This is a genomic window from Brevundimonas sp., assembly GCF_013912005.1.
GTDB lineage: Bacteria > Pseudomonadota > Alphaproteobacteria > Caulobacterales > Caulobacteraceae > Brevundimonas.
Genome location: NZ_JACESB010000001.1, coordinates 1 through 54,274 on the forward strand (window position 1 = coordinate 1; position 54,274 = coordinate 54,274).

61 protein-coding genes and 1 pseudogene (1 of these 62 cut by a window edge) are annotated in these 54,274 nt (G+C 70.1%); 24 read left to right on the plus strand and 38 right to left on the minus strand.

The genetic code is table 11. The features are described 5' to 3' along the window. The first annotated feature begins 78 nt into the window (after positions 1 to 78). From H2038_RS00005 to H2038_RS00030, 6 genes are all read left to right on the plus strand, one after another. Entirely contained in the window at positions 79 to 225 is a 147-nt protein-coding gene (locus H2038_RS00005) for a hypothetical protein (protein WP_169802110.1), read from the plus strand. Between the two features lie 227 nt (positions 226 to 452). Next, on the plus strand, positions 453 to 974 hold the full coding sequence (locus H2038_RS00010; protein WP_055808206.1) for a MobC family plasmid mobilization relaxosome protein: 522 nt from the start codon (positions 453 to 455) through the stop codon (positions 972 to 974). Continuing rightward, entirely contained in the window at positions 971 to 1,963 is a 993-nt protein-coding gene (locus H2038_RS00015; RefSeq protein ID WP_112862604.1) for a hypothetical protein, read from the plus strand. Before H2038_RS00010 ends, H2038_RS00015 begins: the two co-directional genes overlap by 4 nt. 71 nt (positions 1,964 to 2,034) lie before the next feature. Beyond that, positions 2,035 to 2,628 carry a DUF6088 family protein gene (locus H2038_RS00020; protein WP_161638948.1) on the plus strand — a complete coding sequence of 198 codons (594 nt, stop codon included), beginning with the start codon at positions 2,035 to 2,037 and terminating at the stop codon, positions 2,626 to 2,628. After that, the gene (locus H2038_RS00025; protein WP_112862337.1) at positions 2,621 to 3,637 is read left to right on the plus strand and encodes a nucleotidyl transferase AbiEii/AbiGii toxin family protein; all 1,017 of its coding nucleotides are present in this window, start codon (positions 2,621 to 2,623) and stop codon (positions 3,635 to 3,637) included. The genes H2038_RS00020 and H2038_RS00025 overlap by 8 nt, the downstream gene beginning before the upstream one ends. Then, positions 3,634 to 4,482 (plus strand): hypothetical protein, encoded by an 849-nt coding sequence (locus H2038_RS00030; RefSeq protein WP_201462396.1) that lies wholly within the window; start codon positions 3,634 to 3,636, stop codon positions 4,480 to 4,482. Before H2038_RS00025 ends, H2038_RS00030 begins: the two co-directional genes overlap by 4 nt. Before the next feature lie 9 nt (positions 4,483 to 4,491). On the opposite strand, the gene H2038_RS00035 is transcribed toward H2038_RS00030, so the two are convergent. From H2038_RS00035 to H2038_RS00110, 16 genes are all read right to left on the minus strand, one after another. Then, positions 4,492 to 5,076 carry an LPD7 domain-containing protein gene (locus H2038_RS00035; protein WP_201462397.1) on the minus strand — a complete coding sequence of 195 codons (585 nt, stop codon included), beginning with the start codon at positions 5,074 to 5,076 and terminating at the stop codon, positions 4,492 to 4,494. Further along, positions 5,073 to 6,893, minus strand: coding sequence for a type IV secretory system conjugative DNA transfer family protein (locus H2038_RS00040; protein ID WP_112862334.1), 1,821 nt, complete (start codon positions 6,891 to 6,893; stop codon positions 5,073 to 5,075). The genes H2038_RS00035 and H2038_RS00040 overlap by 4 nt, the downstream gene beginning before the upstream one ends. After that, complete coding sequence (gene virB11 / locus H2038_RS00045; protein ID WP_287900409.1) at positions 6,859 to 7,866, minus strand: P-type DNA transfer ATPase VirB11; 1,008 nt, start codon at positions 7,864 to 7,866, stop codon at positions 6,859 to 6,861. Before virB11 ends, H2038_RS00040 begins: the two co-directional genes overlap by 35 nt. After that, entirely contained in the window at positions 7,866 to 8,981 is a 1,116-nt protein-coding gene (virB10, locus tag H2038_RS00050) for a type IV secretion system protein VirB10 (protein WP_292108433.1), read from the minus strand. The genes virB11 and virB10 overlap by 1 nt, the downstream gene beginning before the upstream one ends. Next, a complete protein-coding gene (locus H2038_RS00055) occupies positions 8,978 to 9,805 on the minus strand; it encodes a TrbG/VirB9 family P-type conjugative transfer protein (protein WP_292108434.1) in 828 nt (275 codons plus the stop codon). The genes virB10 and H2038_RS00055 overlap by 4 nt, the downstream gene beginning before the upstream one ends. Further along, the gene (locus H2038_RS00060; RefSeq protein WP_112862331.1) at positions 9,802 to 10,485 is read right to left on the minus strand and encodes a virB8 family protein; all 684 of its coding nucleotides are present in this window, start codon (positions 10,483 to 10,485) and stop codon (positions 9,802 to 9,804) included. The genes H2038_RS00055 and H2038_RS00060 overlap by 4 nt, the downstream gene beginning before the upstream one ends. Positions 10,486 to 10,674: 189 nt before the next feature. Further along, a complete protein-coding gene (locus tag H2038_RS00065; protein WP_112862330.1) occupies positions 10,675 to 11,595 on the minus strand; it encodes a type IV secretion system protein in 921 nt (306 codons plus the stop codon). Positions 11,596 to 11,604: 9 nt separating this feature from the next. Further along, a complete protein-coding gene (locus tag H2038_RS00070; protein WP_201462402.1) occupies positions 11,605 to 11,820 on the minus strand; it encodes an EexN family lipoprotein in 216 nt (71 codons plus the stop codon). Continuing rightward, positions 11,817 to 12,545, minus strand: a complete 729-nt coding sequence (locus H2038_RS00075; protein WP_292108435.1) for a type IV secretion system protein — start codon at positions 12,543 to 12,545, stop codon at positions 11,817 to 11,819. Before H2038_RS00075 ends, H2038_RS00070 begins: the two co-directional genes overlap by 4 nt. Further along, positions 12,542 to 14,917 carry a VirB4 family type IV secretion/conjugal transfer ATPase gene (locus H2038_RS00080; RefSeq protein ID WP_292108436.1) on the minus strand — a complete coding sequence of 792 codons (2,376 nt, stop codon included), beginning with the start codon at positions 14,915 to 14,917 and terminating at the stop codon, positions 12,542 to 12,544. The genes H2038_RS00075 and H2038_RS00080 overlap by 4 nt, the downstream gene beginning before the upstream one ends. Next, positions 14,910 to 15,245: a type IV secretion system protein VirB3 gene (locus H2038_RS00085; protein ID WP_055808227.1), complete on the minus strand. Its 336-nt coding sequence runs from the start codon at positions 15,243 to 15,245 to the stop codon at positions 14,910 to 14,912. The genes H2038_RS00080 and H2038_RS00085 overlap by 8 nt, the downstream gene beginning before the upstream one ends. After that, positions 15,238 to 15,420 carry a hypothetical protein gene (locus tag H2038_RS00090; protein ID WP_055808230.1) on the minus strand — a complete coding sequence of 61 codons (183 nt, stop codon included), beginning with the start codon at positions 15,418 to 15,420 and terminating at the stop codon, positions 15,238 to 15,240. Before H2038_RS00090 ends, H2038_RS00085 begins: the two co-directional genes overlap by 8 nt. Continuing rightward, a complete protein-coding gene (locus tag H2038_RS00095) occupies positions 15,420 to 15,719 on the minus strand; it encodes a TrbC/VirB2 family protein (RefSeq protein ID WP_055808232.1) in 300 nt (99 codons plus the stop codon). The genes H2038_RS00090 and H2038_RS00095 overlap by 1 nt, the downstream gene beginning before the upstream one ends. Next, positions 15,716 to 16,330 carry a lytic transglycosylase domain-containing protein gene (locus tag H2038_RS00100; protein WP_292108437.1) on the minus strand — a complete coding sequence of 205 codons (615 nt, stop codon included), beginning with the start codon at positions 16,328 to 16,330 and terminating at the stop codon, positions 15,716 to 15,718. The genes H2038_RS00095 and H2038_RS00100 overlap by 4 nt, the downstream gene beginning before the upstream one ends. 76 nt (positions 16,331 to 16,406) lie before the next feature. Next, a complete protein-coding gene (locus H2038_RS00105; protein WP_055808235.1) occupies positions 16,407 to 16,667 on the minus strand; it encodes a helix-turn-helix transcriptional regulator in 261 nt (86 codons plus the stop codon). Between the two features lie 59 nt (positions 16,668 to 16,726). Further along, positions 16,727 to 17,227 (minus strand): helix-turn-helix transcriptional regulator, encoded by a 501-nt coding sequence (locus H2038_RS00110; RefSeq protein ID WP_201462405.1) that lies wholly within the window; start codon positions 17,225 to 17,227, stop codon positions 16,727 to 16,729. A 256-nt stretch (positions 17,228 to 17,483) separates the two neighbouring features. Here H2038_RS00110 and H2038_RS00115 point away from each other — a divergent pair, with 256 nt between their 5' ends. The 4 genes from H2038_RS00115 (at position 17,484) to H2038_RS00130 (ending at position 20,900) form a co-directional block, all read left to right on the plus strand. Continuing rightward, entirely contained in the window at positions 17,484 to 18,095 is a 612-nt protein-coding gene (locus tag H2038_RS00115) for a GntR family transcriptional regulator (RefSeq protein WP_055808237.1), read from the plus strand. 71 nt (positions 18,096 to 18,166) lie between these two features. Beyond that, positions 18,167 to 18,484, plus strand: coding sequence for a hypothetical protein (locus tag H2038_RS00120; RefSeq protein ID WP_112862326.1), 318 nt, complete (start codon positions 18,167 to 18,169; stop codon positions 18,482 to 18,484). After that, on the plus strand, positions 18,472 to 19,164 hold the full coding sequence (locus H2038_RS00125) for a lasso peptide biosynthesis B2 protein (protein ID WP_055808242.1): 693 nt from the start codon (positions 18,472 to 18,474) through the stop codon (positions 19,162 to 19,164). Before H2038_RS00120 ends, H2038_RS00125 begins: the two co-directional genes overlap by 13 nt. Beyond that, the gene (locus H2038_RS00130; protein ID WP_292108438.1) at positions 19,161 to 20,900 is read left to right on the plus strand and encodes an asparagine synthase-related protein; all 1,740 of its coding nucleotides are present in this window, start codon (positions 19,161 to 19,163) and stop codon (positions 20,898 to 20,900) included. Before H2038_RS00125 ends, H2038_RS00130 begins: the two co-directional genes overlap by 4 nt. 18 nt (positions 20,901 to 20,918) lie before the next feature. Here H2038_RS00130 and H2038_RS14835 read toward each other — a convergent pair. The 4 genes and pseudogenes from H2038_RS14835 to H2038_RS00150 all read right to left on the minus strand — a co-directional run. Continuing rightward, a pseudogene (locus H2038_RS14835) lies at positions 20,919 to 23,213 on the minus strand (hypothetical protein); the annotation flags it as partial. Further along, on the minus strand, positions 23,213 to 26,128 hold the full coding sequence (locus H2038_RS00140; protein WP_292108439.1) for a TonB-dependent receptor: 2,916 nt from the start codon (positions 26,126 to 26,128) through the stop codon (positions 23,213 to 23,215). The gene H2038_RS00140 and the pseudogene H2038_RS14835, both read right to left, overlap by 1 nt. Before the next feature lie 106 nt (positions 26,129 to 26,234). Further along, complete coding sequence (locus H2038_RS00145) at positions 26,235 to 27,242, minus strand: FecR domain-containing protein (RefSeq protein ID WP_292108440.1); 1,008 nt, start codon at positions 27,240 to 27,242, stop codon at positions 26,235 to 26,237. A gap of 10 nt (positions 27,243 to 27,252) precedes the next feature. Then, entirely contained in the window at positions 27,253 to 27,738 is a 486-nt protein-coding gene (locus H2038_RS00150) for an RNA polymerase sigma factor (protein WP_292108441.1), read from the minus strand. A 480-nt stretch (positions 27,739 to 28,218) separates the two neighbouring features. Here H2038_RS00150 and H2038_RS00155 point away from each other — a divergent pair, with 480 nt between their 5' ends. Both H2038_RS00155 and H2038_RS00160 read left to right on the plus strand, forming a co-directional pair. Continuing rightward, entirely contained in the window at positions 28,219 to 28,461 is a 243-nt protein-coding gene (locus H2038_RS00155) for a helix-turn-helix transcriptional regulator (RefSeq protein ID WP_082503529.1), read from the plus strand. Positions 28,462 to 28,655: 194 nt separating this feature from the next. Further along, on the plus strand, positions 28,656 to 28,955 hold the full coding sequence (locus H2038_RS00160) for a toxin-antitoxin system, antitoxin component (RefSeq protein WP_112862320.1): 300 nt from the start codon (positions 28,656 to 28,658) through the stop codon (positions 28,953 to 28,955). 67 nt (positions 28,956 to 29,022) lie between these two features. Here the strand turns inward: H2038_RS00160 and H2038_RS00165 are convergent, their stop codons facing one another. The 7 genes from H2038_RS00165 to H2038_RS00195 form a co-directional block, all read right to left on the minus strand. Then, on the minus strand, positions 29,023 to 29,250 hold the full coding sequence (locus H2038_RS00165) for an ammonium transporter family protein (protein ID WP_112862319.1): 228 nt from the start codon (positions 29,248 to 29,250) through the stop codon (positions 29,023 to 29,025). Between the two features lie 10 nt (positions 29,251 to 29,260). Further along, entirely contained in the window at positions 29,261 to 29,644 is a 384-nt protein-coding gene (locus H2038_RS00170) for a copper resistance CopC family protein (RefSeq protein WP_055808256.1), read from the minus strand. 16 nt (positions 29,645 to 29,660) lie between these two features. Next, on the minus strand, positions 29,661 to 30,857 hold the full coding sequence (locus H2038_RS00175) for a copper resistance protein B (RefSeq protein ID WP_292108442.1): 1,197 nt from the start codon (positions 30,855 to 30,857) through the stop codon (positions 29,661 to 29,663). Further along, positions 30,854 to 32,659 (minus strand): copper resistance system multicopper oxidase, encoded by a 1,806-nt coding sequence (locus tag H2038_RS00180; protein ID WP_292108744.1) that lies wholly within the window; start codon positions 32,657 to 32,659, stop codon positions 30,854 to 30,856. Before H2038_RS00180 ends, H2038_RS00175 begins: the two co-directional genes overlap by 4 nt. 132 nt (positions 32,660 to 32,791) lie before the next feature. Then, the gene (locus H2038_RS00185) at positions 32,792 to 33,355 is read right to left on the minus strand and encodes a sigma-70 family RNA polymerase sigma factor (RefSeq protein ID WP_017505550.1); all 564 of its coding nucleotides are present in this window, start codon (positions 33,353 to 33,355) and stop codon (positions 32,792 to 32,794) included. A gap of 9 nt (positions 33,356 to 33,364) precedes the next feature. After that, positions 33,365 to 33,805, minus strand: a complete 441-nt coding sequence (locus tag H2038_RS00190) for a periplasmic heavy metal sensor (RefSeq protein WP_017505549.1) — start codon at positions 33,803 to 33,805, stop codon at positions 33,365 to 33,367. Continuing rightward, a complete protein-coding gene (locus H2038_RS00195; RefSeq protein WP_017505548.1) occupies positions 33,802 to 34,083 on the minus strand; it encodes a hypothetical protein in 282 nt (93 codons plus the stop codon). Before H2038_RS00195 ends, H2038_RS00190 begins: the two co-directional genes overlap by 4 nt. A gap of 129 nt (positions 34,084 to 34,212) precedes the next feature. Between H2038_RS00195 and H2038_RS00200 the strand changes: the two genes are divergently transcribed. The 3 genes from H2038_RS00200 to H2038_RS00210 are packed head-to-tail and all read left to right on the plus strand — an operon-like array spanning position 34,213 to position 36,369. Further along, positions 34,213 to 35,364, plus strand: coding sequence for an acyltransferase (locus tag H2038_RS00200; RefSeq protein WP_292108443.1), 1,152 nt, complete (start codon positions 34,213 to 34,215; stop codon positions 35,362 to 35,364). Next, entirely contained in the window at positions 35,361 to 35,837 is a 477-nt protein-coding gene (locus H2038_RS00205; protein WP_066629153.1) for a DUF411 domain-containing protein, read from the plus strand. The genes H2038_RS00200 and H2038_RS00205 overlap by 4 nt, the downstream gene beginning before the upstream one ends. Positions 35,838 to 35,877: 40 nt before the next feature. Beyond that, a complete protein-coding gene (locus tag H2038_RS00210) occupies positions 35,878 to 36,369 on the plus strand; it encodes a nuclear transport factor 2 family protein (protein ID WP_017505545.1) in 492 nt (163 codons plus the stop codon). A gap of 175 nt (positions 36,370 to 36,544) precedes the next feature. Here the strand turns inward: H2038_RS00210 and copD are convergent, their stop codons facing one another. From copD to H2038_RS00235, 5 genes are all read right to left on the minus strand, one after another. Continuing rightward, on the minus strand, positions 36,545 to 37,459 hold the full coding sequence (gene copD, locus H2038_RS00215; protein WP_066629157.1) for a copper homeostasis membrane protein CopD: 915 nt from the start codon (positions 37,457 to 37,459) through the stop codon (positions 36,545 to 36,547). A 4-nt stretch (positions 37,460 to 37,463) separates the two neighbouring features. Beyond that, the gene (copC, locus tag H2038_RS00220) at positions 37,464 to 37,826 is read right to left on the minus strand and encodes a copper homeostasis periplasmic binding protein CopC (protein ID WP_017505543.1); all 363 of its coding nucleotides are present in this window, start codon (positions 37,824 to 37,826) and stop codon (positions 37,464 to 37,466) included. A 200-nt stretch (positions 37,827 to 38,026) separates the two neighbouring features. Then, positions 38,027 to 38,473 (minus strand): DUF305 domain-containing protein, encoded by a 447-nt coding sequence (locus tag H2038_RS00225; RefSeq protein WP_292108444.1) that lies wholly within the window; start codon positions 38,471 to 38,473, stop codon positions 38,027 to 38,029. Positions 38,474 to 38,569: 96 nt separating this feature from the next. Beyond that, on the minus strand, positions 38,570 to 39,013 hold the full coding sequence (locus H2038_RS00230) for a DUF305 domain-containing protein (RefSeq protein ID WP_082382688.1): 444 nt from the start codon (positions 39,011 to 39,013) through the stop codon (positions 38,570 to 38,572). Between the two features lie 146 nt (positions 39,014 to 39,159). After that, the gene (locus tag H2038_RS00235; protein ID WP_054765702.1) at positions 39,160 to 39,573 is read right to left on the minus strand and encodes a MerR family DNA-binding protein; all 414 of its coding nucleotides are present in this window, start codon (positions 39,571 to 39,573) and stop codon (positions 39,160 to 39,162) included. A 68-nt stretch (positions 39,574 to 39,641) separates the two neighbouring features. Between H2038_RS00235 and H2038_RS00240 the strand changes: the two genes are divergently transcribed. After that, positions 39,642 to 40,406, plus strand: coding sequence for a glutaredoxin family protein (locus H2038_RS00240; protein WP_055808283.1), 765 nt, complete (start codon positions 39,642 to 39,644; stop codon positions 40,404 to 40,406). A 559-nt stretch (positions 40,407 to 40,965) separates the two neighbouring features. Here the strand turns inward: H2038_RS00240 and H2038_RS00245 are convergent. After that, complete coding sequence (locus H2038_RS00245; RefSeq protein WP_292108445.1) at positions 40,966 to 41,556, minus strand: NAD(P)H-dependent oxidoreductase; 591 nt, start codon at positions 41,554 to 41,556, stop codon at positions 40,966 to 40,968. 12 nt (positions 41,557 to 41,568) lie between these two features. Then, positions 41,569 to 42,399 (minus strand): universal stress protein, encoded by an 831-nt coding sequence (locus H2038_RS00250; RefSeq protein ID WP_292108446.1) that lies wholly within the window; start codon positions 42,397 to 42,399, stop codon positions 41,569 to 41,571. Positions 42,400 to 42,506: 107 nt separating this feature from the next. On the opposite strand from H2038_RS00250, the gene H2038_RS00255 reads away from it, so the two are divergent. From H2038_RS00255 to H2038_RS00270, 4 genes are all read left to right on the plus strand, one after another. Beyond that, positions 42,507 to 42,884, plus strand: coding sequence for a cytochrome c (locus tag H2038_RS00255; protein WP_292108447.1), 378 nt, complete (start codon positions 42,507 to 42,509; stop codon positions 42,882 to 42,884). A 74-nt stretch (positions 42,885 to 42,958) separates the two neighbouring features. Beyond that, positions 42,959 to 43,819, plus strand: a complete 861-nt coding sequence (locus H2038_RS00260; RefSeq protein ID WP_292108448.1) for a universal stress protein — start codon at positions 42,959 to 42,961, stop codon at positions 43,817 to 43,819. A gap of 28 nt (positions 43,820 to 43,847) precedes the next feature. Then, the gene (locus H2038_RS00265; RefSeq protein ID WP_292108449.1) at positions 43,848 to 44,486 is read left to right on the plus strand and encodes a LysE family translocator; all 639 of its coding nucleotides are present in this window, start codon (positions 43,848 to 43,850) and stop codon (positions 44,484 to 44,486) included. Further along, a complete protein-coding gene (locus H2038_RS00270; RefSeq protein ID WP_292108450.1) occupies positions 44,483 to 46,063 on the plus strand; it encodes an MBL fold metallo-hydrolase in 1,581 nt (526 codons plus the stop codon). The genes H2038_RS00265 and H2038_RS00270 overlap by 4 nt, the downstream gene beginning before the upstream one ends. 21 nt (positions 46,064 to 46,084) lie before the next feature. On the opposite strand, the gene H2038_RS00275 is transcribed toward H2038_RS00270, so the two are convergent. The 3 genes from H2038_RS00275 to H2038_RS00285 all read right to left on the minus strand — a co-directional run bounded on the left by H2038_RS00275 (position 46,085) and on the right by H2038_RS00285 (position 48,350). Continuing rightward, a complete protein-coding gene (locus H2038_RS00275; protein WP_292108451.1) occupies positions 46,085 to 46,726 on the minus strand; it encodes a helix-turn-helix domain-containing protein in 642 nt (213 codons plus the stop codon). 110 nt (positions 46,727 to 46,836) lie between these two features. Further along, a complete protein-coding gene (locus tag H2038_RS00280) occupies positions 46,837 to 47,040 on the minus strand; it encodes a DUF2892 domain-containing protein (RefSeq protein WP_292108452.1) in 204 nt (67 codons plus the stop codon). Continuing rightward, positions 47,037 to 48,350 (minus strand): FAD-dependent oxidoreductase, encoded by a 1,314-nt coding sequence (locus tag H2038_RS00285; protein ID WP_292108453.1) that lies wholly within the window; start codon positions 48,348 to 48,350, stop codon positions 47,037 to 47,039. The genes H2038_RS00280 and H2038_RS00285 overlap by 4 nt, the downstream gene beginning before the upstream one ends. A 167-nt stretch (positions 48,351 to 48,517) precedes the next feature. On the opposite strand from H2038_RS00285, the gene H2038_RS00290 reads away from it, so the two are divergent. The 4 genes from H2038_RS00290 to H2038_RS00305 are packed head-to-tail and all read left to right on the plus strand — an operon-like array spanning position 48,518 to position 53,488. Continuing rightward, a complete protein-coding gene (locus H2038_RS00290; protein WP_292108454.1) occupies positions 48,518 to 49,543 on the plus strand; it encodes an efflux RND transporter periplasmic adaptor subunit in 1,026 nt (341 codons plus the stop codon). Then, positions 49,540 to 52,764 (plus strand): efflux RND transporter permease subunit, encoded by a 3,225-nt coding sequence (locus tag H2038_RS00295; protein WP_292108455.1) that lies wholly within the window; start codon positions 49,540 to 49,542, stop codon positions 52,762 to 52,764. Before H2038_RS00290 ends, H2038_RS00295 begins: the two co-directional genes overlap by 4 nt. After that, positions 52,761 to 53,108: a metalloregulator ArsR/SmtB family transcription factor gene (locus H2038_RS00300; RefSeq protein ID WP_292108456.1), complete on the plus strand. Its 348-nt coding sequence runs from the start codon at positions 52,761 to 52,763 to the stop codon at positions 53,106 to 53,108. The genes H2038_RS00295 and H2038_RS00300 overlap by 4 nt, the downstream gene beginning before the upstream one ends. After that, on the plus strand, positions 53,105 to 53,488 hold the full coding sequence (locus H2038_RS00305; RefSeq protein WP_292108457.1) for a DUF302 domain-containing protein: 384 nt from the start codon (positions 53,105 to 53,107) through the stop codon (positions 53,486 to 53,488). Before H2038_RS00300 ends, H2038_RS00305 begins: the two co-directional genes overlap by 4 nt. Before the next feature lie 11 nt (positions 53,489 to 53,499). Here the strand turns inward: H2038_RS00305 and H2038_RS00310 are convergent, their stop codons facing one another. Then, on the minus strand, positions 53,500 to 54,274 hold the 3' portion of the coding sequence (locus H2038_RS00310; RefSeq protein ID WP_292108458.1) for a universal stress protein. 89 nt of this gene lie beyond the right edge of the window; 775 of the gene's 864 nt are visible here — the last part of the coding sequence; the start codon falls outside the window, past its right edge — the gene reads right to left on this strand; it ends in the stop codon at positions 53,500 to 53,502.

A 54,274-nucleotide genomic window follows, 5' to 3' on the forward strand; every position in this document is an offset into this window, starting at 1 on the left:
GGTTCGAGGGGGCGGGTCCTCCGCTTCCGGCTCCACCGACGATCCTTTTCTCAGAAAACCGATCCATGGAGATCAACAATGAAACGTGCTTTTTCGCTCGCGGCCCTCGTGCTGCTGACCTCGGCCTCGGCTGCCTTCGCGGCCGCGCCCGACTCGGTGGTCAAGGCCGCCGCCTCCTGCTGCGAGCTTCTCGCGGCCTGCTGTAACGGCGGACCCTGCTGCTGATCCGCTGACGGAGGACGCCCGCGCGAAAGCGCGGGCGTCTGCCTCCGAGGCCGCTTCCCTCCTCATGATCCGTCCGGCTGGGGCGTCCGACAGGACGGCGGGCGAGCGGCCGTGCAGCGGTCGCCGAGGGGAGGACGTGCAGCACCGGAGGCCTACGGGGCGAGGGGGGTGACGGTCAAGGGCAGGATAGGCTTTGCGCCGGCAACGTCTGACAGACCCACCTCCCGATGGACCGCCTCACCCTTCGCGTCTCGCCCGATCTGATCCGCCGGTTCGACGCCGCGGCGGCGGGGCAGGGCGGGCGCTCGCGCTTGCTTCGCCGGCTCATGGAGGGGGCTGCGCAGGCGTCCTTTCCGGCGCCGCCGGAGGCGGTCAGCGCGCCCAGGTCGGGCAAGCTGACCCTGCGCCTCGGCGAGACCGACCTGCGTCTCCTGGAGGCCGAGGCCGCCGCCGTCGGGCTGTCGCGAACCCAATGGAGTGTCGCGCTCATCCGGCGGCGGTTGCGGGATCGTCCGCAGTTCAGCCGTCCCGAGGCCTTGGCGCTGATCGAGGTGCGGCGCGAGCTGCGGCGCATCGGCGTGAACATCAACCAGATCGCCCGCGCCCTGAACACGGCGGTGATGGAGGGGCAGGTGCTCGATCTGGAGATGGCCCAGCTCGGCGCCTTTCAGGCTGAGATCGCGGCCTGGGTGGAAGCGCTCGGCGAGGCCTTTGACGGCAACCTGTCCTATTGGGCCGGGCGGCCGTGAGCGACTTCCGCTCGCCGCGCGGGTTCGAGGAAGCCTTGCGGCCGCCGGTCGATCCGCGCCGCGCGCGGATCACGCCCGCGGTGCTTCGGCCGTCTCGGAACAGAGGGCAGGAGTCGGCCGCCCGCTTCATCCGGGTCCTGCGCCGGGCGCCGGAGGTGATGGTCAAGGTGACCGGCCGTACCCGGGACGGCGGCCACCTGAAGGCGCACCTCGACTACATCAGCCGCAATGGCGCCCTGACTCTGGAAGGGCCGGACGGGGAGCGGCTGGACGGGCGCGCTGAGGTGCATGCGCTCGCCCGCGACTGGGCCGAGGAGTTCGCGATGGAACCGGGACGCAGGCGTGACGCCTCGGTCTCCCTGTCGATCGTGCTCAGCATGCCGGCGGGGACGGATGCGGTGCGTCTGCACGACGCCGCCCGGGCCTTCGCGGCCGAGACCTTCAGCGAGCGCTTCCCCTATGTCTTCGCCCTGCACGACGAGGGACGGCACCCGCACGTGCATCTGACGGTGCGCCGGCTGGGACGCGAGGGCGAGCGGCTGAATCCGCGCAAGGCCGACCTGCAGATCTGGCGCGAGGGCTTCGCCCGGGCGCTGCGCGACCGGTCCATCGAGGCGGAGGCCACCCCGCGGCGGACGCGCGGCGTGACCCGAAAGGCGGAGCGGACGCCGATCCGCAAGATGCGGGAGCGGTTCGTGGCGGGGAAGGGCGATCTGCCCGAGACGCTCGCCGCCGCCTACCGCGACGCGCTCCGGGGCGACGGCGGGGAGGGGCCGTGGCTGGAGGCAATTCAGGCGCGTGAACTGGCGATGCGGCGCGCTCTGGTCGCGGAAGCGGTTCGACTGGGTCGGTCCGATCGGCTGGCGGATCGCACCCTGGCCCTGGTGGTGGAGCGGTTCGTGCGGGACCGGCCCGGGCCGAAGACGCGCGACCAGGCCTTGAGGGACGCAGGCGTCGATCGCTCGACCGGGCGAGAGCGAAGCCGATGAAGCGGCGCGACTCCACGGGCCCGGTTGCGAAGTGTCAGAAACAGAACTATATTTCTGACACGGAGACGATCATGCAAGTCCTTGCTGAACAGATCATGGAGCGCGTCCGGGCCCTGCCGGAGGGCGCGCCGGTCGCCGCCAAGGGGCTGCTCCATCTGGGCAGCCGCGCGGCGGTGGATCAGGCCCTGTCGCGCCTCGTGCGACGGGGGCGGCTCGTGCGCGCCGGGCGCGGCGTCTACATGCGTCCGCTGGAAAGCCGCTTCGGATCGCGGACGCCTTCGGTGGAAACGGTCGTGCGCGCGGTGAGCGAGCAGCGCGGCGAGGTCGTCGCCTCCAACGGGGCGGCGGCGGCCAACGCTCTGGGCCTGACCACCCAGGTGCCGATCCGCATGGTCTATCTGACCAACGGCAAGAGCCGGCTCCTCAACGTTGGCAAGCAGACGGTGGAGTTCAAACATGCGCCGGCATGGCAGCTGCTCCTGGCCGATCGTCCGGCCGGCGAAGCAGTTCGCGCCCTGGCCTGGCTGGGGCCGGAGAAGGCCGCGACGGCGCTGGAGGCCCTGAAACGAAAGCTGGGACCCGCCGCCTTCGGCGAACTGGTGTCCGTCGGACCGCGTCTGCCCACCTGGCTGGCGCGGTCGGTCAGCCAGGCGGCCCATGTCTGAAATCTTCCTGCAGCTTTCGGCCGAGGACCGCGCTGAAGCCCTCGCGGCGGCGGCGTCGGACTCCGGCCGGCCCGCCCATCTGCTCGAGAAGGACGTCTGGGTCGTCTGGGCCCTGAACGCGCTGTTCGAGTCGCCCTTGGGCGAAGGCCTGGTCTTCAAGGGCGGGACATCCCTGTCCAAGGCCTACGACGTCATCCAGCGGTTCTCGGAAGACATCGATCTGACCTGGGACATCCGTCGCCTGCTTCCCGATCTGGCCGATGCGCCTGAAGACCCCGTGCCGCAGACTCGCGCCGAGGAGCGGCGCTGGTCCCGGGACGTTCAGCGGCTGTTGCCGCTCTGGGTAGAGGGCGAGGTGCGGCCGCTTCTGGAGGCCCGGATCGCCGCAGACGGCGTCGGCGCCACGGTGCGGATCGAAGGCGCCAAGGCCTTCGTCGACTATGCGCCGACCAGCACTGGCACCGGCTATGTCTCGCCCAGCGTGATGCTCGAGTTCGGCGCGCGGGCGACCGGCGAGCCGAGCGCGCCGCGACCCGTGGTCTGCGATGCGGCGGCCCATCTGCAAGGCGTCGTCTTCCCGACCGCCACGCCGCGGGTGATGGCGGCCGAGCGGACGTTCTGGGAGAAGGCCACCGCCGCCCACGTCTATTGCGCGCAGGGACGACTCCGGGGCGATCGCTTCTCTCGCCACTGGCACGATCTGTCCCGACTGGACGCGGCCGGCTTCGCCGAGACCGCGATCGCGGATCGGGCGGTCGCCGAGGCGGTCGCGCGCCACAAGGCGATGTTCTTCCGCGAGACCGCCGACGGCGCGGAGATCGACTATGGACAGGCGGTCACGGGCGGGCTGCGTCTGAAGCCTGAAGGCGCCTCGCTGGAGGCCCTCGGGGATGACTACCGCCGGATGGTCGAGGACGGCCTGCTGGAGGCGGACGCCGAGCCATTCGAGAAGCTCATGGAGACGTGTGCGGCGCTCGCGGACCGCGCCAACGCCGCGGCGACGGGTTGACCCCGCGCTACGCCCCGATCGAGCAGGAAGCGATCCTGCTCAAGGCGGTCTGGGACATGATCGACGACATGGTCAATCTGGAGATCTTCGAGTACCCGATGACCTCCCGCCCGACCAATTTGGTGTTCAAGTCGGGAACCCACAAACGGGTCTTCGCCATCCTGCTGGCGGATTTCCTGGCCCAGCCCCGGCCGTCTGCGCTGCCCTTCGCCTTCGCCCCGTCGACCGCAGGCGCGCGCGAAACTGATCGAACCTATCTGTTCTATCTGGACGCCATCGGCCGTCAGCCGACGCTGGGCGCCGACGCCTCCGGTCTGGCGGCTTCCGCCTCGGCCTTCGCGGACTGGCTGAACGCGGAGTGCGTCTGTCCCAAGGTCTGGCTTCCCGGACTCGACCTGTCGGTGGACCTGCGCGTCTCCCGCATCTGGCTGCTCAAGGTCGTCGGCGACGCCAACAAGCACAACTTCTCCCGGCTCGATGCCCGGGTGAAGCAGATCAGGGCGATGCTCGCGCGGCACGGCCATGAGGTCGATGAGGGGATGGTCTATCGGTCGGTGCCGGACTTCCAGCAGTGGTTCTACACCGACGTCTTCTCCTATCACGCCAGCACCATCGGCGAGTTCCTGGACCAGATCCGCCGGGCCCTGTTCGCCTACCTCTCGCCGGAGTTCGCCCGGGCCTGGCGACGTGGCGACCGGTTCGAGGGCGATTACAGCTTCGATATTCCGGCGGACATCCGCGATCCGCTGGCGCTGGGCATGTATTGGGACCTGATGAACCGGATGAGGGACGGCGTCGGATTCCCGGCCTTCACCGTGTCGCCGTATCTGAAGAACACTTTCTAGGCGCGACCGCTAGCGCCGCCGCTCGCGGTCGCGCGTCGTGTCCCGTTCCGTCGGACGCGCGCGGCCGGCGCGCGCCCAGGCGGCCTCCAGCAGCTTGGTCTGGATGGCGGGATCGGGGATGAGACGGGCCACCACCACGGCCGCGCGGGCGAGCCGCTCGGCGAGCGGATCCTGGAGGGCCTTCTGGGAGGAAGCCCGGTCGATTCCGGCCGCCTGGCGATCGCGGTCCCTGGGCCGATGGCCGTGGACCTCCAGACCCAGGCTCTGGGCCTGGATCCAGACCTCGCGCCGGAAGGCGGGGTCGCCAGAGACCTGTATCCGCTCCCAGCCGCGGTGCCGCGCGATCTTGAGCATGTCGATGACGGCGTCGGGATAGGCCTGGGTCGAGGTGAGCGATCCACCCCGGTCGCGGAACATCGGCGCGGGCGCACGATGATCCCGGAAGAACCGCTCCGCCCGGCCCCTGAGATCGCGCTCGACCAGATAGCGGTCGAGCACCGCGTCCGGCACGTCGCCCTTGGCGGTGGAGCGGGCGGGTGCGCCGGGCGCGGGCCGCAGGCGGTTGACCGCCGGAGCGGGCTCTGACGGGGTCATGGCTCGCGCTCCGGCGGGGTGGCGTCGACGACGCGGTCGAGCCAGGCCGCCACATCGGTTTCATCCGCGTCGGGCGGGGGCGGAGGAAGGCCTTCGGCGGCGAAGGCGCGGGCGATGACGTCGAAATCCATGGGATCCTCCTCGAGAGCGGGCGGGACGACCGGCGCTTCGACCGTCGGCCCGGGCGTGGGAGCGGGACGCAGACGGCGCTGGAAAATCCGGTCGCGCCAGTAGGCGATCTTGCGGCCGCGAACAGGCGGAAGACCGGCCTTCAGGACGATCAGGGCGGTCTGCGGAAGCTGCATGAGCTCCTGGGGCAGCATCAGCGCCCGGCGCTGGTCGGACACGGTCGTACTGCGTCGGCCGCGCGCGAGGCCGGCCGGCCGGCTGCGGCTTCGCCCGTCCGTCGTATAATAGCCCAGCCGTTCGCTGAGCTCCCGGGCGATCCTCAGTTCCTTGGGCGCGAAGACGATCTCGATGCCGCAATTGGTCATCACGTCCTCTGCCAGATCGGGTCCGTAGAGCGCCCGGAGCTGGGAGGGACTCTGAAGCACGGCCAGCAGACGCAGTCCGTAGCCCGCCACCCAGGCGAATGCGTGGGCCAGCACCGGCGCCGGGCCGAGGCGAGCGAATTCGTCGAGCAGGACGAGGGTCGGACGGTCGGCGGGGGCGGGAAGGCTGCGGCTGTTGAGATCGACCAGCTGCTGAAAAAGCAGCGCATAGAGCGGCTGGATCCTCAGCATGTTGTCCGGCGTGGCGCCCAGATAGAGGGAGAGATCGCCGCGGCGCAGGTCGCGCAGGTCGAAATCCGAGACCGAGGTGGCGGCGTCGATCCGGGGGTTGAGCCACAGCCCCATGCGAGTGGTGATCGACTGACGCACGGAGGCGAAGGTGTTCTCGCTGGAGCTGGTGAAGTCCGTCAGGGCGGCGACGACGGGCCCCGGAAGAGGGCGTCCCTCCCGCGCGCGCGCCGCGACGATGCGGGGCAGCCGAGCACGGGCGTTGCCGGCGGTCAGCTGGCGGAAGATCTCGCCGAGGGTGAAGGGGCGATCGGGCGTGGCGGCGACATAGCCGCCCACGCCGATGAAGCCAGTGCGCGACGCCTCGGCCCAGAAGGGATCGGCCCTGTCATGGACTGGAAACAGCATCGCCGCCATGCGCTGAAGCTCGTCCAGCACCTGGATCGGATCGGCGCGGTCGATGTGGGCCAGGGGGTTGAACCGCGCGGTTCGGCCGTCCGACGCCAGGGGATCGAACAGATGGACCGTCTGGCCGGCCTCGGCGCGGTAGCCGGCGGTGGCGACATAGTTCTCGCGCTTGATGTCCAGCACCACGACCGAGTCCGGCCAAGCAAGCAGGTTCGGGATGACCACGCCGACGCCCTTGCCGGTGCGCGTCGGGGCGTAGAGCATCACATGCTCGGGGCCGTCGGCGATCAGGAAGGCGCCGTCGGCCCGCCCCAGGACCACGCCGCGGCGCGACCTCAGACCGGCGTGGCGCTGTTCGGCCGCCGACGCCCATCGGGCGGCGCCGTGCAGCGGGCGTCTCTGGTGGAGCAGCACGGCGACGATCAGGATCCCGCCGACCAGACCCGCGCATGACAGGCCCACGGCCAGCCAGCGCCGCAACTCGGGATCGTGACGGTAGTACCAGAGCCAGCCGGGGACGCGCGTCGGGTCGATATCGCCGGAGAACCGACCCAGGCCGATGAGGGCGATGGTCACGGTGAGAACGCCCAGGACTGCGGCGGCGGCGAGGCCCGCGGTGGCGATCAGCGCCCCCCTAGTCGCCGGGCTGGCGCTTGCGAAGCGGGTCATGCCAGATCTCCGTCACACGGAACCGGCCGTCGACCTTCTTCATCTGGACGACGACATCGACGAGCAGGTGCAACAGGGCGCGGATGTCCTCGCGCGGCAGATCGCGCCCGCCTTCGGATTCCCGCACCAGCAAGGTCAGTTGCTCGAAGGCGAGGGCGGCCGAATCCGCGTGCACGGTGGTGATCGAACCGGGATGCCCCGAGTTGACGTTGCGCAGGTAGAAGAAGGCCGTGCCGTCGCGAAGCTCCTGCAGCAGGATGCGGTCCGGCCGCATGCGCAGGGCGCTTTCCAGAAGCTGTTTGGGGCCGATCCGAGCCAGACCCTGGCCGTCCTTGGAATAGACCAGATGGACGACGTTGCGGTGGGGCGTCACGAACTCGCGGGTGTCCTCGATCGTCAGCAGACGCTCGTGATCGGGGATGAGGGCGATCAGACCCTTGGCCAGGGTGGTCTTGCCCGAGCCGGTGGCGCCCGAGATCAGGATGTTGCGGCGGGCGGTGACCGCCAGGGTGAGGAAGCCCGGCCAGTCGCCGGTCTGGCGCAGGCGCATCAGCTCCGCGTCGACGGGATCGGCGGTCTCGGCGCGGGCGTTGGCGACCTGGTCGAACAGGCCGGCGGCCGCGAACTCGGCCAGGCCGAGGCGTCGCCGCGACGGCTTTCTCAGGGTCAGGGACAGGCCGCCGTCGGCGACCGCCGGCGGCAGCACGATCTGGCAACGGATGTCGCCGGGCAGGGTGGTCGAGCAGATCGGCTGTTCGGGGCTGACGTCCTGTCGGGTGTAGGCGGCGGCCGCGACCGCGAGGGTGCGCAGCCAGGCCTCGGTCAAGTCCGGCGCCTCGGCCCAGCGCCAGACGCCGTCGGCCTCGACCCCGACCTCGCCGGGGCGGTTGACGACGACCTCCGTCACCGTCTCCGGTTCCAGAAAGGGGCGCAGCGGCGCGAGGTAGTGATCGAGGACGGAGGTGTCGTCCATCACCGCGACCGCAGCTGATAGACGCCGGAGAAATCCAGATCCTGGGCGACGAAGATCGACACCTCCGCGCCCTGGCCCTTGCGCAGCGTCGGCGGGATATCAACCGAGCCCTGGAGGGCGACCCCGGCCGCGTCGGACGGGAGGCGAGCGGTCGCGCCGCCGTCGTCGCGGCCCACGGCGGCGTAGACGCCGTCATCGACGATCGACAGCAGCAGGGCGCCCCCGAACCGGTCCCAGAAGCGGGTGTCGATCACGCCGTCGAAGCCGGATCGGCCGAGCGCGTCGGCGGCCGGCGAGGCGAGGGCGACGGCGACCCCGGTCGGCGTCACCGCGCGGGTCCAGAGGACGAATAGACGGCGACGGCCTTGCTGGAGGCCGCCGCGATACTCGCCGAGAACCCGGGTGCCCCGCTCCATGAGCACCACGGCGCCGTTGTCGGACCAGGCGTCGCGGGACAGGACGCAGGTCACATAGCCCGGGGTGGTGCTGTCCATGGCGGTCTGCAGCACGCAGGGGACGCTGGTCCCGGCGGTGATCAGCAGGTTGCGGTCGGGCAGGCGCCCCGCGCGGGCCTGACCGACCGGGGTGACCTGCCTGAGTTGGTCCAGGGAGGTCTGCGGTCCCGCAGGCGCGCCGGGCCCCGGGGCCTGCGGAGGAATGGCCGAGCCGCCGCCCGCCCGGCTGTAGGCCAGCACCGGCGCCCGCCGCGCGCCTTCGGCCAGAGCGCGTCGTTCCTCCGCAGGCGACGGACCGGAACGAGGCGCGCCTTGAGGTCCGGCCTCGATCGGCGGAACAGAGGGCCCGTCGTCGAGCACGGGGGCCTCGGGATCGACGACTGGCTCGCTGAGCAGGGGCGCCGGGCCGCGTCGCGCGGGCTCGAACGGCGCGGTCTGCCGCGGCGGGTCATCACGCGTCGTCGGGCCTTCGGCGTCGCGGTCGCCGCGATCCCAGCTCGCGACCAGGAAGACGCCGCAGCCGGCGGCGAGCGCGGCGAGGGTGATCATCTTGCCGCGCGGTCCGCCAAACCGTCCGGCGATCGGGGAGACGCCGCGGTCCGCCGCCGTCGAGGCCGGGGACGGACTCTCGTCCGGAGGCGGCGCCGCGACCCCGGTCATGACGGATCTCCGACGGGAGCCCGATCGACGACAGGCGAGGCCGTGCCCGTGCCCAAGCCCCTGCCGCGCGGATCGAAGGCGTCGTTGAACAGGCAGAGGACCGATGACCCGCGTCTCAGCCGCAGGCCGCGCGCGACTCCGTGGACGACCACGAACTCACCGCGTACGTCGTAGGGGATGAGCCGCTCCGAGCCGTCCTCGGCGACCTCGAACAGGGCCGGCAAGGCCTGAACCCCCGGAAAGCGCAGGACGGTGAAGCGGCCGTTGTCGCTGACCTCGCTCGGCTGCAGGGCCGCATCGCCCTGGGCGGACCAGGCCAGATTGCGCGGCCCTTCGAGAACGCCGCGGTCCAGCTCCAGGCCGATCAGGCGCTGTTCGACGGCCGCGGCCTGAACGGCCAGGGCGCGGGCGGCCTGGGCCTGATCGTCGGCCGGATAGCGGAAGCGCACCTGATAGGCGAGGGCGGCGCGGTCGCCAGGGTCGCGCGCGACCAGTTCGAAGGCGTAGTGGCGGATGACGCCGGCCCGCTCGGTGACCACCAGCAGATTGGTCGCCTGATGGCGCTCGCGCGGCTTCAGGAACAGCACCGACCCTTCGGCGGCCACCTCCCAGGCGACGCTGTCGCCGATCGCGGCGTGGCGGATGATCTCCTCGGGCGAGAAGACGATCTGGGTCGCCGTCCGGAAGGCGCCGGCGATGCGGTAGACCACCGCCGGATCGTAGACGATCTCCCGGATCCGGGGATCGGGGGGTGTTTGCGCCATCGCCGGAGCGGCGAGGACGATTCCGGCGATCAGCGCCAGGGCGGACAGGGGGCGTGTCATCGGATGACCTCCGGATCGGCGCGGTAGGAGGTCACCTGGAAGCCAAGAGGGTTCCTCAGCCGGTCCGGCTCCGACATCGGCGCGCGCGTGTAGGTGAAGGCGATGGTGGCGATCCAGTCGCTCTCGACGGTCTGTTGGGCCTGGCGGACCGTGCGTCGGAAGCGGACATTGGCGACGCCGGCGTTGATGAAGCCGATGGCGCGGATCGCCACGATGGCCTCGCCGTCCGGACCGTACAGATTCTGCGGGCTGGCCGGGTTGGAGCCCCGGAACAGATCGGCCCAACGGCGTTGCTCGCCGGGCGCGGACAGGATGGACACCAGCCGGAAGGCGTCCTCCGCCGCCGGGTCGAGATAGCCCTCCCGCTGGCGGACATATTGTCCGAGAAAGTATTTGCTGACCGCTTCCTCGTAACGGACGGGCCCGCCCTCGGCGGAAAGGCCGCGCATGACATCGACCGCGCCGGTGGCCTGGTCGACCCGGATCACGAAGGGTTCGGTCGACTTGAGCGGCGTCAGCAGGGCGACGGCTCCGGTCGAGATCACGGCCAGACCCGTGGCGAGCGCCGCGGCGGACCAGGCCAGGCGGCGTGATCGGAGCGCCGAGGCCAGGCGGTCCTGGTCCCAGCGCCGCGCCTCGACGAAATAGCGCTTCAGCTCGGAGGAGGGGACGCCGCTCATGCGCAGCCTCCCGTGTCCGGTGAGGCGACGGATTCGGCGGGAGGCTCGGACGCGGGCGTCAGCACCGATCCGTAGGGGTTGGCCGGTCGCCGGGCGGAGCCGTCGCAGGTCGGCAGCGCGGGATCGCCGCGGTGGGCGCAGGCTCCCAGCACCAACAGGCTAGCGAGCAGAAGTGAGCGGTAGGTCATGTCAGGCGCCTCTCGGTCGGATGGAGCCGCCGCTCCTCGGGGGCTGGCGGCTGGATTCCTGCGGCCCCTGGGCGCGGCCCGAGCCGCGTCCGCCCAGGGCGGCGGCGTTGGCGAAGTCGGCCAGGCCGGCGCTAGCGCCGCCGGCGATCCCGGCGGCGATGGCGGGGGTCTGCAGGAAGAAGATCGCGCCCAGCAGGCACAGGGCGATGAAGATCAGGCCGCCAATCATCGGATCGGCGCCCTGGATCGCGCCCCATTGATCTCGCACCAGCGACAGCACGAGCTGGAAGATGACGATGATCAGGGCGAACAGGACGAGATAGTTCACCGCCTGGCTGAGCCAGCCGAAGAAGAAGCGCCGGGTCGCGTCGAAGAGGGCGCAGGCGATGAAGATTGGGCCGAGGGTGACGAGCAGGGCGAGGGCCAACTTGGCCACCAGCACAACGCCGAAGCCGAGGGCCGCGGCCAAGGCGCCGACTAGGAAGACCGCCGCCGACACCACATAAGGGCCGGGGTTGAAGGCCGACGCGTCGCGCGAGATGTCCTCGCCCAACCAGGCGGCATAGGCGAAGAACTGGTCGAAGGCCGCGCCGACGCTGGGCGTATCCGCTCCGCTGACCGCGCGGGTCAGGGCGTTGGGCAGTCCGGTGAACAACGGCTCGGTGACGAAGGTGGAATAGGCCGCCGTCGTCGCCAGCAGATAGAGGAAGGCCAGCTTCAGCGAGCGGACCGCGAAGTCCATCACCGGTTCGCTGATCGCGCCGCGCAGGATGGCGACGCCGTAGAGCACGACATAGAGGACCAAGGCGATCCGCAGCGGACCTTCGACCTCGGCGATGACCGAGGACAGGCGGTCGCCGAGAAAGACGTTCAACCGCTCGTCGATGAAGTCGTAGCTGGGCTCGAAGACGCGGAAGCTCATGGCCGGTCCTCAGAACGCCTGCTCATAGGCGCGCATCCGGGCGTCACGCCGGGCCTCGGCCAGGCCGCGGCGCGCCGCCTCGCACTCCGTTTGCGTCCGGCCGGCGTCGCAGGCGGCCACGACCCGGGCCGCCGCGTCAGGGTCGGCCGCGAATTCCCCGGCCGTTCGGTCCGGCGCGCCGCAGCCGGCGAGCGCGAAGGCGGCGAGCAGGGCGATCCGCGTCACTGGAAGGCCCTCTCGTAGACGCTCATGCGCGCCGTGCGGGCGGCTTCGGCCCGTTCCCGGGCGCGTTGCTCCTCCAGCCGGGCCTCGGCCGCCTGGGTCAGGGCCAGACCTTGCAGCCGCACCTGTTCGTTCTGGATCAGAGCCTGTTCCGCCGCGAGCCGCGCCTCCAGATCCATCACCGCCCGGGCATTGGGCGCGGTGTCGAGGGCCGAGCGCAGCGTCTCCAGACCCTCAAGCCGCCGGTCGGCGGCTCCGGCCACCGCCTCGCCCACGGCGAGATCGCGCGCCGTGCGGGCGCCGGCGCGTTCGAGGCTGTCCCGGTAATAGGCGTCGGCCGAGCTCAGATCGCCCGTCGGCGGCGTGTACAGCCGGGTGTCGCGACGGATGGCGTTGGCGCGGTCAGCCAGGTCGCCGAGCGCGCCGAGGTCGCCGTTCGCCGCCGCCCGCATCGACCGCATATCGGGCAGGGGATTGCGCACGGTCGGCAGGCCGAGCTCGCCGGCCAGGGCGTTGACGTCGGACAGGTTGTTGAGACTGTCGAACAGCCGCTGGCCCTGTTCGACCTGGGTCTGCAGCGCTTTCAACTGATCCAGGGTGGTGCGTGCCTCCTCGATCATCTGGGCGAGGGCCCTCGGGTCGTGGACGATCTGCTGGGCCCGGGCGGCCGGAGCGCCAGCGACAACGAGGGCGGCGACGGCCGCGGCGGACAGGATTCGGGCTCTCACAGGAACCTCCTCTGGTTATGGAAGGGGGCGCGCCATTGCGCGTAGTCGTCGCCCGCCTCGGCGCGCAGACGGTCGAGCAAGGCGACGGTCTCGGTCCGGCCGGACAGGATGGCCAAGGCGTCGTCCATGCCGCGCAGGTCGAGTTCGACCACCACGCTGTCGTGACCCTGTTTGACCAGGAAGCGGTGCGACTCCGGGGTCAGCACCTCGCGGACGAGCCGGAACTCCTCCTGGGTCAGGCCGAAACCGTCGACGTAGTCCCGGGCCTGGCCGTGGGCGTTGGGCAGGAAGATCTTGGTCGCGCACTGCTCGAGGATGGCGTGGGCGATGGGCGAGCGGAGCGCGTCGGCCGGCGACTGGGTGCCGAACACCATCAGGGCGTTCTGCTTGCGCCAGGTCTTGAGACCGTCCCGGGCGAGCTCGGTGAAGGCCGGATCGTCCAGCACCTTCCAGAACTCGTCGATGTCGAGCACGAGGCGTCGGCCATCGACGCGCTCGGCGATGCGATGAAACAGATACAACATCGCGGGCGTGCGAACCTCGTCATGGTCTAGCATCTGGGTGATGTCGAAGCCGGCGAACCGCGCCTCCAGGCTCAGGGCGTCCTCCTCATTGTCGAGTACCCAGCCCAGCGGACCGCTGCGCTGCCAACGCTCCAGGCGCGCGCCCACGCCCCCGGCGTCGCCCTGGCCGAGCAGGCTGCGCAGGGCGGCGATGGATCGACGCTCGCGAGGCAGGGCCTCCAGCGCCGCGACGCCCTGATCGATGGCGCGCGCCTCCGGAACCGTCAGGGTTTCGTGGGGGCGGTCGACCAGGGCGCGGACGAGGCGAACCAGGAAGGCGCGGTTCGCCGGCGTCGGGTCGAGCGCCTTGAATGGGGCGAAGCCCGTCGGCTCGCCGTTGCGCAGGGCGAGATAGGTCCCGCCGCAGGCGCGCACGAAGATCTCGGCCCCCCGGTCCTTGTCGATGAACAGCTGCTGGGCGCCGAAGCGTTCGAGCTGGGCCAGCATGAAGTTCTGGACGACCGTCTTGCCCGATCCGGACGGCCCGCAGATGAAGGTGTGGCCCAGATCGCCGACGTGGAAGTTGAACCAGAACGGCGAGCCGGCCGTGGTGCGCAGCACCGCGACCGCCTCGCCCCAGTGGGCGCCGCGCGCCTTGCCGACCGGATGGGCGTGGAACGGCGCCAGGGCCGCGAAATTGCGCGAGGTGATGGCGGCCGGCCGGGTGCGGCGGGCGAAGGCGCCGGGGAACTGGGACCAGAAGGCCGCCTCCAGTCCGAGATCCTCCCGGGCCACGACCAGACCGGAATCGGCGAGAATGGCGCGCGCCTTGGATAAATGGTCCGCCAGCGCCCCCGGCGTATCGCCGTGCACGAGGATCGAAGCCTGGTGCTCGCCCATCACGAAGCGGTTGCTGACCAGGTCGTCGAGCGCGTCCGACAGGCCGGTGATCTGAGAGGCCGCGCGGTCGCGCGCGGAGACCATCTGGTTCTGCTTGCGCTCCATCACCGTCCGCGCGGCGGCCTTGGACAGGAACGCGAAGGACTGGCTCGCCACGAAGCCGAAGCGGACGCTCAGCAGATCGTCCCACAGCCCCGGCCGGGTCGTCGCCGGATATTCCTTCACCGCCAGGACGCCGGCGTAGCGAGCGTCGGCGACGTCCCGCAGCTCTAGGGTCTCGCGACCGAAGATGACGCGCACCGTATGAACGGCCGCGCCGAGGTGGCCGAAGACGATCGGAACCGCCGAGCGCCGACCTGTCAGAACCAGTCGCATCACCTCCATCGACTCGGAGAACCAGAGACCGTCACGTTCATACAGGCCGAGCCGGCGCGGCGCGTAGCGGTCGAGATACTGGATCAGGTCCCGGCCCGCTTCCTCGATCCGCTGGAGGTGGGCGGTCTCGACCTCGGCGTCCGCCCGCCGCGCCGCCTTCAGGCGACGCGCCAGGGCCGCGGCGCGATCGCCCGCCTCGCGGCCGGGGTGGAGGACGAGGGTGACGAAGAGCTCATTGATCCAGAGCCGACGCTCCGCGACCCGATCGTCGTAGAGCGCGCCCAGTTCGCCGGCGAAGTCCGAGCGGAAGCCGGCGGACCGCTCGAGTTCGGCCGGGCGGCGCACCACATGGTGCCAGATCGCCAGGCGATCGTCGGCCAGATTGCGCCAGGCCTGGTTCAGCTTGATATGCCAGTCGTTCAGATCGCGCGCATCCGCGGTCTCGAAACTGGCCCCGTCGATCTGGAAAACCATCATCAGGGCGCCGTTGTCGAGCGCCACCACGGCGTCGGAGACGTGGCGCGCGTAGGGCAGATGACGCCTTGCGTCGGCCTCGCGCCGCAGGCGCATCGCGCTGACGCCGCCCTCAGCCACGGGCCAGCTCCGTCGGACGGTAGCGCCGGATGAGAGGCAACGGTGTCGCCGAACTGCCGCCCCAGAGGGCGGCGTTGCGCGACCGGCCCTTGGTGTCGACATAGACGAACAGCAGCCGGAAGGCGTTGTGATCCGCCCGACAGATCGCCCGGAACACCAGGTGCAGGGCCGGCGCGACGAGGAGATAGAGCAGGCTGCCGCCGACCAGGAAGACGACGCCCGAAAGGATGACATTCACGCCCATGGCCTCCATGGGGACGCCCAGGATCATGGCCGGTCGGGTGCAGGCCAGGAACAAAGGGTCTTCGGTCAGGCGCTCTTCAGCCATGCGGGCCTCCGGCGGACAGGCGCGACAGGGCCAGGCCGATGGCGACGCCGGAGGCGAGGCCGGCGAAGATCTGGGCGAAGCGCTTGGGCGAGATCAGCTTCAGGCCGAGCATCAGGACCAGCGCCAGGAGCACCGAGGCCGATCCGATCACGACCCAGGAGAGGGCGTCGTCCATCAGGCGCCGCCCGTGATCAGATTGACGATCTCGGCCGCGCCGAAGACGACCACGATGCCGAGCACCACGATCGCCGCGCGCCGCAGGTCGAACAGGCCGAACATCCAGAGAATGCCGACGACCACGACCGCCAGGACGGCGAGCAGCCGCGCGGTGTTGCCGGTCAGCATGTCGACGACGTTCTGAAGCAGGCCTTCGACGTTGGCGGAGGCGAAGGCCGGCTGGACCAGAATCAGGCTGGTCGCCAGGGCGATGGCGCCGACGGCGCCGAACCGGCGAGAGGAGATGGAGGCGGTCATTCAGAACTCCCGGTCTGGGTGGCGGTGAAGGTCAGGACCAGGCTGGTCCGGGCGCGCGCGAAGACGTCCCAGTCCGCCGCTGGCGCGGTCTGGACCGGGTCGGGCAGCGGCGCGGTCGCAAGGGGCTGGACGGGGCGCAAGGCCTGAACGCCGAGGCGGACGGCGGCCGCCTCGACCCGGGCGACATAGCCGTTGCGGAAGCCGCGCTCGGGATGACAGGTGTTGTAGCGGGAGAGGGCGATCCTCAACGTCGTCTGCGGATCGACGCCCTCGGCCGGCCGATAGCCCGCGCGAAGCACCTGACCGGCGGCGGCGAGGTTTCGGCAGGGATCGAAGGCCGCCTCGACCGACAGGCCGAGCCAGTCGAGGTTGTCGCTGTTGATCTGGGCGACGCCGAGATCGAGGTTCGCGCCTCGGGCCAGAAGGTCGCGCGCCACGCGCGCCGCCTCGGCGGCGTCGCGTGGCGTCCGCGCCGGCCGGGGGCCGCGGTTGACCCCGATGGCGTTCGGATTGAAGCGGCTTTCCGCATAGGCGACGGCCGCCAGGGTTTCGGGGGCCACATGCGGGGCGCAGGCTTGGGACAGGCTGAGGATGAGGGCGAGGTCCAGCAAGGGAGGCTCCATCGTGAGCCCCGAGCAAAGCCGATGAGTCCCGGCCGCCGCGACCCGCGACCCTCCCGCCGGGCGTTTACGGTAGGAAGGTCCGGGGTTCAGGCGGCCGCTGGGCGGCCGCGAGCCGCGCCACGGCCTGGACGCGCGTCCGCACCCCGAGCGCACGGCAAGCGCCCATCAGATGTTCATCGACCGTGCGGGCGGACAGGCCGACCCTTTCGCCGATCGCCGCCGATGTCAGACCCTCGGCGGCCAGGGCAAGGCACTGCTTCTGCCGATCGGAAAGCCGGTCGAGCGTGGAGGAATCTGAAAGAGGGTCGGCGGGTAGCGGGCGCATCCGGTCATGAGGCGCCGAATGGAACCCTTGGACCAGTCCGTAAGCCCGCCACCCGGGATCTACGGTGCGCCCTTGTCCGAGCCGCCGTCGTCTCCGGTGGGGGAAACGAGCCGATGTCGCCGTTCCTCAAGCCAGGCGTCCGCCGCGCTCTCCCGGCGGACGGACTGCGCGGCCAGCTCGCGCAGGGCCTTGGTGAAGGTGTTGATGATGGTCAGGGACTCCAGCTCCGCGATCGCGTCGCCCGCCTCCTCGTCGAACTCCTGCAGCACGACCGCGAGAATGGTGGCGAGCTTATTGTCGGCGCACCGCAAGGCGAAGGCGGGCGACCCGAGCGCCAGCGCCGCGAGGATCGCGTGGGGATCGCTGTCCGTGACCTCGGCGAAACGATGGACGCGCTCGATGTTGATGCGTCCGCCGCCGGACTCGAAATGCTCGTAGGAGCGCAGCGCCATGTTCATGGACTTGGCGACATCCGCCGCCCGCAGCCGACGATGGGTGCGGATCAGCCGAAGGGCGGTGGACAGGGTCTCGCTCTGGGACTGACGGTCGGCGCTCTCCATGACGTCGCTCTAACTCCGTTTCCGAGCGCCGCGACTCGCGCGCACCGCACCCCTACTGGTTGAAAAATGAAGCAACCGTGCATCAAATGAAAGGTGGGAAACAAACGGGTCTATAAACCTTGTGTATTTGCGCAAAATATCTGCGGGTCGCACGCGAAATCTTTGCGGAAGTCGCCGATTACATGGTCGCATTCTCATCGCAACCCGAACTCGGCGTGGGTCGCGGCTTGAGCGCCCTCGCTGGGGGTTGGTCGTGATGCGATCGCGAGACCCCTATAACGACGCCCTGACCGCCTTGGCGGCGTTCGCCGGATCAGGCCGCTTCGGCTGGGGAGAGCCGTTGGTCGCCACCGCCTTGGCCGCCGAACTGGAGCTGTCCCAGACGCCCGTGCGCGAGGCCCTGGCCCGGCTCGCCGGCGAAGGTCTGATCGAACATCGCCCCGGGCGTGGCTACTACGCCCCCAGTCCCAGCGCCGACGACATCGTTGATCTCTACGAAATCCACCGGCGGCTGGTGCATTTGGCGATCGACCTTCTTGACGCCGCCGGAACGACTGTGGCGCTCCAGAGCGTCGGCGAGAGGAGCGAGGAGCGCTTCTACGCCGCCCTGGTCCGGTCGCCGGGGCGGGCGGTCTTGGCGCAAACCCATTGGCGCCTGACGCTGCGGCTTCGACCCATTCGGATCGTCTCGGCCGAATTGGCGCCGCCGGACCTGGCCTGGATCGTCGGTGTCGAACGCCACGTCGCGGACGGCGCGCTCGTCGCGTTGCGGCGCGAGGTCGATCTGCATCATCGAGAGAGATCGGCGCTCGCCACCGCCGTCGTGGCAGTCATGCGACAATCTGTCGAAAGTATAGGACAGATATAGTTTGAATATAGAGCCTCGCGGGCGCTGGCTTAGGGTGCGGGGCGTTTGGCCCCGTTCAAGGAGGCTACGACATGAAGACCAATCCCCTTCCGGGCCTGATCGGGCTCGGCTGCGCCAGCGCACTGACCCGCGCCGGCGGCGGCGTCGAAAAGATGGAGCTGATCCCGCTCTATTTCTACGACGACGCGTCCACGACCCAGATCGTCGGGCTCGGTTCCGCGGTGGAGCAGACCCGCGCCGACGGCCCGGGGCACAATCGGGAACTCAACCCGATCTACACCTACGTCGATCCCTCGGTCGCCCGCATCGGCGGGGCCGCGGAGCAGACGCGGGCGGACCAGCCCAGCGGCAATCGCGAGCTGATCCCGGTCGAGCGTTGGACCGCCTGAGCGCGACGGCTCCGACGGGGGGCGACGGCGGCGACGCCGCCGCCCCTGCCGTGCGCCTGTATTTCGCGCCGGACGTTCACCACGCCTGCGTCGGTGGTGACGCCGTCCTGCTCGACGTGCGCGGCGACGGTTATCATTGCCTGCCGGACGGCGCCGCCCTGTGCCGGCGGCTCGCGGGAGGCGGTCTCGTCCGGATGAACGGCCCCGTCTCGGCCCTGATCGCGGCGGGGTTGATCGGAGCGGAGCCTTCGCCGAAGCCCCGGGTTCCGCCGGCTCGCCCGGTGCGTTCCGTGATCCACGCCGGAGGGCGTCTGGACCTGATGCGGGACCTGATCCCGGGGCTCTGCGCGATGCACGAGGTGCGGGCCGCCCGGCGCGGGGCCGGCCTGTCGCCTTATGTCAGTCTGGGCGGCGCCGAGCCTCGTGACGACCCTATGGCCGCGATCGAGGCCGGTCGGCGGTTCTGGACCCTGATGGCCTATTTGCCGATCGAGGGGGAATGCCTCGTCCGGTCGGCGCTGCTGGTCCGTTTTCTCCGGCGTCAGGGGCTTCGGGCCGACTGGGTGTTCGGCGTGCGCCTGTGTCCGTTCACCGCCCATTGCTGGGTGCAGGTCGGCGAGGTCTGTCTCAACGATGATGTGGAGCGGCTCGTGGCCTACACGCCGATCATGGTGCGATGAGCGGCGACGCCGGCTATCTCCTCGTCGCCGACGCCGCGGACGCCCGCGATCCCGCCGTCGAGGCGGCCCTGGCGGCGCTACTGCGGAGCGGCTGGACCCTGCGGCTCGACGGCTTCGGTCTGAGGATTCTGACCGGACCGCAATTCCCATGGCCCGTCGCGCAGGTTCATCGCGCCCATGCCCTGATCGGGGAATGGCGCGGGGAGGGCGCGCATCCTTCCGCGATCGCAGGCCGCTTCCCCGAAGGACGCCCGCTCGGCGCGGGCCTCATGAGCGAAGGCTGGGGCGCCTATCTGATGGTCTGGCGAGATCGCGACGGCCACCTAAACCTGGTGCGGGATCCGACCGGAGCGGTGGATGTGGTGTGGTGGCGGCGAGGTCCCGTCACCTTGGTGACCGACTGTCCTCCGCCGGCGCTCGACGCCGTCTTGCCGGACACGCTCGCGATCGACTGGCCACAACTGGGCGCCCTTCTGGCGACGCCTTCGCTTCTGACCGACGGATTGCCCCTCCAAGGTTTGACGCCGGTCGGCGCCGGTTGCTGGAGCCGGCCGGACCAAGACCTTCCCGACGAACCCCTGTGGCGGCCGGCCGACTTCGTCCGTCGGGGCGCCGACGACGCCCCGGACGCTCTCGTGCGGGTCGTCGATCGCACCATCGACCGCACCATGCGCTCGCGTCGCCGGGTGGTCTCCGAACTCTCCGGGGGACTGGACTCGGCCATCGTGGCGGGAAGCCTGAGGGCGACGGGGCACGCCGAGCGCGCGGTCTTCATCAACTACTATGGCGACGACGCCGAAGGCGACGAGCGTCGTTACGCGGAGGCGGCCGCGGCGCTGAGCGGCGTTCCGCTCGAGACCGTTCGCAAGCCGGTCGAGGCGATCTCCGACGCGGACTTCACCACCCTGGCCTCCGGACTCCGTCCCGCCCTCCAAGGGGTGGACCCGGCCTATGATCGGCACGCCGCGGGCCGACTGGCGGCGCTGGGCGCCGACGGCCTGTTGACGGGACAGGGCGGCGACAGCGTCTTCTTCCAGGCCCCGGATCCCCTCGTCGCCGCCGACCGGTTCCGCCGCCAGGGCTTGCGCGCCCTCAATCCGGCCTATCTGGCGGCGGTGGGCCGCTGGACCCGCCACTCCGCCTGGACCGTCGGCCGACTGGCGGTGCGCGGCCGGACGCAGACCGGATCGGGGCCGCGTCACCGGTGGCTCGACGACGCGGCCGAGCTTACGCCCGCCAAGCGGGGGCAGCTGGAGCGGTTCGTGAACTGTCAGCTGTTCTGGACGGACTGTCTGAGGGCGCGCCAGGCCCCGCTGCTCAATCCCTTCCTCAGTCAGCCGGTCGTCGAACACTGCCTCGGCGTGCCGTCCGACCGGCTGACCCTGGGCGAACGGGACCGGGGCCTGGCCCGCCTGGCCTTCTCGGAGCGCCTGCCGCCCTTGATCGCCGAACGGCGGGACAAGGGCGATCTGAGCCACTTCTACGGCCAGGTCGTACGGGACAGCGCGCCGGCGCTCGCCGCCTTCCTCCTGGAGGGACGACTAGCGGCCCAGGGCGTCCTCGACCGGGCGACGCTCGAGGTTGATCTCGACCCGGCCCGCCTGCTCTGGCGCGAGGGCGCCAACGCCCCGTTGCTGGCCGCCGTCCTGGAGGCCTGGGCGCGCCACTGGGAGGGTCGGATCGCGCGTCGCCGGACCGAGGTAGCGCGCCAGCCAGTCGAGGATGTGGGCGTGTAGGTCGCGCAGGTTGCCGGGGCTGGCGAGCACATGGCCCTCGCCATAGTAGGTCAGCAGAGCCGCGTCCCGGTTTAGTCGGTAGAGGACGCCGAACAACTTGCCCATGCGCGGCCGCTCCAGATCGCTTTCGATCAGCAGGGCCGGCGCCCGCAGGTCCGCCGCCGAGAACAGCGGGCTCATCTCGACATAGCGGGCGGCGTCCGCCGGGAAGGCGCCGATCGCCGCCTGGCCTGTCTCCGCCCAGCCGGACAGCTGGCCGATGGGCACGCCCTCGTCGGGTGCGGAGCGGAAGAAGGGCGGCAGTTCGAAGGCGCTGATCAGGTCGGCGTAGCCGTTGGAGGCGATCACCGCCGCGACCCGGTCGCTGTGGGGCGCCGCGTTGAGCACATTGAAGGCCCCGTAGCTGTGACCGAGCAGGGCGTAGCGGTCGGCCCGGACCCGGCCAGTGGCGCCGGCCGCATCGGCGATGGCGTCGATCTGCGCGGCAAGGGCCGCGCCGGACCAGCGCCCATCCGGCGGGTTCGGCAGGCTGACATAGAGAACCGCATAGCCGCCCCCGGCGATGACCGCCGGATTGTTCTGGAGCATGGCGGAGCGGCGCGTGAGCGGTGACGGCGGACGCGACGAGACGCGGCCGGGGTAGACCTCGACGACCAGCGGCGCCTTGACCCCTTCCGGCAATCCCGGCGGCAGGAGCAGCCAGCTCTTCAGCGCCTGGCCGGCAGGACCGGTGTGCGCAACTTCGATGATTTCGCCCCAGTCGAAGGTCGCGCGATCGAGGTTGATCTCCGCCAGGGTCAGGCCGGCGTCGGCGCGATGGAGCCGGAAACGGGTGGATCCGTCGGCGGAGTCCTGACGGGCGACGACGAAGGCGCCGTCAGGACTGGAGGCGACGCGGGTTTCATCCGGTTCCAGCGGCGAGACGCAGACCGGCGCCGCGTCGATCGCGGCCTTGGCGCAGCCGTCGCTGATCAGGGTGCGGCCGGGGGTCGCCTCGCGCACATAGGCGGCGCGGAAGCCGGCGTCGCGAGCCTCGCCGAGGTCGCTGATCCGGCCGGCGACGTCCGGGCCTCCGTTCAGGGACAGAAGCCGGTCGCCGCGCTCGATACGGGTCTCGCCGTTCCAGTCGACGAGCCGATCGCCCGTCTGGGCCGGGATCGGCGCGAGACCGCCCGGCACGCGCCATTGGGCGACGCCGGCGTCATCCAGGACCCGGAGCACGGGCGTGTCGCCGAGCCAGCCGCCCAGCGCCACCGGTTCGTCCCACGGGCTTCGCTCCGTCGCCGGCTTGTCCGCGAACCTGGAGACCAAGCCGTCCAGCCCGATCGCGACATAGGCGCCGGACCGCTCGAAGCCGGCTTGGCCCACGTGGCGCGCGAAGGCGAGAAGCCGACGGCTGTCGGGGCTCCACGCCATCAGATAGGGGCCGTAATCGAGAGCGGGGTCGATCCGGGTTTCGGCGCCGGTGTCGATGTCGATCAGGCGCAGGGCGCGTCGGCGGATCGGGTCGCCGACCAGGACCGGGCGATCGGGATCGGGCTGCAGATCCTCGCGGTCCTCCAGCACGGCGATACGGGCGCCGTCCGGCGACAGGGCGAGATCGAAGATCGCACCCGCGGCGAGCGGCGTCTGCGCGCCGCTACGCACATCCAGGCGGAGGAGCGACAACGGTGGGCGATGTTCGCGGGTGTCGCGGGCCGAGCCGCTCGGAATGAAGGTGCCGCCGACGGATCGGCCGGACGCTGTCGCCGCCCAGAGCGCCGCGATACGGTCCTGGGCCTGGAAGCCGGTGCGGGCGATCTCGGGCAGCTGTCCGCCCGGCTGCACGACGACGAGCAGTTCGTCGACGGTTCGCCAGAGCGCCGTCAGCCCGAGCCGCGGGTCTTCCGGCGCGAGCGCGGTCCAACGGACCGCGCCGGTCTCGAGCGACAGGACGCCCAGCCGCCAGCTGTCCGGCGTCAGCTCGTAGACGATCAGCCGGCGACCGTCGGGCGAGAACCGTCCAGCCGTATAGCCGGCGGAATGGTCCGGGGTCTCCAGGGTGCGGACGACCTCGCCAGAGCGCGCGTCCACGATCTGGACGGCGCTGAGGAGGCGGTCGGTGTCCCTGGACAGCTTGTAGGAGGGCGCGCGGTCGTAGCGCGCCCGGCGTTCCAGCGCGATCCAGCGGCCGTCCGGACTGACGCGCGCATCGCCGAGACTCTCCTGACGCAGCAGGGCGTCGATGGTGAAAGGGCCGGAGGACTGGGCAAGCGCGGGACAAGCGAAGGCGAGCCCGGCCGCAAGGCCGAGCATCAGAACTGTGCGGTGCATCACCAGCTCCGGGTCAGCTGGAGCGAGACGTAGCGGCCGATGACGTCCGAGTTCGCCGCGTCATAGGCCACGCCTTCGGGCGCGTCGTAGAAGGGCGGATCACGGTCAAAGAGGTTCTGGATCGTCATGGCGACGGCCGTCCCGGCGAACGGACCCGTCTCCGGCGCATAGCGCACCTGAAGATCGGCCGTGGTCCAGGAGCCGATGCGACGCCCGGAGGTGTCGGCGTAGTCGGAGACATGATCCACCGCTCCGCCGAGGGTGAGCGGGCCCCTCGTCCAGCTGAGATGGGTGCGACCCCGCAGGCCCACGGGATAGTTCGGTCGATCCAGCTGGGAGACCACGGGGGAGGTGGGCGTGGCCCGGGCGTCGAAGCGCTCCAGCCAGGTCAGGCTGCTGGTCAGATCGAAGGCGTCAGGGCCGACCGCGAAGGCGTAGGCGACCGTGAGGTCGGCGCCCTGGACCTGGACGCTGGCGGTGTTGACGTAGCGGGCGTCGACGATGGCGCCGTAATCGGTGGCCGGGAACAGGTCACGCAGGTTGGTGGTCGGCAAATCGAGGATCGCCTGCATGTCGGCGCGATCCTGGGCGTTGTTGGCCGGATCGATGATCCGAACGAACGGGCTCAGGGTGGTGTCGCTCAGCGCGGTGAGGATGTTCTCCAGAGCCGGTTGGCCGATCCGGTTCTCGAAATCCGTGCGGAAGGCGTTGACGCTGATCCGGAGACCCTGAACCGAGGCGGGCTCGAAATCGCCCCCAACCGTCCAGGTGTCGGCGGTTTCGGGCTCCAGATCCGGATTGCCGCCATACAGGATCATGGTCAGGATCTGGTTGGGTCCGCGGGGCAGGATCGAGGGACTGGCCGTCGCCGCGTCATTCACCTCGCGCAGGGCCGGCGCCCGGAAGGACCGGCCGTAGTTGGCCCGCAGGCGCGCGCCCGCCATGGGTTCCCAGACCAGACCGACCTTGGGGCTCGTCGTCTGACCGACATCGCCATAGTCCTCGAACCGGGCCGCCAGCGACAGTTCGAGCCGTTCCAGTCCCGGACGGCTGTTGCCGGCCCCGAACAGGGGAATCCGCGCCTCCGCATAGACCGCCGCCACGTCGCGCTCGCTGGCGTTCAGCGCGCCCAGGACGGGCGCGATGCCGGAGGTGAAACTGTCCACCTTGCGGTCGAAATTCTCGCGCCGGAGCGCCGCCCCGACCGCGAGTTTCAACGGGCCGCCGGGCAGCTCCAACAGGTCGCCGTCCAGCATCACGTTCGCCGTGGTGATGCGGCTCTCGCTCCACAGATGGGTCCAGCCGCCCGTGATGAAGTCCAGCGCGGCCTGCGGATTGACGTTCCCCGCCCCGAACGGATTGAGAAAGCCGTCCCTGGCGGCGCTGTAGCCCGTGGCCGGATTGTCCGCCAAGGCGCCCAGCGCCTCGCGCAGATAGGTCGATTGCAGCGTGCCCGACGACCCGAAGCCGGCTTCTTCCGCGCCGTAGGCGAGATAGCTCGACAACCGCCACGAGCCGCCCAGGTCGAGATCGGCGCCGATCGTCGCGGACAGGGTCTCGACCTCCCCGGATTGCACCGGGTTGGGCGTCTGACCGGCGAAGGAATAGGCGATCAGGTGCGAATTCGCGCCCGTCGGGGATTCGAAGAAGGGGTTATTGCGGTTGACGGTCAGCAGCGTGGCGATCGGCGACGATCGGGTCTCATAGTCGCGCCGGGCCCAGCGCGCGTCGCCGGACAGGGTCAGCCGGCCGCCGAGATCCTGCCGTCCCGCCAGATAGGCGATATGGCGGGTCTGCCGCGGAAAGACGTTCATGCCGAACCGCTGATTGGTGCGGTTCTCCTGCCCCGGCAGGAAATCGCCCGGAGCCAGGTTGGTCCCGTCCTGACCGCCCGGGATGGCGAAGGCGGAGACATAGGCGCCCGACGCCGGGTCGATCACCATGATGTTGCCGGGGTTGCTGTAGTTCAGTCGGCGATCCGATCCGCCGAAGCGGCGCAGATCGGCGTCACCCGCGCGATCGCGTTCGGCCGCGGGCAGGGCTTCGCGGTCCTGGTATTCGTAGACGCCCATAAGACTGCCGCTGCCCCATCGCCGCCCGATCGTCTGGGCGAACAGGACATCGGAGAAGGCGCCGTCGGCGGCCGTGCCGTAGCGCGCTCTGGTCTCGGCGCCGTCGTAGTCGTCACGCAGGACCACATTGATGACCCCGCCCACGGCGTCGGCGCCGTAGAGAGCCGAGGCTCCGTCGAGCAGGACGTCGATCCGCTCAACGGCGGCCGTCGGAATCGACGAGACGTCGGCGAAATCGCCCTTGGAGCCGGTCCCGGCGATCCGCCGGCCGTTGACCAACACCAGGGTCGCGTCGCTGCCGAGGCCGCGCAGGTTCACCCCATTGGAGTAGTTGGCGTTGGTGCCGCTGCGGTCGCCGCCGTTGCTGAGGGTGGCGTCATTGGCGGTGCCTGCGAAATTCTGCGGCAGCGCCGCCAGGGCTTGAGCGACGGTCGCGTGGCCGTCGCGATCAATCTGGTCGCGGCTGACGACCACCACCGGCGAGGGGCCGTCGAGCACCCCGCGCAGCAGGCTGCCCGTGACGACGACCTCGTCCAGCTGGACGGCTTCCAGCTGTTCGGCCTCGGCGCGTTGCGACGGGTCGATGAGGACGAACACATTGGGCCGGCTCCGTCGATAGGTCAGGCCGGTGTCGCGCAGGAGCAGCGCCAGCGCCGTCTCGACGGAATAGTCGCCCGAAAGTGACGCCGAGGCCCGGTCCGCCACCAGGGCGCTCGGATAGAGGATCTGCTGACCGCTCTGGCGAGCGAAGGCGGGGAGGGTGCGCGCCAGCGGCCCTGCCGGGATGTCGAAGCGACGCGCGGACTCGGCCTGCTGGGCGCAGACCGGCGTCGCCGACGCCATCAGAAGCGCCGCGAGCGCCGTTGAAGTGAAGCCCTGTCTCATGTGTCTCCCCCGGTTTCTTATCCGCATTGATGCGGGACCGGGAGGAGACGACCGGTCGCGGGCCTTACCCTAAGTCCGGGGTCAGATTATTTTTCGATGCGCCCGAAAGCACCACATGACCGTCCTCGGCCCGTTCGGCGGTGAGCGGATAGAGGTCGCGCAGCGCCGCCACGAAACCCTCGACGTCGCCGGCGTCGAACACCCCGCTCACCCGGATGGAGGAAATGTCCCCGGCGCGCAGTTCGATCGGATGACGGGTGTAGCGGTTGACCTCAGCCACGGCGACGCCGATCGGCGTTTCGTGGAAGGTCAGTCGGCCCGCCGCCCAGCTGGTCGCCGCGGGTAGATCGGTCGTGACCACCCGGGGTCGGGGGACGGACGTCACCAGCTGCTGTCCCGGCTGCATCGACCAGCGCCGGTCCGCCTGTCGTCCCTCGCGCACATCGACCCGGCCCTCGACAAGCACCACGCGTGCGCCCGTCCCGAAGCGCCGGACGTCGAAGCTCGTGCCCAAGGCCGTAACCTCGGTGTCGCCGGCCTTGACGACGAACGGCCGGTCCGGGTCGCCCTCAACATCGAACCGGGCCTGGCCCGTGACGAGGGTGACCAGCCGGCGGCCCCCGGTCAGGCGAACGTCGATCCTGGAGTCCGTGTCGAGCGTGATCGTCGAGCCGTCGGCCAGTTGAACGACGCGGCGTTCGCCGACCTGGGTGAGATAGGGGGTCGGCTGCTGCGCTGACCACAACCACCAGCCCACGGACAGGGCCGCGATCGCGGCGCCGACGGCGCCGACGGGGGCGAGAACACCGAGCAGGCGGGGGCGGGCCCTGCGGCGGGAGGCGGCGCGGGTCCGGGCGTCCGCCGAAAGCGCGGCCATCTCGGGTTGGTCGGCCAGGGTGCGACTCGCGTCCCACATCGCCTGCATGCGGTCGAAACTTTCGGCGTTCTTGGGGTCCCGTCGCCAGGCGCTGAAGGCCTTCACGTCCGCCGTGGTGACCTTGCGTTGGTTGAGCCGCGCTAACCAGTCGGCGGTCTCCTTGCGTCTGATGTCGGCGTCAGCCTCGGTCGTCATCAGTCTTCGCCTAAAGGTCCAGCCGCAGCGCGCAGTAGTCGAGCGCCTTGGCCATCCGCCACTCCACCGTCTTGACGCTGATCTCAAGCTCCTTGGCGATCTCGGGATACGTCATACCGTCAAAGCGGCTCAAGACGAAGACGTCGCGGTAGAGTTGCGGCATGGATCGTATGATCTGGGCGAGCAGAACCTGATCGAACTGGGGCGCGCCTTCGGATTCGGGGGATTGGAGGTCGGCGTCGCTTGGCCGACGGCGCCTATGTTTGGCGTCATCGCGCACCAGATTGAGGGCGACCCGGAGCAGGAAGGCGCGGGGATGGGCGATCCCGCCGTCGGCGAAGGGCGCGATGCGGATATAGGTTTCCTGCACGACGTCGGCCGCATCGTCCGGACCGATCCGAGCCCGGAGGCGACGGTTCAACCACGCAGCGTAGCGGCGGTACAGGCCGTCCAGGCCGCCGCCGACCTCCGCTTGCAATGGCTTCGCTTCGCTCACCCTGCCTCTCCGACCGCAATTCAGACGGCTGGAATCCGGGGCGCGAACGGACAGCCGGGCGCAGGCGCTCACACGCCTGACACGGTGATCCGGTCAGCGACAGCCACGCCGCGCGTGGGTCGTCGAAGAAGATATCGCACAGGGGATTCCAAGCCCCTGCCGACGCTTAGGTCGGCCTGGCGAGCATGAATCAAACGGAATCCCGACGCAAGCGGGAGGGGTCGGGCGTTGGAATCCTCTGCGAACGAGGCCCGTTACTTCAGCGCGCAGCGCCGCCTCCGTCAGCGACGAACCCCGGCTCCGGCTGTGCGCCTATCTCGCGGCGCCCGACGGCCCCGCTGTAGTCGCGACCTGTCTGCGGTTCAACCGGCGGGGAGGCTTCCGTCCCGCAAGAATCCTGCGGGCGACCCGCAATTCATCGACGTTGCCCGGGCGCGAACCCGCCGTGTACGGAGGGAGTCGGACAACCGGTGGTGTAATATGGAAGCTGTATCCGAAGATCCGGGCCGTGGATCGCACGCGGTCACCCTGAGCCCGCGCGAACAGGAATGTCTGCAATGGGTCTGTCGCGGGAAAAGCTCTTCCGACATCGGAATCATTCTGTCGCTGTCGCCCCGCACCGTGGACAGCTATCTTGAGAAGGCCTGCTCCAAACTCCGGGTCCGGACCCGGATCGAAGCGGTCGCCTCGGCGGTCCGGCAAGGTCTGATCGACCCGGGATGAGGGGAGGGGGCGGGCCAGGAACTTCTGTGATGAAGCCCGGCGTTTCGCCGCCGATCGCCGCCGACGTTTGCACGTCCCCTGGCTCTTGATCGGCGCCTATCGTTCCCGGAACCCGCCGCCGGCGAGTCTAGATCGGCCAGCCCAAGCGCGCCAGCCGGGCTTGACCCCCGGCAGCAGTGGAGCAAGACACCCAGATGGCTAAATACGCGCCGCTCGCAGCCTTTCTCCGACGTCAGAAGAGCGCCGAGGTGGACCTGTCCTTTCGGGACATCGAGCGGATCGTCGGGGGCATTTTGCCCAAGGCGGCGTCGCTGGAGGTTTGGTGGCGCGTGGATACGGCGAGGGCGCCGATGCCCCAGCATCTCGCCTTCGCCGAGGCGGGTTTCGTCGCTGAACCGCGGACGCGGGCCGAGACCGTCCGTTTCATCCGGATTGCGGCAGGCGGCGCCCCAGGGAGCGAGGCGCGGCTCAGCGCGGCGAAGACCGAGAGTTGACGCCTGTCCGCTCCGGGCAGACCTCCGATCAGTCGGAGCGCCTGCCGGAGCGGTTCAAATCGGCCGGTCAGTTATGGTCGGCGTGACCTTGGGGAGCCGGAGCATCCGAGGGCGCCGGCGCGGGCGGCGCGGGTTCGGCGGGCGGCGAAGCGTCAGACTTCATCTTGTCGCAGCAGCTCATGGCGGCGTCAGCGGCCATGTCCTTGCAACAGTCGCAGCCTTCGGCGGCCAGGGCCGCTCCAGCGCTCAGGGCCAGGATCGCGCCGGCGGCGGCCAGCAGGTTGGAAACTCGCATCGTCGTTCTCCTAGTGAACCATGAAGCTGACAGAGCCGGACATCTTGTGGCCGTCCGGACCTTCAGCGGTCCAGGCGGCCGTGTAGGTTCCCGCGGCGAGCCGGGGAAGAGCCACGCTGACGGTCGCGGCGGCCGGCGCGGCGGGGGCGTTCACGACCACCGGGGCCTGTCCCTCGGCGGTCAGGGTCACTGTCTTCAGGACCATCGCGTGGGGGAAGGTGACGCTGAAGCGTTCGGGCGACCCATGGGTCATCGCCCCGTTCGCCGGAACCGTGGTGACGCCCGATTGCGGCGCAGCGGCCTGCGCCGGCATCGTGTGCCCGGCGTGAGGATCCTGAGCGGCGGCGGCGCCGGCGAAGGCCAGGGCGGCCGTGAGGACGAGAGTGCGGATCATGGGGGGTCTCCTTCGGTCAGAACCAGGCCTTGAGGCCGACGACGAAGCGGGTGTCATCAGCCTCACCGCCTCGGGCTTCGATGTAGTCGGCGGTGTCGCCGAGCGCTCGGCTCCACTCAACGCCGACATAGGGGGCGAACTCCTTGCGGAACTCGTAGCGCAGACGCAGGCCCGCCTCGATCGACGACAAGCCGGAGCCGATCTCCAGCTCCGGAATGTCGCTCGCCGAAGCGTCGATTTCGAGGCGCGGCTGGAGGATCAGGCGCTGGGTGATGCGCTGGTCGTATTCGGCCTCGACGCGGGCGGTCAGGTCGCCTTCGGTGGAGAGGAAGGCGGCCGCGTCGATCTCCCACCAGTAGGGCGCGAGGCCCTGCAGGCCGAGAACAAGGTGCGTCGTATCCTCGCCGTCGGGCCGGAAATCCTGGCGCACGCCGGCCTGCATATCCCAGAACGGCGAGATCGCGCGGCTGTACAGCGCCTGGACCTCGGCCTGCCCCAGCTCGCCGCCAAAGTCGCCTTCGCCTTCGGACTTCCACCAGAAGCGATTGATGTCTCCGCCGCTCCAGCCCTGGACGTCCCAGAGATACGACTCGCCGTCATCGCCGAAGCCGGCTTCCAGACGGTCGATGATGACGGCCGTGGTGCGGACGTCCCCGTTTTCGCGAACCAGGGTCTCACGGGCGGCGGCCATCGCCTCGGCGCCGAAAACCAGATCGGCGGCGTGCGCGGGACCGCTGAGGGCGGCGGCGGGGAGCGGATCCTCCGGAGGTCGGCCGGGATTGTCGGCGCTGGTCGGCACGTCCGGCGGCCCCTTGCTCATGGTCGACATGTCGTGACCGGCATGGGGATCGGCTTGAGCGGAGGGCATGGCGGACATGTCGTGGCCCGCGTGCGGATCGGGCTGCGTCGTTGGCGCCATGGTCGACATGTCGTGACCCGCGTGCGGATCGACGCTCTGGGGATCAGCCGGCATCGGATGACCGGCATGAGGGTCCGGCGCCGGCGGCGTTGGCGCGGGCTGCATGACATGACCGGCATGCGGGTCCTGAGCGGGCGAGGGAGGGGGCGTCTGAGGCCGGACGACCGGTTCAGGCGCGGGTCGCGGCGCCGGGGTCGCCGGCATGACATGGCCCGCGTGTGGGTCCTGCGCCTGGGCGCTAAAGGCGCTGGCGGCGAGGATCAGCGGAGCGAGGGCGACGGCGAAGCGGTTCATGACGCGGCTCCGTCCATGGGCCGGACCGTCACGACATTGAACATGCCGGCGTGCATGTGCATCAGCATGTGGCAGTGGAAGGCCCAGTCGCCGGGCGCGTCGGCGGTCAGGTCGAAGGTCACCTTGCCCCCGGGCGCGACGTTTACCGTGTGCTTCAGCGGCTGATGCCCCGGGGGACCGCCGGTCACCAGTTCGAAGAAGTGGCCGTGCAGGTGGATGGGGTGGGCCATCATGGTGTCGTTCACCAGGGTCACGCGCACCCGCTCATTCCGCTCGAAACGGATGGGTTCGACCAGTTCACTGAACTTCCGCCCGTCGAAGCCCCACATGAACCGCTCCATATTGCCGGTCAGGTGTATTTCCATGGTCCGCGACGGCGGGCGTTGGTCCTTGTTCGGCTGCAGCGACACCAGGTCGGTGTAGACGAGAACGCGGTGATCGACGTTGGTCAGGCCGATCGGCCGCTCGCCGAGGCGGTTGGCGGGGGCCATGGCTATCGCGTCGACGCCCACGCCGACCGCCATGTCCGGCGGGGCGTTCTCGGGATCTCGCATGTTCATGCCTGACATGGACATTCCGCCCATCTCGCCCGCCGGCGCCGCGCCTTGGGCTGGGGCGCCGTGGTCCATGCCGGCCATCGTGCCGTGGTCCATTCCGGACATGCCGCCCATTGAGCCGTGATCCATTCCGCCCATGCCCATGTCTCGCATGGTCAGGTTCGGGACCTCGCGCAGCGGCGGAACCTCGGCGGTCATGCCCAGGCGCGGCGCAAGGGTGGCGCGGCCCATCCCCGAGCGATCGATCGCCTCCGAGACGATGGTGTAGGCCCGGTCTTCAGTCGGCCGGACGATGACGTCGTAGGTTTCGGCGACCGAGATCTGGAACTCGTCGGTCTCGACCGGGCGGACGTTCTCGCCGTCGGCCTGCACCACGGTCATCGGCAAGCCGGGGATGCGGACGTTGAAGATCGACATGGCCGAGGCGTTGATGATGCGCAGCCGCACGCGCTCGCCGGGGCTGAAAAGGCCGGTCCAGTTCTCCTGCGGCCCGTGGCCGTTGATCAAATAGGTATAGGTCGAGCCGCTGACGTCGAGGATGTCGCGCGGGTCCATCCGCATCTCACCCCACATGCGCCGCTCCTCCAGGCTCATGCGGTCGCTGCCGTTGATCAGACCGGCGAGCGTGGTGCGCTGCCGGTTGAAGTAGCCCGGGCTCTTCTTCAGCTTCTCCAGGATTTCGTGTGGGTGCATAAAGCTCCAGTCCGACAGGACCAGCACATGCTCGCGGTCGTAGGCGACGGGATCGGCGCCTGCCGGGTCGATGACGATCGGACCGTAGTGGCCCATCGCCTCCTGAAGATTCGAGTGGCTGTGGTACCAGAAGGTGCCTGACTGCTTGATCGGGAACTCATAGACGAAGGTTTCCCGCGGCTTGATGCCCGGGAAGCTGATGCCCGGGACGCCGTCCATCTGGAACGGCAGCAATAGGCCGTGCCAATGGATCGAAGTGTCCTCATCCAGCCCGTTGGTCACGGAGAGTCGCACGTTCTGTCCCTCGCGCAGGCGCAGCAAGGGCGCCGGGAGCACTCCGTTGATCGTCACGGCATGGCCGGTCCGCCCCCCGACCGTGAAGGGCGAGTGGCCGACCGTCAGGTCGATGTTGGGCCCGCTCAACGTCGGCAGGGCCGTTCTCGAGCCCGCCGTACCGGTCTGCGCCCAGGCCGGCAGAAGTCCCTGCAGGCCAAGCAGCCCGCCGCCAACGGCGGCGCCCCTGAGAAGCATTCGGCGATCGAAACTTGGCATGGGCATAAGCGTGGGGTTCCTCGGACGCGTGTTGGCTTCTGGTTGACATACGCACGTCGGCGACAACGCCCTTGCGTCAGGTCGCCACACCGCGAAAAGAAACGCCCTTCGCCATCGGGCGGGCCGATGACATCAAGCACCTCCCGGAACGGCCATGTCCTCGGCAAGTCGCTTGCGGGCGCGGGCGATCCGCGTCTCCACGGCCTTGGTCGTGACGCCCAGGATCGCCGCGATTTCGCCGTGCGAGCGACCTTCGAGCGTAGCGAGCAGGAGAGGGGCCTTGAGGCCGTCAGGCAGGCGGGTCAGCGCGCTGCGCAGCGCCTCGGCGCGACGGCGATCGTCCAGTCGGGCTTCGGGAGATGGCGTTTCCATCCGGACCGCTGACGCTTCGGGGGCGTCGAGGCCCATGACGCCGCGCACCACCCGACGCACCGCACGCCGACGGCTCCAGTCCCTGCATTTGTTCAGGGCGATCGAGCGGAGCCAGACCTCGAAGGGGCGAGCCGGATCGTACCTTCGCAGGGCGAGCCATGCGGCGGTGTAAGTTTCCTGGAGCAGGTCGTGCGCTTCCGCTTCGTCGCCGACATAGCGGCGCACGAACCTGTAGAGATCGCCCTTGGTCGCCGCCATCAAGGCGCCGAACGCGCCGGCGTCGCCGCCAGCCGCGCGGGCTTCAATGCTGTCGCCGTCCTTCACGCGCCGCGCCTAGCCGGCGTCGGCACGCAGGGCGTCCACCACGGCGGCGTCGAAGACCTCGGCCTGCGCCGGGGTGAGCACCGACCGCATCTCGAAGACGTGGGCGATGGTCGCCTTCTGCAGATCGCCCATGGCCACGTGGAAGTGATCCACCGCCGCCTGCACCTGGGGCGTGTTCCCATCGCTTGCAGCGATGGCGGCGGCGAGCTCGCGGTTGGCGGCTCGCACTTCTGCCTCCAGCCCGGGGCGGCGCGCGGCGAAGCGCGCTTCGATCGCGTCCAGACGACCATCCTGTTCAGCGCTCAGGTTCAACTGCTCATGGACGACGCTATGCAGGCTCGGCGGCTGACGCTCGCGCATGACCCAGGTTGCGCTCGCCCAGGTCGCCGCGCCGCTGGCGAGCGCCGCCAGCACGGCTGTCAGGACGATCGATTTCCAGCGCGCTCTCATCCCCGGGCATCCAGTGGACCGAGCGGCGACAGGCCCGCCGAGACGGTGAAGATGCGCAACTCAGAGGGCTCAGGCCGCGGCGACGCCACGAGGAGCAATCCACCGTTGGCCACGCCGAGCACGAGCGCCAGCCCTACGGCGGCGACCCGAACCTGGCCCATTGACGCCGCCTCCCGGCGCACGGCGATCCGTGTCCAGACAGCGTCTTCCAGGCCGTCCAGCCGCCCCGCATCGTCTGGCCCTTCCGCCGCAATCAGTCGTTCGATCTCATCAGTCATTGCGCACCTGCATCACGCCCCCTTTGCCATACGCGCCAAACCGTCCGGCCCCTTACGAGGGGACGAGATGTCCGCCGCGTAGATACCAGAGAACGACCGGGAGGACCCGCTCGTGTCGGGGGAGGCGATGTGAGCGAGAGGACAGATCCGGCCGCGGGTCCGTTTCCGGATCGGCTCGATCCGCTGACGGGGGTGAGGTTCTTCCTCGCGCTCGGCGTGGTGCTGTTTCACTACCAGCTGCAATGGACGCTGCCCGAAGGTGCGGCCGGACTGTTAAACCGGGCCCGTCTCGGGGTCGATATCTTCTTCATCCTGTCTGGGTTCATCCTCACCCACGTTTACCTGCAGGGTGATCAGCCAGTGAACTACAGGCGGTTCATCGCGGCGCGGTTCGCGCGCATATACCCGGCGCATTTGTTCATCCTGTTGGCGATGCTGTTGCTGGTGTTCGCCGCGCCGGTGTTGGGCATCGGCCTGGAGCCCGGGCGGTTCAATCCTGCGGATTTTCTGGCCACCCTCTTTTTGGTTCAGGCCTGGTTGCCGCGAGACGGGATGGTCCTGTGGAACGGGCCCGCCTGGTCGCTGTCAGCCGAATGGTTCGTCTATCTCGCTTTTCCAGCCTATGCTGCGGTCGCCCTGCGGTTTCGACACAGGCCATGGATGCTCGTAGCCGCGGCGACGAGCCTGTTCATCCTGCTGGATGCGATCTACCGGCATTGGTTCGGCTCGGTTCTGCCCCGGGCGGAAGACAATATGGGCGTCTTGCGCATCATTCCGGAGTTCCTGCTCGGGATTGGCCTCTACTATCTCGGAGCGCGCTGGGCGCCGTCCCCGCGCGTCGCGATCGTCGGCGCCGTCGGAGCCACCGCGCTCCTCTTGCTCGCTATGCAGATCGGGGCCGATGATCGCCTTATCGTCGCCGCGTCGGGACCCTTCGTTCTCGCCTTGGCGCTGCTCGCCAAGGCGGGTGTCAGAACCTTCCTGTCGCACCCGGTCGCAATCTTCGCCGGTGAGGCTTCGTTCGCCCTCTACCTCGTCCATATTCCGATCCTGATGGTCTGGCGCAATGCCGCCCAGGCCATCGGGGGCTGGCCGGGCGACTATCGAATGGGGCTTCTGGAACTGGCGGCGATGCTGGCGGTGACCCTCGCCGCGGCGGCCGCCATCTATGGTCTGGTCGAGCGACCGAGCCGCCAGTGGCTGAGGCGGCGCACCTTCGGTCGGATGCCGGATGCCGACGCCAGACGCACCGTTCACAGCGATCAGGGAGAGCCCTTTTGACGACCGCCTACCTCCACCGAAGGCTTTTCTTAGGCGCCGCCGTCAGCGTCGCCCTGACCGGAACAGCCTGCGCCCAGACCCAGGCGTCGAGAACCCTCACGGTCTTCAAGACGCCAACCTGTGCGTGCTGCGACGCCTGGATCTCGCACATGCGGGAGGCTGGCTTCAACACGACCATCACCGTTCTGCCGAGCCTCCAATCCGTCCGCAGCAGCCGGGGGCTTCCGGACAGCCTGGCCTCCTGCCACACCGGGTTGATTGATGGTTATGTCGTAGAGGGCCATGTTCCGGCACGGGACGTCATACGGTTGCTTGCCGAGCGGCCGGCAGCGCTCGGTCTCGCGGTTCCGGCCATGCCCCTCGGTTCGCCCGGCATGGAGACGCCGCAGGGACACAAGGACCCTTACGACACGCTGCTGGTGCTTCGCTCCGGCGCGACGCAGGTGTTCGCCCGTCACAACCCGCCCACCTGACCTGACCTTGTCTCACCTGATTCATAAGCCGGAGCCCATCATGTCCCCCAAACCTCTCGTTCTCGCCCTCTCTCTCGCCGTCCTGTCGGTGACGCCCGCTGTCGCGCAGGACCATTCTCACGGCCATGCCCAGACCGCGGGGTCGATCAGCGCGGAAGCGACGGAGGCGGCCACGACCGTCGATGCCTTCCATGCCGCGCTCAAGGCCGGTGACACATCTGCCGCCCTGTTGCTTCTGGCCCCCGACGTCATGATCTTTGAAGAGGGCGGAGCGGAGCGCTCGCGCGACGAATACGCCTCTCACCATCTTGCGTCGGACGCCGCCTTCGCGGCCGCGTCGGACAATGTCGTAAGCCGCAGATCGGGCTGGGCGGACGGCGATGTGGCGTGGATCACGAGCGAAGGCCGCACCACCGGTCAGTTCAACGGACGCGCCGTGGACCGTCTGACAACGGAAACCATGGTGCTAAAGCGCCACGCCGACGGCTGGCGCATCCATCACATTCACTGGTCGTCGCGCGCTCCGCGGTAATCCGCCTCTCCGGTTTGAACGCCTCAGTGCGAAAGCGCGCGGCGTTCAGACCGTATTTGTCCGCTTAAGCCGGGATCCGGGAAGCCCGATGGGAGGACGTGACAACATCTCGACCTCGGAGAATGGCGCCACGACCGCAGCGGTGCTCCACGCCGCGGGCCACTAGATCGTCGGATCACGTCGCGACCGGCGGAGGGAGGGTGCCCATAAGCGCGACGACGGCGAGGACGACGAGCCCGAGGGCCGTCTCCGTGACGATACTGCGCCGCAGCCGTCGAACCGCCGAGATTGACTGTCCTGTGTGCTCCAGTTCCAGACGCAGGGCGGGTGTCAGGCGGAAACGGTTGTCCGCCGCCAGGCCCAGCATCAGCACGAAGAGCGCCAGCTTGGCGATCAGAAGCTGTCCATAGAGGCTTTCGCCAAGGTTCACGAAACGCTCCGATCCGACGAGGAACCAGCTGTTCGCGAGACCCGTGGCCACAAGAAGGGCTACGGCGAGCGTGCCCAGGCCCGAGAATCCATGCAAGGCACGGTAGAGGGCCCCATCGTCGACCCCGGGGCGGCGAAGCAGCAGGATCGTCAGCGCTACAAGCGCACCAAGCCAAAGGGCCGCCCCGACGGAATGGACCATGTCGGAGGCGAGGTGGACCAGGCCCTCGGGGCCTTCTGTCGCCGCGCCGTGTCCAGTCCAAGCGAAGCTCGCGACCACGAAGAGCCCAAGGCCTAGCGAGATGCTCCAGGCCGTCTTGCCCGGTCTCAAGGCCAGGACCGCGACGACGGCTGCGAGGGCGAGGGCGGCCCGCGCGACCATGGCTTTCCCCAAGGCCGTGCCGGTGATCATGAAAGACAGAGACACAGGCTTGATGGCTTCCGCCAGCGAGCCCGCCATGACCGCTGTCTGTGCGAGTAGCGCCAGGAGCGCGCTCGCGACGACGACCAAACCTGACCCTATCAGGATCGCGCGCGACCAGGTGAGATCCACGCCGTCGCCGCGCCTGAAGGTGTACAACAGGAACAACGGCGTCCCGAGAAGGACGACGGCTCCGGCGTACTGGAGCCACCGGAGCGCGACGACCGCGATCTCGAGCACGGCGTCAGCGCACCGTGAAGGTGTACGAGCCGGTCATGCGGTGACCGTCGCTCGAGGCGATGCGCCAGTCGACGCGATAGTCGCCAGCAGTCAGCGGTCGCGTCAGAGTCCCGGTCAGGGTCTTGCCGTCTTCAGCGACCGAAGTGCGGACCGCGAGCTTCTCGCCGGCCGAGTTGACCACGTCGAAGCCGGAGAACGCAGGCACAGAGCGCTCGCTGAAGGTCAAGGTCAGCGTGCGGGTCGCACCGACTGTGGCGTTCGGCGCGGGCGTGGCGCTGACAAGACGAGCGTGAGCTGCCGCAGGTCCAGCGGCGAGGACGACCGCAGTCGCCAGGGCGACATAGGGAACGGGGTTGAATGCACGCATACTGTGTCTCCTGACGAGTGGCCGGTCCGGCCTTCGACTAGTCTACGCGTCGCATCGACTTTCCCCTCGCCAACGGCGGCCGACGCTGGCCGACCTCACGCCGTGAAACCGACGACAACACTCGGGGCGGCGAGCGAGGCCACCTCGAACGGGAATGGCGAGTTGGCGGGACCGGCGGACGTGTCCCGCCGGAAGAGCCGTCAAAGCCGATCCTGAATCGCCTGCATCTGTCGGATCTCGCGCTTCTGGGCATCGACGATCTCTGCGCACAGCGCGACCAGTTCCGGGTCGCTCAGCTTGGCCTTGCCGCACATCAGGATCGCGCCGGAGTGGTGGGGGATCATTCCTCGAATGAGTTCCTTGTCGCCGATCGCCGCCTGGGTGCGCATGGCGTAGAAGCTGCCCGCGAAGATGATCACCGAGGCCAGCCCAATGGCCAGGTTGAGCCGATTGTTCGGATACATCTCGCGCATCAGAACCAGCATGAGGACAGCCATTGGCGCGACCATCATCAGCGTCATGTAGAGATTGTTCAGATTGAAGTTGAAGTGATCGAGCGTCGCGATCATCGTGAACATCACCAAATACATGATGATGAAGTGGACGATGAGTTCAATCGCGAGGTTGCGATAGCTCTTTTCGTGCATGAGTGACCTCCCGCCGGCGGACAGACGCCGACGATCGACGCCGTTCAAAAGCAAATACGCACGGGCAGACCAGTCCCCGCGCGTATTCGTCCCGCGTCAGGCTCCGGGCTGGACCGAACCCGAAGCGGGGGTTGCCGCGGCGGACCGATGTTGCGCGACCCACTGCTCCAGCGCCGTGATCTCCTGGCGCTGCATCGTAATCGTCTTTTCGGCCATCTCGCGGAGCGCAGCGTCCGGGTTCTCGCGCATCAGAACCTCCGACATGGCGATGGCGCCCCGGTGGTGCTCGATCATCTTCAGGGCGTAGGTCTCCTGCGGGTCTGCGCCGTGCGCCTGCATCATGGCCTGATGCATCTGCTGTTCAGAGGTGGAAAAGGGCGTCTCGGGCCCCGCCATCGGCTGGACCGCCGGAACGCTGTGTTCGGCCGCCGACCCCGAGTCGGCAGTCGCGGTTCTATCGGCCTGTCCCGCAGGATTGCACGCCGTGAGGAGCACGGATAGCGCGGCGGTCGCCAGACCAACGTTCAGTTTGATCGACATCTTCGTTCTCCGAAAGTGATGATCAACGAACAGTTCTGGCTGTGGGACGTTCCGGTCCTCGCGCTTGCGTGGCCACGCAGTCGGGTTTTTCCCAGGCGGGACGGCTGCCGGCCCTCGCACCCCGTTCGCCAAGACAGGGCAAGATTTCAAACCTTTTCACCCTGAAAGGCCGAAATGATCGGACACGGTCCGCTGTCGTTCGCCGCGCAAGCGCTCGCCAGTCGGCGCAACGCCGCTCTCGCCCCCTCAAGATCGGAGATGGTTCGATCCAGCGCCTCCAGCCTCTCCGCGGCCAACGCACGGGCGCGCGTGCGATCCTCGCCAGCGTCGAGCGACAACAGCTCTTTGATCTGCTCGAGGGTGAAGCCCGCCGTCTGTGCGGAGCGAATGAACTTCAGCTGGCGCACGTCCTCCTCGCCATAGCGTCGAACGCCCGCGCCAGCGCCATCACGCGACCATTTGTCAGGCGTCGAAAGCAATCCGCGACGCTGATAAAAGCGGACAGTCTCCACCCCGACGCCGCCGTCTCGCGCCAACCCTGCGATCGTCCGAACGTTCATGCTTGACTCCGTATCTAGGTACGGAACCTAAGAGCTGTAGCTCGGATTTGAAGATCAAGGAGCCTGCAATGACCAAGACCGCTGTCATCTATCGGATGGTGATGCCCGACCACACCTGTCCGTGGGGGCTCAAGGCCCGGCATCTTCTCAAGAGCCGGGGCTACAAGGTCGAGGACCACTGGCTCACGACCCGCGAGCAGACCGACGCCTTCAAGGCCGAGCACGGCGTCAAGACGACGCCTCAGGTCTTCATCGACGGCCAGCGTGTCGGCGGCCACGACGATCTGCGCCGCTATCTCGGTCTCAAGGTCCGCGATCCCAAGGCGACCACCTACACGCCGGTCCTCGTCGTCTTCCTGACCACCGCCGTGATGGCGACGATGCTCAGCCTGACGATTTTTGGCACGCCGTTCACCGTGCGGGCAGGGGAGTGGTTTATCGCCCTGTCTATGATGGCCCTCGCCATGCTGAAGCTCCAGAACATCGAGAGCTTCTCATCCATGTTCCTGAACTACGACCTGCTGGCCAAGCGGTGGGTGCCATACGGCAAGGTCTATCCGTTCGCCGAGTTCGGGGCAGGCGCGTTGATGGTCGCGGGCGTCCTGACCTGGTTGTCGGTCCCGGTGGCCCTGTTCATCGGCGGCATTGGCGCGGCCTCGGTCTTCAAGGCTGTCTACATCGACAAGCGCGAACTGAAATGCGCCTGCGTCGGTGGAGACAGCAATGTGCCGCTTGGCTTCCTATCCCTGACCGAGAACCTGATGATGATCGCCATGGCGATCTGGATGCTGGTTATGCACTACGCTCTGCCGGCGTCAGCGATGGCGATGTAGGTTCTGTTCATGCTAGTCTAGCGGAGGCAAGTGAACGCGCAAGAATCGATTGTTAATTCGAGTTTGAGATTGTCAATACGTCTCGAAAGATTGCGCGATCACGCGGTTTTTACATCGGTCTATTTATCTAATGTTTTCAGAACCAAGCCGAACGGTCGGGCGGCGAGCCGGTGTTGAAGTAGGTGGGCCGCGAAAAAACCAACTGATTCATGATTTTATCCAGCTTAGAGCAATCGAGTGGGAATGACCGCGGTCCGACTGCGGACGGATTTCCGCCGTCGCCTGCCCAGTTCCGGGGATGCTCCCGCCACGGGTCCGACCGACGCTCGAGGGTGGCCGCGACCGGCCGCCAGCGAGGCATACGTCATGTCCGACGCGCAGCGCCCGGGACCTCCGCCGGGCTTTCCCCTGAACCCGGAGGAGGCTGCGCACCGCGCCGAGGCGGGCCGATGCCGCGACGAGGCGATGCGGACCCGCAATCCGTTCCGGTCGGCGCGGCTGCATGCCCGGGCCGACCGCCACGTCGCGGCGGCGCGGAAACTTCGGGAAGCCTGAGCCGTCAGAGCGCCCGGGCGCCGAGCTTCTCCATGCGCCGCAGGATCGCCTCCCGGTCGCGACGGATCTCGATGCCGCCCAGCACCGTGTCGCGGATCGGCCCGAACCCGACCAGGGCCAGGATGCTGCGCCTCAGGGCCGCCAGCGAGTGGCCGAGGTAGAAGATCCGGAACACCGGAGCGGGCATGCCCATGGTCACGATGATGCGCGCCGACCGCCCCCTGAGACGGCCGCCGCCGGGCGCCGCCGCCTTGCCGCCGAAGGCGAAGGCGGGGCGGAAGGTCTGCTCCAGCAGCGCCTTGAGGCGGGCCGGCATGCCGCCGAGCCACAGCGGATAGATCAGCACAAGGTGTTCGGCCCAGGCGATGTCGTCCTGGACCGCCCGCACGCCGGCGGGGGGCGCGGCGTCCTCCCAGTCGGCCCGGCCGGCGAGGGTGGGGAAGTCCATCGCCGAGAGCTGCAGTCGCCGGACCTCGTGCCCGGCGTCGAGCGCGCCCCGGGCGTAGGCGTCGGCGAGGGCGTGGCCGAAGCGCGCGGGGTCCGGATCGGGATGGCCGTCGAGGACGAGGATGCGCCGGGGGATCGGGCCGGACATGATCCTGGACCGTCAGTGCGCCAGGCAGAGGCAGACCGGGCTCTCGGCCAGCAGGTCGCGGGTCACCCCGCCCAGCGCCCATTCGCGCAGGCGGGCGTGGCCGTAGCCTCCGGCCACGATCAGCCCGGCCTCGCGCGCTTCGGCCTCGGCGAGGATCTGCTGGCCGGCCGGCGCGTCGACCGGCGCGGCGACGACGGGTTCCGCCGCCACGCCATGCCGGGCCAGGTGCCGCGCCACCTCGTCGAGTTCGGCGGCGGCCGCCTCGCGGTCGTCATCGGCGCGGATGGCGAACAGGGTTACGGCCCCGCTGCGCTGGAGCAGGGGGAGGGCGCCGGCGAGGGCGAGCCGGGCCTCGCGGCAGTCCTTCCAGGCGACCAGGGCGGGGGCGCCGAGCGGCTCCCGGCGGCGCTCCGGCGGAGCGGCGAGGACCGGACGGCCGCAGCCCATCAGCACGTCGGCGGCGTCAGGGGCGTGGTAGGGGGACCGCGGGTTGCGCGCCCCGACCACGACGAGGTCGGCGGCGCGGCTGGCGCGGATGCACAGCTCGCCGGGGTAGCCGACCTGCCCGCGCCAGTCGGCGCGCACCTCGCGCCGCGCGACGATGTCGAGGAAGCCCTTGCGGGCCCGCTCCACGTCGGCCCGGGCCATGTCGTGGTAGAGGGTCATCAGCTCCCCGACCATCGCCCCGCCGGCCAGCGGATCGTACAGCGGCGGGGACACGGCCTCGGCCCCGAGACCGGTGAGGTGGGCGTCGAAGGCGGCGGCGAGGTCGCAGGCGAGCTCGACGCGGCTGTTGCTGGCGGGACCTTCGTCCACGGCGACAAGCAGGCTTCTGTAGGTCATGGTGCGTCTCCTGATGCAACCAAACCGTCCCCCGGAAGCTCGCGCCTTGATCAGGATCAAGGATCGGCGCGGCCGGACCCGTCAGCGTGAATCGAGCGAGACATCCCATGTTCAGAGGCCTTCCCGTCATCGCCCTTCTGGCCCTCGCCTGCGCCGCCTGCGGCGGGCGACCCGACGCCGTCGCGCCGGTCGCGGCCGCCGGTCCCGGGGAGGCGGCGGCGCTGCGCGGCGAGCGGCTGGCGACGACCACCTGCGCCCGCTGCCATGCGGTGGGACCGTCCGGCGCCAGTCCCCTGCCGGCGGCGACCCCCTTCCGGGAGCTGGTTCACCGCTATCCGCTGGACCGGCTGGAGCAGGCGCTGGAGGAGGGACTGGTGACCACCCACCCCGCCATGCCGCGCTTCGTCTTCCGGGCGGGGGAGATCGACGACCTCGTCGCCTGGCTGGAGCGCGTGCAGGCGCAGGAGACCGCCCCGCCCGCCTGAAGGCCGGCTTGATCCGGATCAAGGACGGTCCGCGCGCCCGGCGGCAGCATTCTCGTTGAAAGGGAGTATCCGTCATGAGCCTGAAACGACTTCTCGCCCTGGCCTCGGGCGGCGGCGGCGACGCCGCGGGGCTGTCGTTCGCGGCCTGGCTGGCGCGCCAGCACGACTCGGTCGCGGAGGTGCTGCCGGTCTACGCCGACTCGGCGGCCGACATGATCGCCCTCGGCATGACCCTGGGCGCGACCCTGTCCCGCGAGGCGGTGGAGCAGCTGGCGGCGGCGGAGAAGGAGGTCCACGGGCGCATCGTGGCGGCGGCCCGGCAGGCGGCGGAGGCGGCGGACCTCGCCTTCGGGCCTGGCGAGGGGGCGCCGCGGATGAGCGTGCTGACGCGCGGCCTGCAGCCCGCCCACGCCCTGTCCCGCGAGACAGCGCTGGCCGACCTCGTGGTGCTGGGGCAGGGGGCCCTTGCCACCGGCCCGGGCCAGCAGCTCGCCGGACAGGCCCTGATCGTCGACCGGGCGCCGCTGCTCGTCGCCCGCGGCGACCCCGACCGCCTCGGCGGCCCGGCGGCGATCGCCTGGGACGGCAGTCCGCAGGCCGGGCGCGCCGTGCGGGCGGCCCTGCCGCTGCTGGCGCAGGCCAGCGCGATCCTTGTGCTGCAGTGCGTGACCGGGCTGGACCGGCAGGCGGGCGATCCCGACATCGACGGCCTGAACCGGTATCTGAAGCTGCACGGGGTCGGGACGGGCGTGGCCGTTCTCGTCGAGGGTGCGGACGAGGGGGCCGCGCTCGTCGGCGCCGCCCGGGGACGCGAGGCCGGCCTGCTGGTGGCGGGAGCCTGGGGCCACTCGCGGCTCCGCGAGACGGTCTTCGGCGGCGCGACCCGCGCCTTCCTGCGCGCCGGCGACGGACCCAGCCTGCTGCTGGCGCACTGAAGGTGGCGGCGACGATCGCGATGGCGCGATGACGTTCGGCCTCTCCGTCGACCCGGCGGTCCTGCCGGCCTTCGCGCTCGCCATGGTGCTGGTCGAGCTCACGCCGGGGCCGAACCTGGCCTGGCTCGGCCTGCTGGGCGCCGCGCGGGGGCGCCGGGCGGGCTTCGCCGCCGTGGCCGGGATCACCCTGGGCCTGGCCGTCTGGCTGCTGGTGACCCTGCTGGGCCTGACGCAGACGCCGCTGTTCTCGCCGGCGGGGCTGGAAGCGCTGCGCTGGGCGGGGGTCGTCTACATGCTCTGGCTGACATGGGACTCGCTCCGGCCCCCGCGCCGGCCCGCCGACCTCCCGCTCCGGGCTTCACCCGTCCTGCGAGGACTCGCCGCCAACCTGCTGAACCCGAAGGCGGCGATCTTCTACATCGCCCTGCTGCCGGGGTTCATCCGCGATGCGGCGGGACCCGTCAGCGCCCAGATCCTGACCCTGGGGCTGCTGCACATCGGCATCAGCGTGGTCATCCACAGCGCGGCCGTGCTCGGCGCCGCGGAGGCCGCGGCCCGGCTGCCCGCCGCCTGGTCGACCGCCCTGCGCCTCGCGCTGGCGGCGGGGCTGCTGGCGAGCGCGGCCTGGCTGGCCCTGCTTCCGCTGACCGGAGAGACCGCGCCATGACCGTCCGCCTGACCTTCCACGGCGCCGCCGAATGCGTGACGGGGTCGTGCCTGCTGCTGGAGACGGGCGGCCGTCGCGTGCTGGTGGACTGCGGCATGTTCCAGGGGCCGAAGACCCTCAAGGCGCTGAACTACGACGCCTTCCCCTTCGACCCCGGCTCGATCGACGCCGTCCTGCTGACCCACGCCCACATCGACCACTCGGGCCTGCTGCCCAAGCTGGTGCGCGCCGGCTTCTCCGGCGCCATCCACGCCACCGCGGCGACGCGGGATCTCTGCGAGGTCATGCTGGCCGATGCGGCGGGCATCCAGGAGAGCGAGGTGCGGCGGCTCAACCGGCGGAACGCCCAGCGCGGCCTGCCGCCGGTCGAGCCCATCTACACGACGGCCGACGTCGAGCCGACGCTGCGCCGCTTCCAACGGGTGAAGCCCGGGGAACGGACGGCGATCTGCGACGGCGTCGCGGCCATGTGGTGGCCGGCCGGGCACATGCTGGGGGCGTCGTCGATCGAGGTCCGGGCCGGGGAGGGCGACGGCGGCGTGAGCCTGCTGTTCTCCGGCGACGTCGGGTCCCGGCGGCAGCCCTTCCTGCCGCGGCCGGACGGCCCCGTGGGCGTGGACCATGTCATCCTCGAGAGCACCTACGGCGACCGCGAGCGCATCGAGCTCGAGCTGGACGCCCGCCGCCGGGCGCTGGCGGCGGAGCTGCGCGAGGCCCGCGCCGCGGGCGGGCCTCTGCTGATCCCGACCTTCGCCGTCGGGCGGGCGCAGGAGCTGGTGCTGGACCTGCTGGCGGTGATGGAGGCGGAGCCTGATCTCGCCACCGAGATCTTCCTCGACTCGCCGCTGGCCATCGAGGCGACGGAGGTGTTTCTCCGGCGCGGCTGGAATCCGGAGAGCGGCGAGAATCCCTTCGAGCCGTTGCGGCGCGCGAAGCGGCTGCACCATCTGACCCACCCGCAGGACAGCGACGGTTTGCACCGGCTTTCCGGGTGGCACGTGATCCTCGCCGGCAGCGGCATGTGCGACGCCGGCCGGATCCGCAAGCACCTGAAGCGGCTGCTCTGGCGGCGGGAGACGACCGTGCTGATGACCGGCTACCAGGCGGCGGGCACGCTGGGGCGATTCCTGCTGGAGGGGCGAAGCGCGGTGCGCATCCAGGGCGAGGAGGTGCGGGTGGCGGCGCGCATCCGCAGCCTCGACTGCTACTCCGGCCACGCCGACGCGACCGAGCTGGTGGAATGGCTGGGCGAGCGGGGGACGGTGTCCGGCGCCGTCCTCCTCAACCACGGGGAGCCGGAGGCGGTCGCCGCCCTCGCCGGCCGGCTGGGCGCGGGCGGCTGGCGCGCCGTGCCCGCGGAGCTCGACCGCACCTACGTCCTCGGGCCGGATTCGTTCGAGGTCCTGCGAGGCGGCGGCGCCCGACTCTCGCCCGGCCAGCCGACCCGCCCCGACTGGCACAACGATCGCGCCGCCCTGCTGGTGGCGCTCAACGAGGTCCTTCAGGGGATGCCCGACGACGCCCGCCGCGCCGACCTGCTGCGGCGACTGGCGCTGACGGTGGAGGCGGAGCGCTGACGTTCGGGTGACCGTACCGCGTCAGGCCGCGGCGAGGGTCTCGAGACGCGGGGACCGGCGGATCCGGAAGCGGCGGGCGCCGAGGAACTCGACCACGCCCTCGGCCTGCAGGCGGCCCAGCATGCGCGAGATGGTCTCGATGGTGAGGCCGAGATAGTCGGCCATGTCCTGCCGGCTCATGGGCAGGAACACCACATCGCCGCGGAAGCGGTCGGCGATGTCGAACAGGAACTGGGCGACCTTCTCGTAGGCGGTGGCGCGGCCCAGCAGCAGCATATGCGACTGGGTCCGCCGCAGCTCGGAGGCCGTGGCCTGCCAGATCATCCGGTCGAGATGATGGTCGCCGTAGGCGGCGGAGCCGGAGCGGCGCAGGGCGAGCACCTCGCACGCCGACAGGGCTTCCGCGGAGAACCGGTGCACGGCCGCGATCTCCACCCCGAGGACGTCGCCCGGATAGTAGAAGTCGCCGATCTGGCGGCGCCCGTCGGCGAGCAGATGGGTGGTCCGCACGACGCCGCTGACCAGCCGGTAGACCAGGTCGGCGTCCTCGTCCTGGGCGTAGATCTCCGCGCCGGGGGCGAAGTGCAGCCGGGCGGCGCCGGCCCAGTCGTCAGGGACTCCCGGTCCCCGGGCGGTCGGTTGGGTCGAAAGCTCGAGGGACATGCTGGCCTCCATCTCTCGCGACCGAACCTAGTCGCAGGGGCGGACCCGCACATCCCGGGAGCCTTCCCTAAGGGCGGCTCCCTAAGGGCGAATACGTAGCGCGCCCGGCGTCAGGAGAAGGCGACGCCTGACTTCAGCCCGAGGCGACGGAAGATCATGGCCGCCGGACAAAAGCCCGTGATCGAGGCCTGCACGAGGTTGGCCCCCACAAAGACGGTCAGCCAGGTCCAGCCGGGGTGGACCCAGTGCGCCAGCGCCAGACTGGTCAGGATCATGAATCCGGCGAACATCATCACGGCGCGGTCGAGCGTCATTGGGCAGGCTCCTGGTCTTGGGTGGACGTGGTGGTGCGGCGCAGCTTGTGGGCGCCGATGAGATCGAGGGCGAGCTTCTCGTAGAGCGGCTCGGCCTGGCCCTTGCGGACCTTGTGCAGGAAGTAGCCCTCGAAGGCGGCCTTGGCCGTGTGCACCCAGCGGCCGCTGGCGGACCAGTTGATGTTCCGGGGCGGAATCTGCGGCTGGGCCATGAAGGCGACGCCGCCGTCGCCGAAGTCGGCCAGGCAGATGGCGTTCCAGCTGGCCTCGAAGGTGGGTTCGCGGCCGTCGAGGATCTGCTTCAGGTTGGCCGAGATGGCCGAGACCATGCTCTCGATCATGAAGCCGGTCTTCGGCACCCCCACGGGCACCGGGGTCGGCCCCGTCGGCGGGATGGCGATGCAGACGCCGAGGGCGAAGATGTCCGGCCAGGTCGGGTTGCGCTGGTGCTTGTCGACGATGACGAAGCCGCGCGGATTGGTCAGGCCCTCGACGCCCCGGAGCGCCTCGACCCCGCGGAAGGCCGGCAGCATCATCGACCAGGCGAAGGGCAGGTCGTGGGTCGCCTTCACCCCGCCGTCCTCGCCGACCTCCTCGACGTGCATCAGGCCGGGGTCGACGGACGTCACCCGGGCGTTGGTGATCCACTTGATGTGGCGCTGGCGCATTTCGCTCTCCAGCAGGCCCTTGGTGTCGCCGACGCCGTCCAGGCCGAGGTGGCCGATGTAGGGCTCGGAGGTGACGAAGGTCATCGGCACCTTGTCGCGCAGCTTGCGCCGCCGCAGCTCGGTGTCGAGGATCATCGCGAATTCGTAGGCGGGGCCGAAGCACGAGGCGCCTTGGACGGCGCCGACCACGATGGGGCCCGGATTGCGGACGAAGGCGTCGAACGAGGCCGCCGCCTCCACCGCATGGTCGACATGGCAGACCGAGACGGTGTGGCCCTGCGGCCCGAGGCCGGGGATCTCGTCGAAGGCCAGCTCCGGCCCCGTGGCGATCACCAGGTAGTCGTAGTGGAGGGCCCGGCCGTCAAGCAGGTCGATGCCCTTCTCGTGGGGCCGGACGCGGCTCGCGCCGACGTCGATGAACTCCACGCCCTTGCGGCGCATCACGTCCGGCAGCCGGACCTCGATCGCCTCGCGCTCGCGCCAGTGGACGGCGACCCAGGGATTCGACGGCGTGAAATGGAAGGTGTCGCCCTTCGACACCACCACGATCCGCGCGCGGTCGCCCAGCACGTGCCGCAGGTCGAAAGCGGCGATCGCCCCGCCGAGGCCTGCTCCGAGGATAACGATCGTGGGCCGTTCCATTCAGCGTCTCCCTGTCCAGCTTTCATCGCTGATCCTGTGTCCGCTCCCGGCGGAGCGCCTTGACGTGGATCAAGGTCGTTCCGGCGGTCGCGGCCGACCCTTGCCGGGCCCTTGCAGGCAGATTAGAGAAATCTAATATTAGCGCAAGCTAAGATATGGATTGCTTGATGACCACCTCATCCCATCTGCGCGGCGCCGTCGCCGCGCTCGTTCTGGCGGCGGGTCTCGCGGGCTGCAGCGGCGAGCCGTCGGTCGTCCCGAAGTCCTCCGTGGCCGGGGAGCGCCTGGTCCTCGCCGAGACGACCGTGACCGCGCTGAAGCCGGTCTCGGCGGTGATCACCTCGCGTGATCTCGCGGAGGCCCGCGCCCGGATCCCGGGCACCCTGGTCCGGCTGGACGTACGCGAAGGCGATGTGGTGAGCCGGGGGGATGTCCTCGGCGTCGTCGTCGACAACCGGGTCGGTCTCGAGACAGCGGCGTTCGGCGCCCAGGTCGCGGCGGCCGAGGCGGAGGCGGCGAGGGCCCGGGCCGACCTGTCCCGCGTGCAGGCCCTGTTCGACCGCGGCTTCTACGCCCAGGCCGCGCTGGACCGGGCGCGCGCCGTTTCCCAGGCGGCCGACGCCCAGGTCCGCGCCGCCCGCGCCCAGCAGTCCGCCAGCGCGGAGACGGGGGCGCAGGGGCGCATCCTCGCCCCCGCCTCCGGGCGGGTGCTGACCGCCGACGTGCCCCAGGGTTCGGTCGTCGCCGCGGGCCAGTCGGTCGCCACGATCACGGCCGGGCCGCTGGTGCTGCGGGTGGAGATTCCCGAGGCGCAGGGACGCGAGCTGCGGACGGGCCAGACGGTCGCGGTGGCGGGTGACGGCCTGCCGGAGAGCGGCGTCGTCGCCCAAGTCTATCCCGCCGCCGTCGCCGGACGCACGGTCGCCGACGTCGCGGTGGAAGGTCTGACGAGCGATCGCATCGGGCAGCGCGTCGCCGTGCTGGTTCCGGTCGGCCGCCGCACGGCGCTGACCGCGCCGCGCCGCTTCGTGGCGACCCGCTACGGAATCGATTTCGTCCGCACGGTCGACCGGGCCGGCCGGGTGAGCGAGGCGCCGGTCCAGCTCGGCGAGCCCGTCGACGGCGACCGGGTCGAGGTGATCTCGGGCCTCAAGGCCGGAGATGTGGTGCTGGCGCCGGAGCGTGTCCGATGAACCTCGGGCTTTCGGGCCGGCTGACCCGCGCCACCCTTCATTCGCCCCTGACGCCGCTCATGCTGCTGGCGGCCGTCGCCGTCGGTCTGATGGCGCTGATGTCGATTCCCCGCGAGGAGGAGCCGCAGATCAGCGTCCCGATGGTGGACGTCATGGTCGCGGCCCCCGGGCTGAACGCCTCCGACGCCACCGAACTGGCCGCCAAGCCGCTGGAGGCGATCGTCCGGAGCATCGACGGGGTCGAACACGTCTACACCCAGGTCGAGGACGACCGGGTCATGGTCACCGCCCGCTTCGAGGTCGGCTCCGATCCCGACGACGCCGCCGTCCGGGTGCACGAGAAGGTCCGCGCCAACTACGACGACATCCCCGTGGGCGTGTCCGAGCCCCAGATCGTCACGCGCGGCATCAACGACGTTCCCGCCGTGGTGCTGACCCTGACGCCGCGCGCCGACGCCGCCGGCCGCTGGAGCGACCAGGCCCTCTACGACATCGCCGCCCGGCTGCGCACGGAAATCGGCAAGGTCGAGGACGTCGGCCTGACCTTCCTCGTCGGCGGCCGGCCTTCCGAGATTCGCGTGGAGCCGGATCCGGCCCGGATGGCGGCGCGCGGCGTTCCCCTGTCCTCGGTGCTGGAGGCGGTGGGGCAGGCCAACCGGAGTTTCCCGGCCGGGACGTTCCGGGACGCCGGCCAGGCGGTGGCCGTGCGCTCCGGCGAACGCCTCGCCACCCCGCAGGACGCCGCCCTGCTGACGGTGACGTCGGTCACCGGCGAGCCGGTCTACCTGCGCGACGTCGCCACGGTGACGCTGGCCCCGCGCGAGGACCAGGCCCGCGCCGCCCACTACGCCCGGGTCGGCGACGGCTGGAGCCGCACGCCGGCGGTCAGCCTGGCCGTCGCCAAGCGGCAGGGCGCCAACGCCGTGGTGGTGTCCCACGCCGTGCTGGAGCGGGTGGAGGCGCTGAAGGGCACGCTGATCCCCGACGGGCTGGAGGTGGTGGTCACCCGCGACTACGGCGAGACCGCCAACGAGAAGGCCAACGAGCTGCTGATGCACCTCGGGCTGGCGACGATCTCGATCGTCGTCCTGATCGGCTTCGCCATCGGCTGGCGCGAGGCGGCGGTGACGGCGCTCGTCATCCCGACGACCATCCTGCTGACCCTCTTCGCCTCCAACCTGATGGGCTACACGATCAACCGGGTCAGCCTGTTCGCCCTGATCTTCTCGATCGGCATCCTGGTCGACGACGCCATCGTCATGATCGAGAACATCGCCCGCCACTGGGCGATGAACGACGGGCGCAGCCGCGCCGAAGCGACGGTCGAGGCCGTGGCCGAGGTCGGCAATCCGACCATCGTGGCGACGCTGACCGTGGTCGCCGCCCTGCTGCCGATGCTGTTCGTCTCGGGCCTGATGGGGCCGTACATGGCCCCGATCCCGGTCAACGCCTCGGCCGCCATGGTCTTCTCCTTCTTCGTCGCCGTGGTCATCGCGCCGTGGCTGATGATCCGCCTGGCGCGCCGGGCGCTGGCGGGAGGGCACGGGGAGCACGGGGAAGGCGCGCTGGGCCGGCTGTATCGGCGCGTGGCCGGTCCGGTGATCCGCACCCGGCGCAGCGCCTGGACCTTCCTGATCGCGGTCGGGGTGGCCACCCTGCTGTCGATGTCGATGTTCGCGATCCGCGCCGTGCCGGTGAAGCTGCTGCCGTTCGACAACAAGTCCGAGCTGCAGGTCGTGCTGGACATGCCGGAAGGAACCAGCCTCGAGACGACCGAGCGCACCCTGGCCGGCGCCGCGGCGGTCGCGCAGACCCTGCCGGAGGTGGTCTCCCTCGAGAGCTACGCCGGCGCGGCGGCGCCGTTCAACTTCAACGGCCTGGTCCGGCACTACTTCCTGCGTGACCGACCCGAGCAGGGCGATCTCGCGGTCATGCTGGCGCACAAGGGCGAGCGCCGCCGCAACAGCCACGCCGTGGCGCTGGACCTGCGCCGGCGGCTCGCGGACCTGCCGCTGCCGGCGGGGGCGTCGATCAAGGTGGTCGAGGCGCCGCCCGGCCCGCCGGTCCTGGCCACGCTGCTGGCCGAGGTCTACGGGCCGGATGCGGCCACGCGCCGGGCGGTCGCGGCCGAGCTGGAGACCCTGTTCCGGGCGCAGGACTCGGTGGTCGACGTGGACAACAGCTACGGCGTCCGCCGTCCGGTGCTGCGGCTGGTTCCGGATCGCGAGAAGATCGAGCGCTTCGGCCTGTCCGAGCGCGAGGTGCACGATTCGATCGCCGCGGTGATGGGCGGACGGACGCTGGGATACGCGCTCCGGGGGGACGAGCGGACGCCGGTGGAGATCGCCGTCCGGCTGCCGCAATCCGCGCGCTCGTGGAACGAGCGGCTGGCGGTGATGCCGGTCGCGACGACGTCGCTGGACGGCGGCCGCCGGCTGGTGGAGCTGGGCGAGGTGGTGGAGGCGCGCGAGGAGCTGGCCAGCTGGCCGGTCTACCGGCGCGACGGCCGCGCCGCCGAGATGGTCACCGCCGAGCTGGCGGGCCAGTTCGAGGCGCCCATCTACGGCATCCTTGCGGTCGATGCCGCCATCAAGGCGCACGACTGGAAGAACCTGCCGCAGCCGGAGATCCGCCTCAACGGCCAGCCGGAGGACGAGACCGTTCCGACCGTGCTGTGGGACGGCGAATGGGAGATCACCTGGGTCACCTTCCGCGACATGGGCGCCGCCTTCGGGGTGGCCCTGCTGGGGATCTATGTCCTGGTCGTCGCCCAGTTCCGGGACTTCCGCATCCCGCTGGTGATCCTGACGCCGATCCCGCTGACCCTGATCGGCATCGTCATCGGACACATGCTGTTCCGGGCGCCGTTCACGGCCACCTCGATGATCGGCTTCATCGCCCTCGCCGGCATCATCGTGCGGAACTCCATCCTGCTGGTGGATTTCATCCGTCACGCCCGGAGTCCGGGCCGGCCCCTCCGCGAGGTGCTGCTGGAGGCCGGCGCGATCCGGTTCAAGCCGATCCTGCTCACCGCCCTGGCGGCGATGATCGGGGCGGCGGTCATCCTGTTCGACCCGATCTTCCAGGGTCTGGCGATTTCGCTGCTGTTCGGTCTCATGTCCTCGACCCTGCTGACGGTGCTGGTTATCCCGGCGATCTATGTGGCGCTGAAGGGCGAGGCCGGCCCGTCGGCCCCGCCCGCCGCCGGAGACCTGCCGTGACCGACGCCATTCCTCCCCCGACGCCCGCCGCCCTGGCCGGGCTGGAGGCCAGCGCCGCCTCGGCCGCGCGGCTGATGCGGCTGTTCGCGAACGAGCAGCGGCTGATGCTGATGTGCCGGCTCAGCGAGGGCGACTCCCCGGTGGGCGAACTCGCCGCCTTCGCCGGCCTGTCCCAGTCGGCCTGCTCGCAGCATCTGGCGCGGCTGCGGGAGGCGGGGGTCATCGCCCCCCGGCGCGAGGCCCAGACCATCTACTATGCGATCGCCGACCCCGGCGCGGCGCGCGTGATCGCCCTGCTTTGCGACCTCTATCGCGACAAGCCGAAGAAGGAGCCGACCCCATGAGCTATTTCCACGCCCGCACCCTCGAGGGCGATTTCGACAGCGCGGTCGAGCGCACCCGCGCCGCGCTGCAGAAGCACGGCTTCGGGGTGCTGACCGAGATCGACGTCCAGGCGACGTTGAAGGCGAAGATCGGGCAGGATTTCCGACCCTACCGCATCCTCGGCGCCTGCAATCCGACCATGGCCCACGAGGCGCTGAAGCTGGAGCCGCACGTCGGCGCCATGCTGCCCTGCAATGTGGTCGTCCAGCAGGTCGAGGGCGGGGCCGAGGTCTTCGCCATCGACCCCGCCGCCTCGATGCGGGCCATCGACAATCCCGAACTGCTCGCCCATGCGGAGATGGTGGGGGCGCACCTGCGCGCGGCGGTTGACGAGGCCTGACGCGCCGACGTTCAGGCGTCGGCCGCGGTCTCGCGCAGGCGGGCCGGCGCGTGCGACAGGAGGAGCGGGCAGGGCGGATCGCCCAGCAATGATCGGGTGACGCCCCCGAACCAGCGCTCGATCGTGGGCGAGCGGCCGTAGCCGCCGAGCACCAGCAGCCCCGCCCCGAGCTCGCCGGCGACCGTCCGGATGACGGCGGCCGGACCGCCGGCGCCCGAGGTTCCGGTGCGGAGCTCCGGGCGGAAACCCGCCGCCTGCAGCCGGTCCATCAAGCCGCGGGTCGATCCGGGGGACGCCGCCCCGTCGACCACCAGCACGGTCAGCGGGGACTTCGGAGACAGCAGCGGCAGGGCCTGCTCGACGGCCCCGGCGGCGGCCGCGCCGCCGTCCCAGGCGATCAGGACCGGCCCCGCAAAGGGCTCGGGGCCCTCGTCCGGCAGCACCACCAGCGGCCGGCCGGCGGTCAGCAGAAGCCGGCCGGCGGACAGGGCCTCGGGCAGATCGGGCAGGGGCGGGTGCCCCGCCGCCAGCAGGTCCGCGTCGCGGATCAGCGGATCGGGCTCCGGCGTGTCGTCCCAGGCGACCCGGAACGCCGCCGGGGCGCCGGCGGTCGCCCCGGCGGCGGCCTCGAAGGCCGCCTGCGCCGCCGCGGCGGCTTCGCGGTCCTCGGCCCCGAGATGCCGGAGCACGTCGCGGATGCCCTCGCCGCCGCGGGCGAAGGTCTCCGCCGGCGAGGGCGCGGCGCGGCGCAGGCTGCGGAGACCGATCAGGTCGGCGTCCAGCCGG

Coding starts and splice junctions, on each gene's coding strand:
- H2038_RS00005 (WP_169802110.1), top strand. CDS start 79: ATGAAACGTGCTTTTTCGCTCGCGGCCCTCGTGCTGCTGACCTCGGCC.
- H2038_RS00010 (WP_055808206.1), top strand. CDS start 453: ATGGACCGCCTCACCCTTCGCGTCTCGCCCGATCTGATCCGCCGGTTC.
- H2038_RS00020 (WP_161638948.1), top strand. CDS start 2,035: ATGCAAGTCCTTGCTGAACAGATCATGGAGCGCGTCCGGGCCCTGCCG.
- H2038_RS00025 (WP_112862337.1), top strand. CDS start 2,621: ATGTCTGAAATCTTCCTGCAGCTTTCGGCCGAGGACCGCGCTGAAGCC.
- H2038_RS00035 (WP_201462397.1), bottom strand. CDS start 5,076: ATGACCCCGTCAGAGCCCGCTCCGGCGGTCAACCGCCTGCGGCCCGCG.
- H2038_RS00040 (WP_112862334.1), bottom strand. CDS start 6,893: ATGACCCGCTTCGCAAGCGCCAGCCCGGCGACTAGGGGGGCGCTGATC.
- virB11 (WP_287900409.1), bottom strand. CDS start 7,866: ATGGACGACACCTCCGTCCTCGATCACTACCTCGCGCCGCTGCGCCCC.
- virB10 (WP_292108433.1), bottom strand. CDS start 8,981: ATGACCGGGGTCGCGGCGCCGCCTCCGGACGAGAGTCCGTCCCCGGCC.
- H2038_RS00055 (WP_292108434.1), bottom strand. CDS start 9,805: ATGACACGCCCCCTGTCCGCCCTGGCGCTGATCGCCGGAATCGTCCTC.
- H2038_RS00060 (WP_112862331.1), bottom strand. CDS start 10,485: ATGAGCGGCGTCCCCTCCTCCGAGCTGAAGCGCTATTTCGTCGAGGCG.
- H2038_RS00065 (WP_112862330.1), bottom strand. CDS start 11,595: ATGAGCTTCCGCGTCTTCGAGCCCAGCTACGACTTCATCGACGAGCGG.
- H2038_RS00085 (WP_055808227.1), bottom strand. CDS start 15,245: ATGGCTGAAGAGCGCCTGACCGAAGACCCTTTGTTCCTGGCCTGCACC.
- H2038_RS00090 (WP_055808230.1), bottom strand. CDS start 15,420: ATGGACGACGCCCTCTCCTGGGTCGTGATCGGATCGGCCTCGGTGCTC.
- H2038_RS00095 (WP_055808232.1), bottom strand. CDS start 15,719: ATGACCGCCTCCATCTCCTCTCGCCGGTTCGGCGCCGTCGGCGCCATC.
- H2038_RS00105 (WP_055808235.1), bottom strand. CDS start 16,667: ATGCGCCCGCTACCCGCCGACCCTCTTTCAGATTCCTCCACGCTCGAC.
- H2038_RS00110 (WP_201462405.1), bottom strand. CDS start 17,227: ATGGAGAGCGCCGACCGTCAGTCCCAGAGCGAGACCCTGTCCACCGCC.
- H2038_RS00115 (WP_055808237.1), top strand. CDS start 17,484: ATGCGATCGCGAGACCCCTATAACGACGCCCTGACCGCCTTGGCGGCG.
- H2038_RS00120 (WP_112862326.1), top strand. CDS start 18,167: ATGAAGACCAATCCCCTTCCGGGCCTGATCGGGCTCGGCTGCGCCAGC.
- H2038_RS00130 (WP_292108438.1), top strand. CDS start 19,161: ATGAGCGGCGACGCCGGCTATCTCCTCGTCGCCGACGCCGCGGACGCC.
- H2038_RS00140 (WP_292108439.1), bottom strand. CDS start 26,128: ATGGCGTCGGCGACGCCGGTCTGCGCCCAGCAGGCCGAGTCCGCGCGT.
- H2038_RS00145 (WP_292108440.1), bottom strand. CDS start 27,242: ATGACGACCGAGGCTGACGCCGACATCAGACGCAAGGAGACCGCCGAC.
- H2038_RS00155 (WP_082503529.1), top strand. CDS start 28,219: ATGGAAGCTGTATCCGAAGATCCGGGCCGTGGATCGCACGCGGTCACC.
- H2038_RS00160 (WP_112862320.1), top strand. CDS start 28,656: ATGGCTAAATACGCGCCGCTCGCAGCCTTTCTCCGACGTCAGAAGAGC.
- H2038_RS00165 (WP_112862319.1), bottom strand. CDS start 29,250: ATGCGAGTTTCCAACCTGCTGGCCGCCGCCGGCGCGATCCTGGCCCTG.
- H2038_RS00170 (WP_055808256.1), bottom strand. CDS start 29,644: ATGATCCGCACTCTCGTCCTCACGGCCGCCCTGGCCTTCGCCGGCGCC.
- H2038_RS00175 (WP_292108442.1), bottom strand. CDS start 30,857: ATGAACCGCTTCGCCGTCGCCCTCGCTCCGCTGATCCTCGCCGCCAGC.
- H2038_RS00180 (WP_292108744.1), bottom strand. CDS start 32,659: ATGCCAAGTTTCGATCGCCGAATGCTTCTCAGGGGCGCCGCCGTTGGC.
- H2038_RS00190 (WP_017505549.1), bottom strand. CDS start 33,805: ATGAGAGCGCGCTGGAAATCGATCGTCCTGACAGCCGTGCTGGCGGCG.
- H2038_RS00195 (WP_017505548.1), bottom strand. CDS start 34,083: ATGACTGATGAGATCGAACGACTGATTGCGGCGGAAGGGCCAGACGAT.
- H2038_RS00210 (WP_017505545.1), top strand. CDS start 35,878: ATGTCCCCCAAACCTCTCGTTCTCGCCCTCTCTCTCGCCGTCCTGTCG.
- copC (WP_017505543.1), bottom strand. CDS start 37,826: ATGCGTGCATTCAACCCCGTTCCCTATGTCGCCCTGGCGACTGCGGTC.
- H2038_RS00225 (WP_292108444.1), bottom strand. CDS start 38,473: ATGCACGAAAAGAGCTATCGCAACCTCGCGATTGAACTCATCGTCCAC.
- H2038_RS00230 (WP_082382688.1), bottom strand. CDS start 39,013: ATGTCGATCAAACTGAACGTTGGTCTGGCGACCGCCGCGCTATCCGTG.
- H2038_RS00235 (WP_054765702.1), bottom strand. CDS start 39,573: ATGAACGTTCGGACGATCGCAGGGTTGGCGCGAGACGGCGGCGTCGGG.
- H2038_RS00240 (WP_055808283.1), top strand. CDS start 39,642: ATGACCAAGACCGCTGTCATCTATCGGATGGTGATGCCCGACCACACC.
- H2038_RS00245 (WP_292108445.1), bottom strand. CDS start 41,556: ATGTCCGGCCCGATCCCCCGGCGCATCCTCGTCCTCGACGGCCATCCC.
- H2038_RS00250 (WP_292108446.1), bottom strand. CDS start 42,399: ATGACCTACAGAAGCCTGCTTGTCGCCGTGGACGAAGGTCCCGCCAGC.
- H2038_RS00255 (WP_292108447.1), top strand. CDS start 42,507: ATGTTCAGAGGCCTTCCCGTCATCGCCCTTCTGGCCCTCGCCTGCGCC.
- H2038_RS00260 (WP_292108448.1), top strand. CDS start 42,959: ATGAGCCTGAAACGACTTCTCGCCCTGGCCTCGGGCGGCGGCGGCGAC.
- H2038_RS00265 (WP_292108449.1), top strand. CDS start 43,848: ATGACGTTCGGCCTCTCCGTCGACCCGGCGGTCCTGCCGGCCTTCGCG.
- H2038_RS00270 (WP_292108450.1), top strand. CDS start 44,483: ATGACCGTCCGCCTGACCTTCCACGGCGCCGCCGAATGCGTGACGGGG.
- H2038_RS00275 (WP_292108451.1), bottom strand. CDS start 46,726: ATGTCCCTCGAGCTTTCGACCCAACCGACCGCCCGGGGACCGGGAGTC.
- H2038_RS00280 (WP_292108452.1), bottom strand. CDS start 47,040: ATGACGCTCGACCGCGCCGTGATGATGTTCGCCGGATTCATGATCCTG.
- H2038_RS00285 (WP_292108453.1), bottom strand. CDS start 48,350: ATGGAACGGCCCACGATCGTTATCCTCGGAGCAGGCCTCGGCGGGGCG.
- H2038_RS00290 (WP_292108454.1), top strand. CDS start 48,518: ATGACCACCTCATCCCATCTGCGCGGCGCCGTCGCCGCGCTCGTTCTG.
- H2038_RS00295 (WP_292108455.1), top strand. CDS start 49,540: ATGAACCTCGGGCTTTCGGGCCGGCTGACCCGCGCCACCCTTCATTCG.
- H2038_RS00305 (WP_292108457.1), top strand. CDS start 53,105: ATGAGCTATTTCCACGCCCGCACCCTCGAGGGCGATTTCGACAGCGCG.